General features: G+C 62.8%; 48 protein-coding genes and 5 pseudogenes (1 of these 53 running past the window's edge). 26 read left to right on the plus strand and 27 right to left on the minus strand.

The features are described 5' to 3' along the window. The first annotated feature begins 111 nt into the window (after positions 1-111). Both rutA (GSQ90_RS31055) and GSQ90_RS31060 read left to right on the plus strand, forming a co-directional pair. Complete coding sequence (rutA, locus tag GSQ90_RS31055; RefSeq protein WP_158818863.1) at positions 112-1,194, plus strand: pyrimidine utilization protein A; 1,083 nt, start codon at positions 112-114, stop codon at positions 1,192-1,194. A gap of 163 nt (positions 1,195-1,357) precedes the next feature. Then, positions 1,358-2,218: pseudogene (locus GSQ90_RS31060) on the plus strand (LysR substrate-binding domain-containing protein); the annotation flags it as partial. A gap of 72 nt (positions 2,219-2,290) precedes the next feature. On the opposite strand, the gene GSQ90_RS32625 reads toward GSQ90_RS31060, so the two are convergent. From GSQ90_RS32625 to rutA (GSQ90_RS31090), 6 genes are all read right to left on the minus strand, one after another. After that, positions 2,291-3,334 (minus strand): ABC transporter ATP-binding protein, encoded by a 1,044-nt coding sequence (locus GSQ90_RS32625; RefSeq protein ID WP_158818865.1) that lies wholly within the window; start codon positions 3,332-3,334, stop codon positions 2,291-2,293. 15 nt (positions 3,335-3,349) lie between these two features. Next, positions 3,350-4,186 (minus strand): ABC transporter permease, encoded by an 837-nt coding sequence (locus tag GSQ90_RS31070; protein ID WP_210255037.1) that lies wholly within the window; start codon positions 4,184-4,186, stop codon positions 3,350-3,352. A gap of 22 nt (positions 4,187-4,208) precedes the next feature. Then, entirely contained in the window at positions 4,209-5,135 is a 927-nt protein-coding gene (locus tag GSQ90_RS31075; protein WP_158818866.1) for an ABC transporter permease, read from the minus strand. Beyond that, positions 5,132-6,433 (minus strand): PotD/PotF family extracellular solute-binding protein, encoded by a 1,302-nt coding sequence (locus GSQ90_RS31080; protein ID WP_158818867.1) that lies wholly within the window; start codon positions 6,431-6,433, stop codon positions 5,132-5,134. The genes GSQ90_RS31075 and GSQ90_RS31080 overlap by 4 nt, the downstream gene beginning before the upstream one ends. A 162-nt stretch (positions 6,434-6,595) precedes the next feature. Beyond that, entirely contained in the window at positions 6,596-7,684 is a 1,089-nt protein-coding gene (rutA, locus tag GSQ90_RS31085; RefSeq protein ID WP_158818868.1) for a pyrimidine utilization protein A, read from the minus strand. 32 nt (positions 7,685-7,716) lie between these two features. Next, positions 7,717-8,802, minus strand: coding sequence for a pyrimidine utilization protein A (gene rutA, locus GSQ90_RS31090; RefSeq protein ID WP_158818869.1), 1,086 nt, complete (start codon positions 8,800-8,802; stop codon positions 7,717-7,719). Between the two features lie 194 nt (positions 8,803-8,996). On the opposite strand from rutA (GSQ90_RS31090), the gene GSQ90_RS31095 reads away from it, so the two are divergent. The 4 genes and pseudogenes from GSQ90_RS31095 to GSQ90_RS33030 form a co-directional block, all read left to right on the plus strand. After that, entirely contained in the window at positions 8,997-9,995 is a 999-nt protein-coding gene (locus GSQ90_RS31095) for an asparaginase (RefSeq protein WP_158818870.1), read from the plus strand. A 42-nt stretch (positions 9,996-10,037) separates the two neighbouring features. Next, on the plus strand, positions 10,038-11,333 hold the full coding sequence (locus GSQ90_RS31100; RefSeq protein WP_158818871.1) for an amidase: 1,296 nt from the start codon (positions 10,038-10,040) through the stop codon (positions 11,331-11,333). 37 nt (positions 11,334-11,370) lie between these two features. Further along, positions 11,371-12,309, plus strand: a complete 939-nt coding sequence (locus GSQ90_RS31105) for an N-carbamoyl-D-amino-acid hydrolase (protein WP_158818872.1) — start codon at positions 11,371-11,373, stop codon at positions 12,307-12,309. Between the two features lie 587 nt (positions 12,310-12,896). Then, positions 12,897-12,995 (plus strand): annotated as a pseudogene (locus GSQ90_RS33030) (GlxA family transcriptional regulator); the annotation flags it as partial. A 94-nt stretch (positions 12,996-13,089) separates the two neighbouring features. Here GSQ90_RS33030 and GSQ90_RS31110 read toward each other — a convergent pair. The 9 genes from GSQ90_RS31110 to GSQ90_RS31150 all read right to left on the minus strand — a co-directional run bounded on the left by GSQ90_RS31110 (position 13,090) and on the right by GSQ90_RS31150 (position 23,677). Further along, entirely contained in the window at positions 13,090-13,686 is a 597-nt protein-coding gene (locus tag GSQ90_RS31110) for a sarcosine oxidase subunit gamma (RefSeq protein ID WP_158818873.1), read from the minus strand. Then, the gene (locus tag GSQ90_RS31115) at positions 13,679-16,669 is read right to left on the minus strand and encodes a sarcosine oxidase subunit alpha family protein (protein ID WP_158818874.1); all 2,991 of its coding nucleotides are present in this window, start codon (positions 16,667-16,669) and stop codon (positions 13,679-13,681) included. The genes GSQ90_RS31110 and GSQ90_RS31115 overlap by 8 nt, the downstream gene beginning before the upstream one ends. A gap of 5 nt (positions 16,670-16,674) precedes the next feature. Beyond that, on the minus strand, positions 16,675-16,941 hold the full coding sequence (locus GSQ90_RS31120; protein ID WP_158818875.1) for a sarcosine oxidase subunit delta: 267 nt from the start codon (positions 16,939-16,941) through the stop codon (positions 16,675-16,677). A gap of 21 nt (positions 16,942-16,962) precedes the next feature. Further along, complete coding sequence (locus GSQ90_RS31125; protein WP_158818876.1) at positions 16,963-18,213, minus strand: sarcosine oxidase subunit beta family protein; 1,251 nt, start codon at positions 18,211-18,213, stop codon at positions 16,963-16,965. A 31-nt stretch (positions 18,214-18,244) separates the two neighbouring features. Continuing rightward, positions 18,245-19,354, minus strand: coding sequence for an SAM-dependent methyltransferase (locus GSQ90_RS31130; RefSeq protein ID WP_158818877.1), 1,110 nt, complete (start codon positions 19,352-19,354; stop codon positions 18,245-18,247). 81 nt (positions 19,355-19,435) lie between these two features. Next, complete coding sequence (locus GSQ90_RS31135; RefSeq protein WP_158818878.1) at positions 19,436-20,083, minus strand: DUF3726 domain-containing protein; 648 nt, start codon at positions 20,081-20,083, stop codon at positions 19,436-19,438. After that, positions 20,080-21,717: a hypothetical protein gene (locus GSQ90_RS31140; protein ID WP_246731855.1), complete on the minus strand. Its 1,638-nt coding sequence runs from the start codon at positions 21,715-21,717 to the stop codon at positions 20,080-20,082. Before GSQ90_RS31140 ends, GSQ90_RS31135 begins: the two co-directional genes overlap by 4 nt. Before the next feature lie 16 nt (positions 21,718-21,733). Beyond that, positions 21,734-22,744 (minus strand): Ldh family oxidoreductase, encoded by a 1,011-nt coding sequence (locus tag GSQ90_RS31145; RefSeq protein WP_158818880.1) that lies wholly within the window; start codon positions 22,742-22,744, stop codon positions 21,734-21,736. A gap of 33 nt (positions 22,745-22,777) precedes the next feature. Beyond that, complete coding sequence (locus GSQ90_RS31150) at positions 22,778-23,677, minus strand: LysR family transcriptional regulator (RefSeq protein ID WP_158818881.1); 900 nt, start codon at positions 23,675-23,677, stop codon at positions 22,778-22,780. A gap of 106 nt (positions 23,678-23,783) precedes the next feature. Between GSQ90_RS31150 and GSQ90_RS31155 the strand changes: the two genes are divergently transcribed. Both GSQ90_RS31155 and GSQ90_RS31160 read left to right on the plus strand, forming a co-directional pair. Next, entirely contained in the window at positions 23,784-25,232 is a 1,449-nt protein-coding gene (locus GSQ90_RS31155; RefSeq protein ID WP_158818882.1) for an aldehyde dehydrogenase family protein, read from the plus strand. After that, entirely contained in the window at positions 25,229-26,224 is a 996-nt protein-coding gene (locus GSQ90_RS31160; RefSeq protein WP_158818883.1) for a membrane dipeptidase, read from the plus strand. Before GSQ90_RS31155 ends, GSQ90_RS31160 begins: the two co-directional genes overlap by 4 nt. A 96-nt stretch (positions 26,225-26,320) precedes the next feature. On the opposite strand, the pseudogene GSQ90_RS31165 reads toward GSQ90_RS31160, so the two are convergent. Continuing rightward, positions 26,321-26,830: pseudogene (locus tag GSQ90_RS31165) on the minus strand (flavin reductase family protein); the annotation flags it as partial. Positions 26,831-26,937: 107 nt separating this feature from the next. Further along, positions 26,938-28,806 carry a helix-turn-helix domain-containing protein gene (locus tag GSQ90_RS31170; RefSeq protein ID WP_371418514.1) on the minus strand — a complete coding sequence of 623 codons (1,869 nt, stop codon included), beginning with the start codon at positions 28,804-28,806 and terminating at the stop codon, positions 26,938-26,940. Positions 28,807-29,081: 275 nt separating this feature from the next. On the opposite strand from GSQ90_RS31170, the gene GSQ90_RS31175 reads away from it, so the two are divergent. Genes GSQ90_RS31175 through GSQ90_RS31195 form a run of 5 tightly spaced genes read left to right on the plus strand, consistent with a single transcriptional unit; the run spans position 29,082 to position 34,267 of the window. Next, entirely contained in the window at positions 29,082-30,374 is a 1,293-nt protein-coding gene (locus GSQ90_RS31175) for an LLM class flavin-dependent oxidoreductase (RefSeq protein ID WP_246731856.1), read from the plus strand. 45 nt (positions 30,375-30,419) lie between these two features. After that, entirely contained in the window at positions 30,420-31,505 is a 1,086-nt protein-coding gene (locus tag GSQ90_RS31180) for an ABC transporter substrate-binding protein (RefSeq protein WP_158818885.1), read from the plus strand. 34 nt (positions 31,506-31,539) lie between these two features. Beyond that, positions 31,540-32,364 (plus strand): ABC transporter permease, encoded by an 825-nt coding sequence (locus tag GSQ90_RS31185; protein WP_158818886.1) that lies wholly within the window; start codon positions 31,540-31,542, stop codon positions 32,362-32,364. Positions 32,365-32,379: 15 nt separating this feature from the next. Then, positions 32,380-33,183: an ABC transporter permease gene (locus GSQ90_RS31190; RefSeq protein WP_158818887.1), complete on the plus strand. Its 804-nt coding sequence runs from the start codon at positions 32,380-32,382 to the stop codon at positions 33,181-33,183. Between the two features lie 13 nt (positions 33,184-33,196). Further along, positions 33,197-34,267 (plus strand): ABC transporter ATP-binding protein, encoded by a 1,071-nt coding sequence (locus GSQ90_RS31195; protein WP_158818888.1) that lies wholly within the window; start codon positions 33,197-33,199, stop codon positions 34,265-34,267. A gap of 204 nt (positions 34,268-34,471) precedes the next feature. On the opposite strand, the pseudogene GSQ90_RS33035 reads toward GSQ90_RS31195, so the two are convergent. The 7 genes and pseudogenes from GSQ90_RS33035 to GSQ90_RS31230 form a co-directional block, all read right to left on the minus strand. After that, positions 34,472-34,804, minus strand: a pseudogene (locus GSQ90_RS33035) (nucleoside hydrolase); the annotation flags it as partial. Between the two features lie 103 nt (positions 34,805-34,907). Further along, the gene (locus tag GSQ90_RS32755; protein ID WP_210255027.1) at positions 34,908-35,045 is read right to left on the minus strand and encodes a nucleoside hydrolase; all 138 of its coding nucleotides are present in this window, start codon (positions 35,043-35,045) and stop codon (positions 34,908-34,910) included. A gap of 131 nt (positions 35,046-35,176) precedes the next feature. Beyond that, complete coding sequence (locus GSQ90_RS31210) at positions 35,177-37,324, minus strand: beta-galactosidase (RefSeq protein WP_158818890.1); 2,148 nt, start codon at positions 37,322-37,324, stop codon at positions 35,177-35,179. Positions 37,325-37,349: 25 nt separating this feature from the next. Next, a complete protein-coding gene (locus GSQ90_RS31215) occupies positions 37,350-38,483 on the minus strand; it encodes an ABC transporter ATP-binding protein (protein WP_158818891.1) in 1,134 nt (377 codons plus the stop codon). 46 nt (positions 38,484-38,529) lie between these two features. Then, positions 38,530-39,381, minus strand: a complete 852-nt coding sequence (locus tag GSQ90_RS31220; protein WP_158818892.1) for a carbohydrate ABC transporter permease — start codon at positions 39,379-39,381, stop codon at positions 38,530-38,532. Further along, positions 39,381-40,262 (minus strand): carbohydrate ABC transporter permease, encoded by an 882-nt coding sequence (locus GSQ90_RS31225; RefSeq protein WP_158818893.1) that lies wholly within the window; start codon positions 40,260-40,262, stop codon positions 39,381-39,383. Before GSQ90_RS31225 ends, GSQ90_RS31220 begins: the two co-directional genes overlap by 1 nt. Before the next feature lie 70 nt (positions 40,263-40,332). Then, the gene (locus GSQ90_RS31230) at positions 40,333-41,604 is read right to left on the minus strand and encodes an ABC transporter substrate-binding protein (protein ID WP_158818894.1); all 1,272 of its coding nucleotides are present in this window, start codon (positions 41,602-41,604) and stop codon (positions 40,333-40,335) included. 116 nt (positions 41,605-41,720) lie between these two features. Between GSQ90_RS31230 and GSQ90_RS31235 the strand changes: the two genes are divergently transcribed. Then, positions 41,721-42,899, plus strand: a complete 1,179-nt coding sequence (locus GSQ90_RS31235; protein WP_174247555.1) for an ROK family transcriptional regulator — start codon at positions 41,721-41,723, stop codon at positions 42,897-42,899. A gap of 131 nt (positions 42,900-43,030) precedes the next feature. Here the strand turns inward: GSQ90_RS31235 and GSQ90_RS31240 are convergent, their stop codons facing one another. Next, the gene (locus tag GSQ90_RS31240; RefSeq protein ID WP_246731857.1) at positions 43,031-44,197 is read right to left on the minus strand and encodes a LacI family DNA-binding transcriptional regulator; all 1,167 of its coding nucleotides are present in this window, start codon (positions 44,195-44,197) and stop codon (positions 43,031-43,033) included. Between the two features lie 179 nt (positions 44,198-44,376). Between GSQ90_RS31240 and GSQ90_RS31245 the strand changes: the two genes are divergently transcribed. From GSQ90_RS31245 to GSQ90_RS31270, 6 genes are all read left to right on the plus strand, one after another. After that, positions 44,377-45,378, plus strand: coding sequence for a dihydroxyacetone kinase subunit DhaK (locus GSQ90_RS31245; RefSeq protein WP_158818895.1), 1,002 nt, complete (start codon positions 44,377-44,379; stop codon positions 45,376-45,378). Between the two features lie 11 nt (positions 45,379-45,389). Further along, complete coding sequence (locus GSQ90_RS31250; protein WP_158818896.1) at positions 45,390-46,265, plus strand: dihydroxyacetone kinase subunit L; 876 nt, start codon at positions 45,390-45,392, stop codon at positions 46,263-46,265. 65 nt (positions 46,266-46,330) lie between these two features. Then, entirely contained in the window at positions 46,331-47,467 is a 1,137-nt protein-coding gene (locus GSQ90_RS31255) for a sugar ABC transporter substrate-binding protein (RefSeq protein ID WP_158818897.1), read from the plus strand. Between the two features lie 6 nt (positions 47,468-47,473). Then, entirely contained in the window at positions 47,474-49,006 is a 1,533-nt protein-coding gene (locus GSQ90_RS31260) for a sugar ABC transporter ATP-binding protein (RefSeq protein ID WP_158818898.1), read from the plus strand. After that, a complete protein-coding gene (locus tag GSQ90_RS31265; RefSeq protein WP_158818899.1) occupies positions 49,003-50,025 on the plus strand; it encodes an ABC transporter permease in 1,023 nt (340 codons plus the stop codon). The genes GSQ90_RS31260 and GSQ90_RS31265 overlap by 4 nt, the downstream gene beginning before the upstream one ends. Positions 50,026-50,040: 15 nt before the next feature. Continuing rightward, the gene (locus GSQ90_RS31270; protein WP_246731858.1) at positions 50,041-50,892 is read left to right on the plus strand and encodes an N-acyl homoserine lactonase family protein; all 852 of its coding nucleotides are present in this window, start codon (positions 50,041-50,043) and stop codon (positions 50,890-50,892) included. A gap of 156 nt (positions 50,893-51,048) precedes the next feature. On the opposite strand, the gene GSQ90_RS31275 is transcribed toward GSQ90_RS31270, so the two are convergent. Both GSQ90_RS31275 and GSQ90_RS33040 read right to left on the minus strand, forming a co-directional pair. Continuing rightward, positions 51,049-51,816: a substrate-binding domain-containing protein gene (locus tag GSQ90_RS31275; RefSeq protein ID WP_246731872.1), complete on the minus strand. Its 768-nt coding sequence runs from the start codon at positions 51,814-51,816 to the stop codon at positions 51,049-51,051. A gap of 159 nt (positions 51,817-51,975) precedes the next feature. After that, positions 51,976-52,083, minus strand: a pseudogene (locus GSQ90_RS33040) (LacI family DNA-binding transcriptional regulator); the annotation flags it as partial. A 353-nt stretch (positions 52,084-52,436) separates the two neighbouring features. Between GSQ90_RS33040 and GSQ90_RS31280 the strand changes: the two are divergent. The 6 genes from GSQ90_RS31280 to GSQ90_RS31305 all read left to right on the plus strand — a co-directional run. After that, complete coding sequence (locus tag GSQ90_RS31280; RefSeq protein ID WP_246731859.1) at positions 52,437-53,093, plus strand: HD domain-containing protein; 657 nt, start codon at positions 52,437-52,439, stop codon at positions 53,091-53,093. A 109-nt stretch (positions 53,094-53,202) separates the two neighbouring features. Further along, positions 53,203-54,501, plus strand: a complete 1,299-nt coding sequence (locus tag GSQ90_RS31285; protein ID WP_158818900.1) for an extracellular solute-binding protein — start codon at positions 53,203-53,205, stop codon at positions 54,499-54,501. Further along, positions 54,501-55,394, plus strand: coding sequence for a carbohydrate ABC transporter permease (locus GSQ90_RS31290; RefSeq protein ID WP_158818901.1), 894 nt, complete (start codon positions 54,501-54,503; stop codon positions 55,392-55,394). The genes GSQ90_RS31285 and GSQ90_RS31290 overlap by 1 nt, the downstream gene beginning before the upstream one ends. Next, positions 55,391-56,173, plus strand: a complete 783-nt coding sequence (locus GSQ90_RS31295) for a carbohydrate ABC transporter permease (protein ID WP_158818902.1) — start codon at positions 55,391-55,393, stop codon at positions 56,171-56,173. Before GSQ90_RS31290 ends, GSQ90_RS31295 begins: the two co-directional genes overlap by 4 nt. Positions 56,174-56,480: 307 nt before the next feature. After that, positions 56,481-57,020: a hypothetical protein gene (locus tag GSQ90_RS31300; RefSeq protein ID WP_158818903.1), complete on the plus strand. Its 540-nt coding sequence runs from the start codon at positions 56,481-56,483 to the stop codon at positions 57,018-57,020. Positions 57,021-57,174: 154 nt separating this feature from the next. Continuing rightward, positions 57,175-57,671: the beginning of an MmgE/PrpD family protein gene (locus tag GSQ90_RS31305; RefSeq protein WP_158818904.1), read on the plus strand. Its footprint extends 973 nt past the window's final position; only the first 497 of its 1,470 coding nucleotides appear in the window; its start codon is at positions 57,175-57,177; its stop codon lies beyond the right edge, outside the window.

A 57,671-nucleotide genomic window follows, 5' to 3' on the forward strand; every position in this document is an offset into this window, starting at 1 on the left:
AGCATCCCATGCTCCCTCCGTCAGCGTCAACATCATGTCCGGACATACACAAGTCGCTGGCGCCCCTCTTGCATTGAAATATTTTCATTCTTGCGTCAGGAGCCAAACTCGATGGACATGGGCGTTTTCATCCCGATTGGAAATAATGGCTGGCTGATTTCCACCGCCTCGCCGCGATATATGCCGAGTTTCGAGCTTAATAAGCAGGTGGTGCAACTGGCCGAGGGCTACGGGCTGGATTTCGCGCTGTCGATGATCAAACTGCGCGGCTTTGGCGGCGCCAGCGAGTTCTGGGATTATAATCTTGAGTCCTTCACATTGATGGCTGGCCTCGCCGCGGTCACCGACAAGATCAAACTGTTCGCGTCGACGGCGGTGCTGACGCTGCCGCCGGCAATCGTGGCGCGCATGGCGACCACCATCGATTCGATTTCGAACGGACGCTTTGGCATCAACATCGTCTCAGGCTGGCAGAAGGCGGAATACGATCAGATGGGCCTGTGGCCGAGCGACGATTATTTCGGCTACCGCTACGGCTATTCGACCGAATATGTCCAGGTGATGAAAGAGCTGTGGGAGAAGGGCGAGTCCAACTTCAAGGGCAAGCACTTCACGATGGACGACTGCCGCATGAAGCCGACCCCGAAGGGCGACGTGAAGATCGTCGCCGCCGGCCAGAGTCCGGTCGGCATGGAGTTCGCCGCCAAATATGCCGACTACAATTTCGTTCTCGGCAGCGGCTGCAACACGCCGACCGCCCATATCGCGCTCAACAAGCAATTGCTCGCCGCGGTCGAGAAAACCGGCCGCGACGTCGGCGCCTATGTGCTGTTCATGATCATTGCCGATGAGACGGACGAAGCGGCGCAGGCCAAGTGGAAAAAATACAAGGACGGCGTCGACGTGCAAGCCCTCGCCTGGATGGCCGATCAGGGCGGCCAGGACAAGACCGCCGATTCAAGTTCGACGGCCAAGACAATCAACCTGCCCGAGCAGGCGGTCAATTTCAACATGGGCACGCTGGTGGGCTCTTACGCCAATGTCGCAAGCATGCTCGATGAAGCGGCGACCGTCCCTGGCACCAAGGGAATCATGCTGACCTTCGACGATTTTGTCGTCGGCATGGAAGATTTCGGTCGGCGCGTTCAGCCGCTGATGTCGTCGCGCGCCGATCGCCTGAAGGCGGCCGCCTGACGGCGTCGCCGGCGCGCAAACACGGCTTGCGCGGATTACCCAGCGCTTCGGCGCTGCATTACGAAAACTTCGACCTCGTTCGCCGGGGCGTTCGATGCAATCATTTCAAAGGGGAAGAAACGCGACGGATTGTTGAGGGTCGGCGCCGATTGGAGCTTGACGCATGCGGACCTACATCCCCTTGAATGCATTGCGAGCGTTCGAGTGCGCCGCCCGTCACCTCAACTTCACGCGGGCCGCGTCCGAACTCTGCGTCACGCCAACGGCCATCAGCCATCAGATCCGTTCCCTCGAGGAGTTCCTCGAAACCAGCTTGTTCGAGCGCAAGGGCGGCAAGCTGGTCCTCACGGCGGCGACGTCGAGCGCCCTGCAGGAACTCTCCGACGGGTTCAACAAACTCGAGTCGGCTTTTCTCGCGCTTAATCGTCGGGGCGGGCGGCAGAAGATCACGGTGGCGGCCTCTCCTTCCGTCGCCGCTCTTTGGCTGATGCCCAAGCTTCAACGTTTCTTCGTCAGCGCCCCCGAGATCGACGTCAGCATCTCGACCGTGATCGCCCAGCGCGACTTCGACGACGGCCCGTTCGACGTGTCGATCTGCTGTTCCGATGACCATCCGAGCCGCAAGGTGGAATATCTCATGGACGAGCAGATATTACCGGTCTGCTCTCCCGCTCTGCTGTCGGATGCGGGTCTCAGCCACGAGGCCGCCCTGGCCGAACTGCCTCTCATCCACGACGACAAGGCCAGCGATCAGTTTCCAACTTGGCGACGCTACTTCGAGGCGACGCAGACGGCGATGCGGGACGTGGCCGGCGGCCTGCGCTTCAACCAGTCCAGTCTGGCGATCGACGCCGCCATCAAGGGCCACGGCATATTGCTGGGGCGGAACCGGCTGATCGCCGCCGCCCTTGCGGATCGGCGGTTGATCCTGATCTCCGATCAGGCCTACCCCGTCTCGTGCCGTTACTACACCGTGCGGCAGCGCGGCGCGGAGTCACGGCCCGTCCGGGCCTTCCTGGATTGGCTGGGCGCCGAGGTCGACGTCGAGAACGATGCATGCCGCGTCGAGAGCGCAAGCCCGTCGGCCGGGCTTTCCTCAGTCCGACAAGGCGTGAGCATCCCTCTCAGACCAGATCAGCGTGACGGCGTGGCCGATATCGACCGGCGCCGTGAAGAACAACTCGTCGGGGATCAAGGCCGCCGCGTCCAGACCGTTGTCCGTCGCCACCGAAACGCGCACCATCGGCCCGAGATACTCGATATTGGCGGCGTGGCCGCTCAGGCTCGTCAGGCTGCCCGCTGAGCCCAAACGGCACCGGTCGGCTCTCACCGCAACTTGGCCGCCGGGGGTGGCGATCACATTGTGACCGCCGATAAAGCGGGCCACGAAGGCCGTGTTCGGCTTCTCGAATATCTCCCGCGCCGAGCCCGTCTGCCGGATATGGCCGGCTTCCATGACCACCACCATGTCCGCGAGCGCCATGGCCTCTTCCTGGCTATGGGTCACGTGGACGAAACTGATGCCGAGTTCGCGCTGAAGGCGCTTGAGTTCGCCGCGCATGTGTTCGCGCAGGAAGGGATCGAGCGCCGACAGAGGCTCGTCGAGCAGGAGGACCTGCGGCCGGGTGATCAGGGCGCGCGCCAGAGCGACGCGCTGCTGCTGGCCGCCGGACATCTGGGCTGGCAGGCGCTCGGCGAAACTGCTCATCCGCACGAGGTCGAGGAACTCGCGCGCTCGCGCGCGCCGCTCTACCTTGGCGACCCCTCGCACCTTGAGGCTGTAAGCGACGTTATCGACCGCCGTCATATGGGGAAAGAGCGCGTAATTCTGGAACATCATGGATGTTCCGCGGGCGGCCGGCGGCGCATCGGTGACATTGCGATCGCCAATCAGGATGTCGCCCGCGCTGACCTGTTCGTGACCGGCGATCATCCGCAGCGTTGTCGACTTGCCGCACCCGCTCGGCCCGAGCAGGCAGCAATAGCTTGCCTTCGGAATCCGCAAAGAGATTGTCTCGACAGCCGCGGCGCCAGCGTAGCTCTTGCTCACGGCGACGAGTTCTACGTCGTAGCGGGACGGAGCCGCGGCGGCTTGGGCGAGCGGGGTCGCCGGGGTGTTGATGGGGTGTCGCGCGTTCATCGATCGGCGCCTTTCTCAGGACGTCGCAGGCCGGCCGCTGCCGGCCCTGCGCCGCATAATGACCCCGATCGTGACCAGGGCCGCGGTCAGCACGCAGAACGACACGACGGTCGTAACCGTACCGAGGGCGAAGAGGACCGGAGAGGTGGCTGCGGTCGTCATGGCCCAGATTTCGAGCGGCAGAGTGTTGGCCGTTCCCACGGTCAGCGACGATCGGGCGAATTCGTCGTAGGACAGAGTGAAGCCGAATAGTGCGACCCCGATGACGCCAGGCAGGATGATCGGCAGGATCACGTCGCGGAAGCGTTGCCAACTGCTTGCGCCGAGATCGGTTGCGGCCTCCTCGTAGCGGCGATCGAAACGGCCGATGGTGGCGAAGGTGATCATCAAGCCGAACGGCAGCGTCCAGGTGAGCTGGGCGCCGAGCCCGGATGTGAAGAGGCTCGTTTTCCAGCCCAGTTCCTTGAAGCCGAGCGCGATGCCGAACCCGACGAACAGGCTCGGCATGACGAGGCTCGAAACGGCGGTGTAGAAGAGCAGTCCAGAGCCCCGGAAACGGCGCCGGAACGCCATGCCGGCCGACACGCAGATCGCCGCCGTGAGGGCTGCCGCGACCAGGGCCATCTCCAGCGAGCGGACAAAGGCGCTGGGGATGTCGCCGATCCGGCCTGTCCCCGATAGCAGTTGCTGGAACCACAAGGTCGAGCGCCCGACCATCGGGAAGCTCATCCCGCCATCCGGCCCCTGGAACGACAGGATGAAGATCACGATCATCGGCCCGTAGAGAAAGGCCAGGAACAGAAGAAAGAAGAACCCAAGCACGTAGAAGGATTTCGGGCGCGGCTGGCCCACCTCGGTCATCATCGGCGGCTCCTCATGCGGCGAGTTCCTTGCGCACGTCGACGAGGCTGAAGATGCCCACAACGAGCGTGATCACGACGATCAGGAGCACTACGGAACTCGCTGCCGCTGGCGGATATTCGAAGGCGTTGAGCTGGGTCGCGATGCCGGTCACGACGCCGGCGCTCTTTCCGCCGCTCAGCATGCGCACGATGTAATAGTCGCCCATCACTTGGGTGAGCACGAGCACGGAGCCGAGCGCGATGCCCGTCTTCGACAGGGGGATGATGATGTCGCGCACGATCTGCCCCTCGGTGGCGCCGGCATCCCGTGCGGCGGCGATCAGGCCGCGGTCGATCTTCGCCATCGAATTCACGACAGGCGCGACCATCATCAGCGTGAAGATATGGACATAGGCGACTACGACTGCGAAGTCGGAAAACAAGAGGAAGTCGAGCGGTTGGCTGACCAGATGCGTCGCCATGACGGCGTCATTCAGAATTCCCTCGCGCCCGAGAAACGGAATCCAGGAAATCATGCGAATCACATTGGAGGTGAAAAACGGGATCGAGCAGGCGAGGAGCAGCACGATGCGCCACCGCAGCGTGCGCACATGGAAGGTCAGGTAGTACGCGACGAAAAATCCGAGGACGAGCGTGATCGCCTCGACCAGCGCGGCATATTCAAGCGTCTTCAGATAAAGCCGACCCGTGACTTCCGACGTAAAGACCTCGACGTAATTGTCGAGCATGAAGGCCGGATAGATATCCACCCGGCCGTAATCGAAGAAACTCACCACGACCACGAAAGCGAGCGGCGCAACGAACATCAGCAGCAAGACGAGAGCAAGCGGCGCGGCCTGCAGCCAGGAAACGATCGCGCCCGGCCATGGCCGTTTTGTCCTGAACGCGATGGGCGCGCCCGTTTTTGCGGTTTGCTCGAGGCGCGCGGCCAGACTCATGCCGAAATGAATTCGTTCCAGCGCTTCGTGAGGTAGCGCTGCTCGTCCATGAGGCAGTTCCAGACCGCGACATTGCCCATGCGATCCCAAAGGGCGCCGCCGTCACGCTTGTTGCCGGCTTTCTCCATCAGCTTGCCGAACGGATCCTTGATGTCCTGCGCGGCCGCCTTGCCCTCGTACCAGTAATCCCACTCATAGGGTTCAAGGAATTTCTTGGTGGTCTCCGGTACGGTGCCGTAATAGCCTTGTCGGGCGATGAAGGCGCCCTGCCAGCCGGAATTGTACCAGTTGAGATATTCCATGGCCGCGTCGAGCTTGAGCCCCGACAGATGCTTTAGTGGCACCAGGGTGACGCCCCAGCCGCGATAGCCTTCCTTCAGCGGCACGAACTCGCAGGCGATGCCGCGGGTGCGCACGGCGGTCACGGCCGGCGACCACATCGACTGGATCACCACCTCGCCGGAGGCCATCAAGCTGACGGACTGATCGAAGTTCTGCCAGAAGGAGCGGAACTGCCCACCCTTCTTGAGGTCGATCAAAGCCGCAATGGTCTTATCGATTTCGGCCTTGGTCAGGTTGCCCTTGTCGCCGTATTTCATGGCGCCGGAGGCCTCGAGCGCCATGACGGCGTCGAGAATGCCGATGTCCGATTCATCGACGAGCGCAGCCTTGCCCTTGAATTGCGGGTTGATCAGCTCCGCCCAACTGTCGATCTTGCGGCCGATGAGATCGGGCCTGATTCCCAGCGTGTCGGCGTTGGTGAGGCTCGGGATGCTGGTCAGATAATCGGTGGGGGTGGGCGACAGCGTCGTGCCCTCCTTGTCCGCGTAATACTGGAATTTGATCGGCGCGCCGCCCTCGACCGAGGCCTTCTTTCCGTTGGGATATTCGCCCTTCGAGAAGAGCGGCATCGTCTTGTCCCACCATTTGTATTTGGACACCGGGATCGCCAGGCCGATCTTCTGCTTCATGATGTCTGGCACGACGTTGATTGACAGATCCGCGATGTCGATCGAGTCGGGCTGGGTGAACAGGCGGTTGAGCTGGGTGGCGTAGTCAACGGTCTGCATGTCGATCTTGAAGCCGAGATCCTTGCTGGCCTGCTCGCCGATCTGCGGGATGACCGAGAAGGACTGGCCGACATGCGTCAGCGTGACGTCCTTGATGTTCTGAGCCCAGATCGTGGGGAAGCCGGTGATCGCTCCCGAGCCCGCCGCAACGCCCGCAACCGTAGCGGCGCCCTTGAGCAGGCGCCGGCGCGTCAAGCCAGAATCGCTTATTCCTTGTCGGTTTGTCATCTTCGTCCCCGCTCTTGAATGCCTGAGCGTCTCACCGCGGCGGGCGACGACCAAGCGAGCTATTCTCATCTTCCGATGAAATCGCCTCGCGATGAAAACGCAGGCATCTGCCGCTCGACTAGGCGCAGCGGCTCGGCGCGGCCGCTGCGATGCGCGGGGCGATCAGACCGCAGTCGAGGCCGCCGCCTTGGCCCGGCTCTTCATGCGCGGCTGGATATGCTCGCCGAATTGCTCCATCCCGATGATGAAGTCATCGAAGGTCAGCATCACGCCTTTGAGGCCCTGGATGGCCGCGAAGTCGTCGAGCATGCGCGCAACGCTGGCGTAGGAGCCGATCAGCTTCAGGATGCCGGTCGGCTGAGGGTCCTTGATCACCCGCGCGAGATTGGACGCGGTCGAGCCGTCCTGGGCCTTGACGTCCGCGCCGGCCTGGTCGGCCTGCCATTGCAGGGCCTGGACGTCAGTGCCGTCCTTGTAGTGCTGCCATTTCGCGAAAGCAGCGTCGTCGGTTTCGGCGGCGATGATCATCAGCAGCAGCAGAGCGCCAACGTCGCGTCCCGTCGCCGAAACAGCCGCCTGGAGCCGGTCGACGACGCTGGCGGCTCCCTTCGTGTCGTTGAGGCCGGGCGCGCCCACGAAGTTGAAATCCCCATATTCGGCGACGAACCGCATGCCGCGATCGCTCTGACCTGCGCCGACGATGGGGATTGGGCGCGACGGCCGGGGGCTGAGCACACAATCGTCCATCTGGAAGAAGTCGCCCTTGAAGTCCGACCGGCCGGTCATCCACAACTCCCGCATGATCTGCACATATTCGGACACATAGTCGTAGCGGCGGGCAAAGTGCTCGTCGCCCGGCCAGAGCCCCATCTGCTGGTATTCCTTAGGCTGCCAGCCGGTCACGATGTTGACGCCAAAGCGGCCGGGCGCGATGGAATCGACGGTCACCGCCATTCGAGCGACGAGGGCCGGCGGCATGGTCAGCACCGCCACGGAGGCGAAAAGCTGGATGCGCTGCGTCACTGCGGCGATCCCCGCCATGAGGGTGAAGGATTCGAGGTTGTGGACCCAATATTCGCTGGGCCCGTCGTAACCGCGCAGCTTGATCATCGAGAGCGCGAAATCGAGCCCATAGAACTCGGCGCGCTGCACAACGGTCCGGTTGAGGTCGAAGCTCGGCATGGTCTTGGGCGATGTGGTCGATATCAGCCAGCCGCGGCTGCCGATCGGGATGAAGACGCCGATCTTCATGAGGGGAAGGCCTCCTTGCGTTGCGGTCGCATTCAGGCCGCCGCCATGGGGATATGGGCGCGGCTTTTCATCAGCGGTTGGATGTGGCGTCCGAACTGCTCCATGCCGAGTACGAAGTCGTCGAAGGCCAGCATGACGCCGGCCACGCCGTCGATCGAGGCGATCTCGTCGAGAGCGGCCGCGATCGTCGCGTAGGACCCGCACAGCGTCTGGAGGTAGCTTGGCTGCGCATTCTGCTTGGCGTTGGCCAGCAGGGCCGCGGTGGACTCCTTTGAGGCCTTCTTGTCCATGCCGCTTTGCGACCCCATCCAGGCGAGGGCCTCGAGGTCGGCGCCGGCGTTGTAGTATTGCAGCTTGGCGTTGGCGGCTTCGTCGGTCTCGTCGGCGATGATCGTGATGAGCACGAGCGCGCCGATCGCCCGCGCAGCTCCGGCCGTCGCGCTGTTCAGGCGCGCGATCGTCGGCGCGATGGCGCCGGGATTGTTCACGCCGTTGGTGGCGACGAAACTATAGTCGCAATAGTCGGATACGAAGCGCATGCCGCGTTCGCTCTGGCCGGCCGAGACGATGGTGATCGGCTGGCTCGGATGCGGCAGCAGCCGGCAATCGCTCATGGCGAAGAAGCGGCCCTTGAAGTCGGACGCGCCCTTCTCCCAAAGGTCTTTCATCACCGCCACGAACTCGCTGGAATAATCGTAGCGGTGGCCGAAATATTCGTCGCCCGGCCACAGGCCCATCTGGTCGTATTCGGCCTTCTGCCAGCCCGAGACGATATTGACGCCGAAACGGCCGGGCGCGATCGAATCGATCGTCACCGCCATGCGGGCGACAAGGGCCGGCGGCAGCGTCAGCACGGCCACGGAGGCCAGCAGCTTGATGCGGCTCGTCACCGCCGCGAGCCCGGCCATCAGCGTGAATGATTCGAGATTGTAGTCCCAGTATTCCGTCGGGCCGCCATAGCCGTGCAGCTTGATCATCGACAACGCGAAATCGAGCCCGTAATGCTCGGCCTTCTGGACGATCGTGCGGTTGAGATCGAAGGTCGGCATGTATTGCGGCGAGGTCGCCGAGATGATCCAGCCATTATTGCCGATCGGAATAAAAACACCGACGTCCATTGTCCAAACCTCTACTTTCCCCTTGCGCGCGGCGACGCGACCTGCGCTTCGCGACCCACCATGCTCGGCGGTGGAACGGCCTTCGCCAAATGACGATTTCTCATCGCTTGTGGACAAAAGATGCTTGGGCGTCGATGCAATTCGTCGGCTAGATTCGCAGGCTTGACGATTGGGATGCTGGATGGGGTGGGTTCATGGCGCGTAAGAAGGTGGCGTTCATCGGGACGGGCGGCACGATCTCCTCGATTGGCAAGGGTCCGCTCGACATCTTGGATTACACCGCCAACAACACGATGCTGCACGCCGAGGAGATTTTGGCGGCGGTTCCGAGCGTGAACGAGGTCGCCGACCTCCTTGTCGTCAAGTTCCGGAACATTCCGAGCCCCGCCATCTACTTTCCCGAATGGAAAGAACTCGGAGCGCTCTGCGAGCAGCTCGTGCGGGAGAATCCTGATCTGAGCGGCATCGTGATCGGCCACGGCACTGCGACTCTCGAGGAAACGGCGTATTTCCTCAATCTCACCGTGCGGGTTCCCGTGCCGGTCGTGGTCGTCGGTTCGCAGCGTCCGCTGAGCGGCCTGTCCACCGACGCCGCCATGAATCTGGTGGCGGCTATCCGGACGGCGGCCAGCCCAGCCTCACGCGGACGCGGCGTGCTCGTCGTGCTCAACGACGAAATCCAGGCGGCGCGCGAGGTGACGAAAACCTCGACCTTCCGCCTGCAGACCTTCCGGACGCCGGACTTCGGCGTGCTCGGCAGCGTCGACGGCGACCATGTCCGCTATTATCGCCGGACGGAGCGGCGGAACGCGCCGGAGGCCGAATTTGACATCCGGCGGCTCGACGCCCTGCCGCGCGTGGACATCGCCTATGCCTATGCCGGTTCGGATGGTTCGGCGATCCGGGCTTTCACGGCGGCCGGGGCGAAGGGGATCGTCGCCGCCGCCTTTGCGCCGGGCATGGTGACGCCGGGCGATGCGGAGGCGATCAGGGAGGCTGTCCAGGCCGGCGTCGCCGTCGCGCTCTCGACGCGGGCGGGAAGCGGCGTGGCGCTCGACGGCTCCAAGGCGAAGGCGCTGGGTATGCTTCCTGCCGACAACCTCAATCCGCAGAAGGCGCGTCTGCTGCTTGCGCTCGCTTTGACGGTCACAAACGAACCCGACGAAATCAGGCGGATATTCGCCATCTATTGACGCTTTTGGGGCCGTCCCCCGACCTATTTTTCGGAGTCCATTATGGAAAGCGCCAACGAACTGACCGCGACCCAGGCCCTGGGTCTCATGCGGGAGGGACTGCTCTCCGTCGAGGAGATGGCGCAGGCCTGCCTCGCGCGCATCCGCGCGCGCGATCCCATGGTGAGGGGCTGGGTCCATCTCGACCCCGAGCTCATTCTGCGCAACGCCCGCGAACTCGACAAACGGGAGGTCAAGGGTCCGCTGCACGGCATACCCATCGCGGTCAAGGACGTCATCATGACAGCCGACATGCCGACGCAGCACAATTCGCCGCTCTACAAGGGGAGCTTCCCCACCGTCGACGCGGGCTGCATCAAGACGTTGCGCGCAGCGGGCGCCCTGATCTTCGGAAAGACCGATACGACGGAGTTCGCGTCCGTGACGCGCGGCGGCACGGCGCGCCATCCGCTCGACCCCAGCCGCACGCCCGGCGGCTCGTCGAGCGGCTCGGCGGCGGTCGTCGGCGACTTTCAGGTCCCGATCAGCCTCGGCACGCAGACCGCCGGCTCGACGATTCGCCCCGGTTCGTTCTGCGGCGTCTACGCGATGAAGCCGACCTGGGGCGCGATCAACCGGGAAGGGCTCAAGATGCTGTCGGTGAGCCTCGACACGCTGGGCCTTTTCGCCCGTTCGGCTGAAGATCTTGATCTGCTCGCCGATGTCTTCGCCCTCGAGGACCGTGGCCCCGTCAAGCCCTTCGCACTGCGCGGCGCCCGCATCGTGGCCTGCCGGTCTCCCGCCTGGGACAAGACCGAACCGGCAACGTGGGAGGCGTTCGACCGTGGGATCAACCTCTTGAGGGACGCAGGCGCCGAGGTCGCGCCGCTGGATTTGCCGGCGGCCTTTTCGGCGCTCCCCGATAACCACGCGACCGTGATGGCTGGCGAGGCCCAGGTGAGCTTTCTCAGCGAGATCCGGGCGCAGCCGGAGCTCCTGCATGAGGATCTTACTGCCATGGCCAAGAACAGCAAGGGCGTCACCAAGGGAGCGCTGGTGGCGGCCTATGATTCCGCGGCGCAGTGCCGGATAGCCTTCGACGAGCTCGCCGCCGGTTTCGATGCCGTGTTGACGCCGAGCGCGCGGGGCGAAGCCCCTGTCGGAACGGTGACGGGCGATGCCGCGGTCAATGCGATGTGGACCCTGCTGCATGTTCCCGTCATTCAGGTCCCGGGCTTCAAGGGTCCCTTCGGCCTGCCGGTGGGCTTGTCGCTGACCTCGCCGCGCTATACCGATCGTCATCTCCTCCAAGTGGCCAGGGTGATCGGACCGTTGTTCGGCGCCCGAGGCGCGGCCTGAAGCGCCGGGCGGTCGAAGCAGTAGAGGGAACGGTTGAATGGCGCGCATTTTGAACATTGCGTCCGCGCAGATGGGCCCGATCGCGCGGTCCGAAACGCGCAAGGACGTCGTGCAGCGGTTGCTTGCGTTGATGCGCCAGGCCAAGGCGCGCGGCAGCGATCTGGTCGTCTTCCCCGAGCTTGCGCTGACGACTTTCTTTCCGCGTTGGTTCATGACCGACCAGGAGGAGATCGACAGCTTTTTCGAACGCGCCATGCCTGGCGAGGACACGGCGATCCTGTTCGAGACCGCGGTGCGGCTTGGGATCGGTTTTTATCTTGGCTATGCCGAACTCGATCTCAGCGAAGGCCGGGCGCGCCGTTTCAACACGGCGATCCTGGTCGACAAGACGGGCGTGATCGTGGGCAAGTATCGCAAGATCCACCTGCCCGGACATGCCGAACACGAGCCCAAACGCGCCTTCCAGCATCTCGAGAAGCGCTATTTCGAACCGGGCGACCTCGGCTTTCCCGTCTGGCGGACGTTTGGCGGAATCTTCGGCATGTGCATCTGCAACGATCGGCGCTGGCCGGAAACCTACCGCGTCATGGGCCTGCAGGGCGTGGAAGTCGTAATGCTCGGCTACAACACGCCGGTGGGACACACGGGCTATCCCGATGTCGACGGCCTGTCGCATTTCCACAATCATCTTTCCATGCAGGCCGGCGCCTACCAGAATTCGACCTGGGTGATCGGAACCGCGAAATGCGGGATCGAGGAGGGTTCGTTGATGATTGGGCAGAGCGCGATCATCGCGCCCTCCGGCGAGATCGTCGCGACCTCCCTCACGCTGGAGGACGAGGTGATCGCCGCCGCCTGCGACCTCGATTTCGGGAGGCGCTACAGCGAGACGATCTTCAATTTCGCCAGGCATCGCGAACCTAGCAACTACGGTCTCATCGTGGAGCGCAAGGGCGCCATCCCGCCGCCGGCATAGATTCACAATGGCGTCGTCATGCTGGAGCATCGCGATGTACGCCGCTTAGTCGTCCCGCGGCGCCTCATGCTGAACGGCATTGTCGCGTGAGCAAATTTTACTTGTCGCTCAAGCCTTTTTGCCACTGGCCTCCCCAGGTGAAATCGAGGGCTTATGCCGGAGTCCGCGGACCGACAGCGACTTCGAAATCGTCTATACTTGAGCAATGCGACAGCGCCGTCTGTCGTAGCTGAGGACAAACAGCCGACCGACAGCAGCGCGGACGATACAGCGAACGCTAAGAACGGCAAAACCGATCAGTAGGCAAGCGATTCGCCTTCTTAACTCGTGCGCGTTGCGCTGGCGAGACGAGCATGGTAGTCGCGAGAGAGGCAGCCAAACGCCGACGGGGTTGGCTTCTGATGGATTGGGCGGAGACCCGTTAGATTTCAATGTGCTAGAGAAGCTCGTGTGCAAGGAATGCGCACGGTGGTTCTACTTTTCTTTCTTTCTTTTTGGTTCGCGCACGGGGCATCTATTTTCACCGCCAACTGACACTGTGATGATCGATCGCTGCCAAATGGTCGTGAAATTGCGGGGTCAATATTGTTGGACGACTCGTCGAAGCGGCGAATCTAAGTCCGCGCCAGTTCAGCCGCGCCGCGACAGGCCAATCGCCGGCCAAAGCGATCGAGAACCTGCGAGTCTAGGTCGCTCGGTTGTCGCTCCACATCTCGGAGACACCTGACCAGCGCGTCGCTGCCGCGCAGGTGTTTACCTTCAAAGCGAAATTGTCACACTTCAGTTATATTCAGCCGCTGAGGCGCTGGCCCATGACCAGAAGCTGGCGGCCATGCTTCGCGCGACGAGGATATCGAATATGGCGGGGCGGTCGTAAGGCTGCTCATCGACGCGCCAGAGGTGAACGCCGATATGGGCGATGCTCGTCATCGCGGCGGCGCCGGAGGGGAAGGCTGCCGGATGCAAATCGATCATGCAGCCCTTCGCCAGCATGTCGCGGACATTGGGGCCGCTGAGCCGCAGCGCCGCGCGCCCGTCGCTTTGGTCGCTCACCGCGGCCAGTTCTGAAAGCTCCGCGAAGCTCTCTTTCTGCTCGGCGACGAGCAGCCATTGTCCGGGGCCCGCCCAGACGAACGCATGCGCCGCGTCGCGGACAGCGCGGGGCGTGGTCGGAAGTTCGAGACCGTAGCGCATCTTGACCAGCGCCGAGAGCGCGGCCTTGCGACCGCGTTGTGCCTGGATGCCGGCGACGCCAAGGCCCTCGCGGGCGACTACATTCACGCCACAGGGCCGCGCCGCATCGGATGGACTCGCCGTGAGAATGTCGGCCCAGGCGCTGTGCCGCGACCATTTCGTTTTCAGCGACGGATCAGCCACGAAGCCGCGCTCCTTCCACGTCGAGAAACAACGCGTTGCAGATTTCGACTTCCACATCGCCATTGCGAACCGGATCATAGGCGCGCACGCGCTCACCGATGCGCTCCGCGCCGCGCTTGATGAGCCCGAGGCCGATCCAATGGCCGAGATTGGGGGAATAGGCGACGGAGGTCATGTAGCCTTCGTCATTGTCCAAATCGGCCGACCGGCCGAGGCCAAGGAAATGCGCGCCGGCCCGCAGCCTCTGTGCGCGATCGACGGGCTTGAATCCTGCGAGGATCGGCCTGTCCGGCTCGACCAAGGCGGGACGGCCCGCCATGACGCGGCCGATGAAATCCTTCCTGCCGGACATCATGCGCGCGAGGCCGAGATCGCGCGCCGTTGTCTGGCCGTTCAGCTCGCCGCCGGCGACATGGCCTTTTTCGATGCGCATGACGCCCATCGCTTCGAGGCCGTAGGGCGTGACGCCGAAAGGGCGGCCCGCCGCCATCAGCGCACGCGCCAGGGCGTCGCCATAGCCGGCGGGGACGGCGAGTTCATAGGCGCGTTCGCCGGAGAAGGAGACGCGAAACAGCCGCGCCTCGACGCCGCCGCCCACTGAGACCATCCGCGCGGCGAGATAGGGAAAAGCGTCGTCGGAGATGTCGTGCTCCTCGTCGATCACGGCGCGCAGCAGATCGCGCGAGCGCGGCCCGGCGATCGCCATTTGCGCCCATTGTTCGCTGACCGATGCAATCTGCACGTCGAGCGTGGGCCAGAGAACCTGAAGGCAGAATTCGAGATGCTGCATGATCTTGACCGCGTTGGCGGTCGTCGTTGTCATCAGGAAATGGGTTTCGCCGAGCCGCGACGCCGTGCCGTCGTCCATGACGAAGCCGTCTTCCCGCAGCATGACGCCATAGCGCGCCTTGCCGATGGGCAAGTTCGACCAGTTGTTGATATAAACGCGCTCGAGCAGGGTCAGCGCATCCGCGCCTTGAATGTCGATCTTGCCGAGCGTCGAGACATCGCAGACGCCGACGCCGCCGCGCACCGCGAGCGTTTCGCGATTGACGGTCGTCAGCCAATCGTTCTCGCCCGGCTGAGGATAATATTGCGCGCGGCGCCACAGGCCGGATTCGACGAAGACGGCGCCAAGCTCTTTCGACCATTGGTGCGTCGGCGCGAGACGCACGGGGCGGAAATCTTGGCCGCGATGATGCCCGGCGAGCGCGCCGATCGCCACCGGCGCATAGGGCGGGCGAAACATCGTGACGCCGGTTTCGGCGATCGTCTTGCCGGTGAGTTCGGCCATGATCGCGAGGCCTGCCAGATTGGAGGTCTTGCCCTGATCGGTGGCCATGCCGAGCGTCGTGTAGCGCTTGAGATGTTCGACCGAGCGAAAGCCCTCCTGGGCGGCGAGTTCGATGTCGCGATCGGTGACGTCGTTCTGGTAGTCGACGAACGCTTTGCCCCGGCTACCGGCGACGCGCGAGACCGGCGCGACCGCGACGGCTTCCGGATCGGTCGCCGGCGCGGGCGCGCTTTGCTTCGTCGCCAAGCCGCAATCCTGCGCGGCTTCCGCGCCGAGCTGGGCGCCGTCGAGGAGCGCCTCGCGCAGGGAAAAGCGACCGGCCGCGCTCCCGGCGACGCGCATGCCATCGGGCAGGTCTCCCGCGACAAACGCATGGATCGCGGCGTTCCAAACAGGACGATGTCCCTGATGCGAGGCGAGGTGGATTGTCGGATTCCAGCCGTTGGAAACGGTGAGAAGATCACAAGCCAGCGTCCTGACGCTCCCATTCGCCTCGCGGATCGCCAGGCGCCGCAAGGATTTGCCGCCCGATGCGCCAAAGACGCTTGCGCCTGCGTAAAGTGGCGCGCCGAAACCCTCGCATAAAGTCCGAAGGTTGGGATCGACTTGCTCCCGGGAATCGACGACGGCGACGATCTTCACGCCCGCCGCCGCAAGATCGCGCGCCGTATTCCAGCCATCGTCGCCGGCCGTGAAGATCGCCGCTTCGCGCCCGGGCGCCACGCCAAAGCGATTGACATAGGTGCGCACTGCGCCGGCCAGCATGACGCCGGGCGTATCGTTGCCACCGAACACGGTCGGCCGTTCGATCGCGCCGGCGGCGAGAATCGCCCGTTTGGCGACGATCCGCCAGGCGCGCTGACGCGGCTGATGCGGTGCTGGAGCCATCACATGATCGGCGACGCGCTCCAAAGCGCCGTAGACGCCGTGATCATAGACGCCAAATATCGTGGTGCGCCGCATGACGCGAATGTCGGGAAAGCTTTCGAGCTCCGCGATTGTTCGGGCGAGCCATTGCGAGGCGGGGAGGCCATCGATCTCGCGCCGCTCCGACAAAAGCCGGCCACCGAGCGCGAAATCGTCGTCGCAGAGAATGACGCGCGCACCAGCGCGGCCTGCTGCGAGCGCGGCGGAGAGTCCAGCCGGGCCGCCGCCAATCACCAGGATGTCGCAAAAGGCGAAGGCCTTTTCATAGGTGTCAGGATCTTCCGCATTGGCGGCGCGACCAAGCCCCGCGGCGCGGCGGATCGCAGGCTCGTAAAGCCGTTCCCAGAAGCTCGCGGGCCACATGAAGGTCTTGTAGTAGAAGCCCGCCATCAACGCGGGCGCGAACAGCGCATTGATCGATAGAAGATCGAAGCCGAGGGAAGGCCAGCGGTTCTGGCTCGTCGCCTCCAGCCCGTCATAGAGTTCGGCGACGGTGGCGCGGGTGTTGGGTTCGCGCCTCGCGCCGGTGCGAAGCTCGACCAGTCCGTTCGGCTCTTCCGGGCCGGCCGTCAGCAAGCCGCGCGGGCGATGATATTTGAACGAACGCCCGATGAGGCGCGCGCCATTGGCGAGCAGCGCGGACGCGAGCGTGTCGCCGCGAAATCCGGACAAGGCCTGGCCGTCGAACCGGAACGTCAGCGGCGCGTTGCGATCGACGAGACCGATTTGGGGAAGCCGGAACGGTTGCGTTGCATTGGCCACGGCGGTCAACTCTGAACCAAAGGCTTGGCCGGCTCGGCCGATTCGATCCGATGCGTCCTGGTATCGCGGGTGACGACGATCCACGCATGGCAGCCCGAACTGTGATGCCAATATTCGCGCTGGCGGCCAGCCGGATTGTCGCGCTCATAGACATATCTCGTCATCGCGGCTTCGGACATTTCGTCTGCGCCGGGCCGCTTGACGTTCGCGTCGCCAAGATAGGTGAATTCTTGAACGTCGCGGGTTCCGCAATGAGGGCAGGGCAGGCGCATCTCACAAGACCCCGTGCGAGTTCAATGAAGGTTCGGCTGGGCGCCCGCGCCCTTTTCGTCGATAACATGGCCCGTCGCGAAACGATCGAGCCGATAGGCGGCGGCGACGGGATGCGATTGGTCGCGCGCGATTAGATGGGCGAAGCACCAGCCGGAGGCGGGCGTCGCCTTGAAGCCGCCATAGCACCATCCCGCATTGAGATAGAGGCCGTGAACCGGGGTGTGGTCGATGATCGGCGATCCATCCATCGACATATCCATGATTCCGCCCCAATGGCGCAGGACGCGGATGCGGCCGAGCCCCGGCCACAGAGCCATGCCGGATTCCATTACGTCTTCGATCACCGGAAGATTGCCGCGCTGCGCATAGGAATTGTAGCCATCGATATCGCCGCCGAACACCAGCCCGCCCTTGTCCGATTGGCTGACATAGAAATGGCCGGCGCCGAAGGTTACGACCGTGTCGATCAGCGGCTTCAGGCCTTCTGAGACGAAGGCCTGCAGCACATGACTCTCGATTGGCAGGCGCAGGCCCGCCATCGCCGCCAGCCGCGAGGAGCTTCCCGCCACTGCGAGCGCCACTTTCCTCGCCCTGATGGGCCCGCGCGACGTCTCGACGCCGTGGATGCCATCGGCGTCGATCGTGAGCCCGGTCACTTCGCAGTTCTGCACGATGTCCACACCGCACCGGTCGGCGGCGCGCGCATAGCCCCAGGCGACCGCGTCATGGCGAACCGAGCCGCCGCGCTTTTGCAGCAATCCGCCCTGAATCGGAAAGCGCGCGTTGTCGTAATCGAGGAACGGCAGCATTGCGCGCACCTGCTCGCGATCGAGCAATTCGGCGTCGGCCCCCGCCAGCCGCATGGCGTTGCCGCGCCTGGCGTAGGCGTCGCGCTGGGCATCGGAATGATAGAGGTTCAGCACGCCGCGCTGGCTGACCATGGCGTTGTAATTGATGTCCTGTTCGAGCCCCTCCCAGAGCTTCATCGACAACTCGTAGAAAGGCGTATTGCCCGGCAAGAGATAGTTGGAGCGAATAATCGTCGTGTTGCGCCCCACGTTTCCCGAGCCGATATGCCCCTTCTCCAGCACGACGATATTGGACAGGCCATGCTGGCTCGCCAGATAATAAGCGGTCGCCAGTCCGTGTCCGCCGCCGCCGACGATGATGACGTCATATTCGGGCCTGGGGTTCGCATCGCGCCAGACGGGTTTCCAGCCCCGGTGTCCCCTGAGCGTTTGCGCCGCGAGCGTGAAGATTGAATAGCGCATGACGAATCCGATGGCTTTTGCGGGCGAGCGTCTAGCTGACCTTGGTGATTTCCATCAGGCAATGGACATAGTCCATGCGGTGGCCGTCGGGCGCCTGCGCCACATCCGCCTCATAGGCCCCGTAGAAATCATCAAGGATCGCCGCGCGCATATCAGCGGGACGGGCCGGATCGAGCGCGCCGGCGAACACCGTCTCCGACCAGGAGCGCAATGTCGGCACATAGGCCTTGGCGAAAGCCGCGGCGTCGCGATGATTGAGGTGGTCGGCGGCGTAGGGGCAGGGCGTCACGATCGTTGAGAGATGCCCAAGCCGCAATCCTGCCTTGGATACCGGGGAGTTCGCGTCGCGGAAAGGCGCGGCGAATTCGTCGGGCGTTTTATAGAACTGCTGGAAGGTCGCGTTGACATATTCGGCCTCGTTGATGCGTCCGGCAGCGAGCAGGCCGCGCCAGCGCCTTGCAAATTCGTCGAACATGTTGACCCCGACCGTGGCGCCGAGATAGCGGCCTGCTTCGTCGACGCAGAAATTGGCGAGTAGAAGCTTGCCGCCCCGGCGCAATTCCCTGGCGCGACGCAAGAGGATCGTGTCCCAATCCGCGAGCCCCTGCGCGCGGAACTGCTCGCACTCGGCGGGAGCCGCGCCGACGGCCTGGACGTGGTCCTTGATCATGCAGGGGCGCGCGCTGATCCAATGCATCGCGGTGGCGGAGAAGCCGAAGGACAGGCTGCCATCGGGAACGATCTGCCGATAGAAGCTGGTGCCGCTGCCGAAAATGAACAGGCCGGGAATATCGGCGAGCGGTTTGTCCGCTCGCTGGCCGAGCAGGCCTTGCGTCAAGCGGAACAGAGCGGCGAAATCGTTGTGCGGCAAATCGGTGTAGGTGATCGTGATCTGGCGATCGGGTTCGCGCGCGCGTATCGCCTCGACCATGCGGCGCATCAAGTCGATCGACGTCCCGCCATCCGCTGCGCCGAAATCGGCGATGGAAAAGGGCTGCGCATCTGCGATCGCAGGCATGCGGCCGATCGCCTCGACGACGAGATCGCCGACCTTGTCGATCACCGCCTTCGCGCCGACCGTGTTGGAGGAATAATAGCCTGCGCCCCGCATGGCGATCTTGGTTGCGCCCGTCGTATTCATCTTGATGCTCCCCTCAGCGATGGCGACGGCTTCGGACTCGTCGTCGATGGAACTGTGACGCGGATACGCAAGCTCATATTTCTACTCTTCATCGACGCTGCCGCCTCCAGCGCCCATGGCGCGCGAACTCTCGCTCGCCGGCACGTTTACACGCGCGGCGAAGGAGCCGAGGGCGGTCAGGACTACGTCATCTACGATCGTGCGCCGTGGCGGCCGCGTTTCTCTCGACGGGGCCGCGCCTGGCGAAATCGTGACATCGGCGGCCGGCGTCAGCCAGGCGCCACCTGGCGCTTTCGGCATGACGCCTTGCCGGTCGACCCACGCCGACGCCGTCGGCCAGGCGACCTCGAAACCGCCTGCGGCGCTCGGCGCGGCGAGCACGCCGACGATCCAGATGGGAAGGCCGACGTTCCTGAGATGCATGAGCGCAGCTTGCAGGATCGCAGGATCGTCGATCAGCAGCGCCGCGGTGCGCACCGGGCACAGCGTCGTCGTCGAGTCCGTTTCGGATCGATGCACTCGCCATTGTTCCGCCTGGGCCGGCGAAGGCGCCTGCATCGCTTCAGCTTTCTCGGCCAAGGCCAAAAGCGCATCCGCCCAGGGGAAGCCGCCCTGCGCCAATCGACGCGCGCCTCGTCCGATTTCCTCCGCCAGACCCCATGAGAAGCCGGCGCCGCGGCCGACTTTGGCGGCGAGGGACTCCACTTCGTTGAGCGAAAGCTCGGTCATGAGGCCGCTCCGCATTCCCGCGCGATGTCTTCCGGGAACGGCTCGCCGGCAAAAAGCGAAATGCGCAGCCAGCGGTCCGATCGCGGGTCGAAACGGCTAGCGCCGAAGAAGGCGAGCTTGCTGCGCAAAAGATCGATCGGCCGCATGCCGGCGTCGATCAGATTATCGCGAATTTCAGCATAGGGATGCCGCGCGGCGATCTGCGCGCGCCTGACGACGTGACGCCATTCGGGATGGCGCAGAAGGAAATCGGCGACGGCGATTGAAATGGGCTCCACTTCAAGCGCGCGAGAAAGCTTGGCAATGTCGCGCGCGATCGCCAAAGGCTGCTCGCGTTCGGCGCCCGGCTCGTTCAGGCGCTCGCCGAGGCGCGGCTCGAGCTTTTCGGCCGATACGTACCAGAAACGCGCATTCGCCTCTTCCGAGCTGAAATCATAGCGCCGCGTCCAGGCATAGTCTCGCGCGATCAGCGCCCTCAGCGCGCCGCAACTCATGGCGCCGTCGATGCGGAAGGATTGGCTTTCGTCGGCCCCCATGCTTTCGGCGAGGTCGTCGATCAGTTCGCCATGCGGCTCCAGGATCAAGGCGACGGTCGCCTCCTGACCCTCGAGCGAAAAATTCGCTTCGGCGAAACGATAGAGCGCGTCCCAGGGAAGGGCGGCGCCGCGGGTGACGTCGGCTGCGATTCGCTCAAGGGTGGCGAGGTCGGCGTCGAGCGCGGCGATCGCCTCCGCCTGGCGCGTGTCGGCGGTGCGCCAGGTGCGAACCTTGCTCTGCATGGCGGCGAGGGCCGCCAGAAAGCCGGCTTGCGTGGCGCCGCTGGCCGCAGGTTGCGCGCGCACGCGGGCGAGCGCGGCTTCCCGCGCATGAAACCAATTGTGCATCAGCACGGGGTGGCGCACCAGAAATGGGGCCATGCCGAGCCCGGTGGCGTTGCCGACGCCGAGGCTGCGCTGCAGCGCCGGGTCTAGCTGCGCCGCGTGTCCTGACGCGCGTCGCGCGGCGACATGTTCGGCAAGATCGATCGTGAAGGAACGGATGAGCCAGACCGTCAGCATTTCGGCCTGGAACGGGCCGGACAATTCGGGACGTTCCGCGATCTCCTCGCGATCGGCGATGCCGAACTTGCCATTGCCGTAAACGGCGGTGGTGCGCATGAGATAGCCGACGCTCGCCAACAGCGCGGCACCCGGCTGTTCGCCTTTCGCCAGGGCGTCGACGACGGCGTCAAACAGCCTGACGCTCTTGTTGGCGCGGGCCAGCACAAGGTCGCGCGCGCAATAGCGGCCGGCTTCCTGCAACGGAGCATTCTGACGCAAGCGCGCGATCTCGTCCGCGTCGGGGACGCCGTCGTAAAGGACATAGCTCGTGTCCCAGGCTTCGGCGATGACGCGATCGGTTCGCTGCGCGTCCTCCAATGGCGTTGAGAAGGCGACGAGGCAGTAAGTTCGGCGCGGCGTCGCCACGCTGTAGACGGCATGGCCATAGCCCGCGTCGCTTATCGCCCATTCGGCGCTCCTGACCCGCCAGCGCTCTCGCGCCGCCCTTCGCATCAGAGTTCGCAAGAAACTCAGACGTGTCGGATGCGAAGCGCCGAGCCGTTCGAGCCGCATGACGACGTCTGGAGGTCTCAATGCGATCGCGTTCAATTCAACCGACCCCGGCGAGGTTCAGCAGCGTGGCGTGCGCGGCCTCGCCGATGTCGACGCCATCCCGCTCGCTGTTCATTCTGGCGGCGCGGCGCCGGCCGCCGGGGAGGCGCCCGTTGGTCTCGGCGCCGAAAGCGGCAACGACAATCTCCAGGCGGTCGGCGAAAGCGCCGCCGGAAGAGGCATTGGGGGCGATGGCGATGAAGAACTGGCCGGTGCCTGGCGGTCCGCCGGCGGTTCCGGAAAACGGGCTCGCCACGACGCCTGGATTGGCGCCGGCGAGGCAAGCCGCGAAAACTTCAACCATCAGCGCGGCTCCGACCCCTTTGTAGCCGCCGGCCGGCGCCATCGTCCCGGTCAAGGCGGCGGCGGGATCGATGGTCGGCTTTCCCTCGGCGAACGCCCAGCCTTCCGGGATAGGCTCGCCGGCGCGCGCGCGTTTCATGACTTCGCTCTTGGCGACGACGCTGGCGCTCTGGTCGATGACGAAACGCGCCGCGCCGTTGCCGTCGGGAACGGCGAGCGACCAGGGATTGGTGCCGAGCGCTGGTTTTCGCGCGCCCCAGGGCGCGATCGAGGCGGGCGCATTGGTGAAACCGAGCGCGACCACACCCGCCTTCGCGAGGCGCTCGGTGTGATAGCCAAGGACTCCACAATTATAGGAATTGCGGATGGCGAGGCTCGCGACGCCATTGGCCGCCGCCGCGGCGATCAGCGCGGGCAGGCCAAAGTCGATGGCGGCATGGGCGAAGCCCGAATGCGCATCGACGACGAGGCTTGCCGGCGCCGCCCTCGACAAGACCGGCAGCGCCTCGCCGACGACCTTGCCGCAGGTGAGATGCTCGCAATAGGTCGGCAGATACATCAGGCCATGCGATCGCAGGCCGTCGCGCTCGGCCGCCGCGATGCCAGCCGCCAGCGCCTCGGCCTGGCTTTCAGAGGCGCCGTGATTGCGCAAAGCCCGGGCGGCGAGCGAGGCGATCTCGGCGACGGATAAGATGTGAGCGCTCATTCGCTTTGGCCTCCCTCGGATGCGACGCGCTTATCAAACCGCCGCATAGCCAAATTCCTTTGCGCATTCGCGCGTCAATTCGCGAATGTAGTTCAACAGTTTGGCCGTCGCGGGCTGCAGCGCCCGGCCCTCCCTGGCGATCCAGCCGACCGTGCGGCTGACGGCGGCGTCGGCGAGCGGCAGGAAACGAAGCTCGCGGCTGCATTGCCAACGGCACAGACGGGGCAGAATCGTCACGCCGAGACCAGCCTCGACCATCGCGAGGTTCGAATTGACGTTGCTGGCGATCAGCTTCGAATTGGCGGCGAGCTTTGAAACTTCTGGCAGCCCGAGCGCGGAGACGCTGCCATTCAGGATGAGGCCGCAGCCCTCGAGTTGCGTCCATTTCAGCGGACCCTTCTTTTTCGTCAACGGGTGATCGGCCCGACAGACGAAATCCAACGGCTCGCGAAAAAGCGCTTCAAAAGTCAGTTCGGGGCGTTTGTTGGCGAGCACGCAAAGCCCTACTTCGACGACGCCATTCTCGACCGCGTCGACGATCGCGGAGGAATCGATGTCGCGCACATGAATGTCGAAGAGCCCCTCGGCCTGCCTGACCCGCGCAATCGCCCGGGGCAAAAGCGTCACGGCGACGGACGGCACGCTGGCGATGTCGCAGCGCCCGAGGCGATCGGCGGCGAAAGTCGTCATCGCCGAGCAGGCGCGCTCGTAATGGGCGAGCACGCCGCGCGCCTCCTCCAGCACCACGCGGCCGACATTCGACAATGCGGATTTGCGCTCGCTTTCAAACAAAGGCGCGCCAATATCGAGTTCAAGCTGCTTGAGCGTCATCGAGACGGCGGAAGGCGTGCGATGGATATGATCGGCGGCCGCGCGAATGCCGCCGGTCTCGACGACGGCGACAAAGCTGCGCAAACCCGTCAGGCTGATCATTATCGCCTCTGTTCAGGCAAACTGAACATTTATCAAAATAAATGAACTTGATTGAAATTGTGCCGATTGATTAGGTGAAGTCAATGAAATTCTGGGAAGCGCGCCAATGATCGCCGGACGAAATCTCATCGCGGGACTATGGAGGGAAGGGGCGAGCGAAATCGAGGACCGCAATCCCTCGGACCTTGCCGATCTTGTCGGCTTATTTTCGCAAGCGTCTCCCGCTGATGTCCATGAAGCTGTCGCCGCCGCGCGCGAGGCCCAGCCGCAATGGGCCGCGACGGGCCTCGAGGCGCGCGCCGCCGTGCTGGACGCGATCGGCCGGGAATTGATGGCGCGCTCAAAGGAGCTCGGTGAGCTGCTATCCCGGGAGGAGGGCAAGACCCTCGCCGAGGGGGTGGGCGAGGTCTATCGCTCCGGACAGTTCTTCACTTATTTCGCCGCCGAAACGCTGCGCATTCTTGGCGAGACGGCGGATTCGACGCGGGCTGGCGTCGAGGTGCTGGTGACGCGCGAGCCGTTAGGGGTCGTCGCGGTGATTTCGCCCTGGAACTTTCCGATGGCGACGGCGTCGTGGAAAATTGCGCCGGCGCTCGCATTCGGCAACGCCGTCGTTTGGAAGCCCGCCAATATCACGCCCGCCAGCGCCTGGGCTCTCACCGAGATCATCCACCGCCAGGCCATCCCGGCCGGCCTGTTCAATCTCGTGATGGGGCCGGGCTCGGCGATAGGGCGCGAGCTCGCGGCCAAGGCGGAAATTCAAGGCCTGAGTTTCACCGGATCTGGCGAAGTCGGCAGCGGCATCGCCGGCGCCGCGGCGGCGCGTTTCGTCAAACTGCAACTCGAAATGGGATCGAAAAATCCGCTCGTGATCATGGACGACGCCGATCTCGATCGCGCCGTCGATCTTGCCGTAAACGGCGCTTTCGGCGGGACGGGGCAAAAGTGCACGGCCTCGTCACGGCTCATCGTGCATCGGCCGATCCATGACGCCTTCGTCGAGCGGTTCCTTGTGAAGACCAAGGCGCTGAAAGTCGGCCATGCGCTCGGGGAAGGCACACAAATGGGGCCGGTCGTCAGCCAGGCCCAACTCGACAGCAACCTCGCCTATGTCGCTTTGGCGCAAAGCGAAGGCGGAGAACTCGCGACCGGCGGCCATCAGCTCGAGAGAGCGGAAAAGGGCTATTACATGGCCCCAACTGTCTTCCTCAATACGACCCCTCGGATGCGCGTCAATCAGGAGGAAATGTTCGGTCCGATTACTTGCGTCCTGTCTGTCGCCGACCTCGACGAGGCGATCGATGTCGCCAATGATACGCTCTATGGCCTGACGGCCGGGATCGCGACGCGTTCGCTCGCCCGGGCGAGCAAATTTCGTCGGGCCTCGCGATCGGGCTGCGTCATGGTCAACCTGCCGACGGCCGGCACCGACTATCACGTGCCGTTCGGCGGAACCCGCGCATCCAGTTACGGCCCGCGCGAACAGGGGCGCGCCGCGGTGGAATTCTACACGCAGATGAAGACCTCCTACATTTACGCGGGTCCCGCACTATGACGCGGGACACCGCCGATGCGGCGACGCTGATCGACGGGTTGCAATATTGCAAATGGTCGCGCGAAATCTTTCAACAGATGCGCGAGGGCGGCATGTCGGCCGTGCACGCCACTGTGAGCTATCACGATGGATTTCGCGACACGGTTCGCAATCTCGTGGAATGGAACTGGCGCTTTCGCGACCACGCCGATTTGATTCTTCTGGGGCGCGATGCCGACGACATCGCCGCCGCCAAGGCGTCGGGACGGACCGCGATTTTTCTCGGCCTGCAAAACCCGATGCCGATCGAGGACGATCTCGGCCTGGTCGAGATCCTGCATGAACTCGGCATCAGATTCATGCAGATCACCTACAACAATCAGTCGCTGCTCGGCGCCGGATGGATGGAGGCGGTGGATGGCGGCGTCACGCGCATGGGGCGCGAAGTCATCGCCGAAATGAATCGGCTCGGCATGGTGATCGACATGTCGCATTCGGGCGAGCGGACGACGCTGGAGGCGATCGAATTGTCGACGCGTCCGATCGCGGTCACCCACGCCAATCCGTCGTGGTGGCGCGAGACCGGGCGCAACAAGTCGGCTGAAGTGGTGAAAGCGCTCGCCGAGACGGGCGGCATGCTCGGACTGTCGATCTATCCCCATCATTTGCGCGACGGCGGCGCGACGACCTTGCAGGATTTTTGCGCGATGGCCGCCGAAGTCGCTGTTATGATCGGCGTCGACAATCTTGGAATCGGCTCCGACCTCTGTCAGGGTCAACCGGACAATATCGTGCAATGGATGCGCGAAGGCCGCTGGACCCGGCCCGACCGGCGCTCCGCCAGAGCCGCATTCCCTGCCCAGCCGGAGTGGTTTGGCGACAATAGAGACTTTGCGGGCCTTGCGGCGGGTCTGAAAGCGGCGGGCTTCAGCGGCGCCGACACAGCAAAAATTCTCGGCGAGAACTGGCGGAATTTTATGCGCAAAGCCTTCAAGCCAGGAGACTTGAGCTGAATTCAAGCCTGGAGTGCGGCCACGCGACGCGCGGTCTGCGACAACTTTAACACTCGCGCCGATGTTTCGTCATCAACCTTTGACAGTGCGAAGAGGGGGCTGCGGGTCCTTCACCTCGGCGTATCGGCCTCGACAGAATGCGAGGGGCTTCAGGGCGGTTGTAGCAAAAGCCTCGACGCGTCCCAAGAGAACTACGTGGTCCCCCGCGTCCACCCGCTCATGCACCGTGCAGTCAAACCAGGTCAGACAGTCGCTGAGCACCGGCGCGCCGGTATGGAAGATGTCGTGATCGATGTCCGCGAATTTATCGACGACCTTTGATGCGAAGAGAGACGAGATGCGCCCCTGTTTCTCATGCAGCAGGTTGACGGCGAAGGCATCGCAGCCGCCAAACGCCGGAAAGCTGGACGCCATCTTGCTTACGCAGACAAGAATCAAAGGCGGGTCGAGCGAAACCGACGTGAAGGAATTGGCGGTCATTCCACGGGGGTTCCCTTCGGCATCGCGCGTGGTGACGATGCTGACGCCGGTTGGGAAGGAACCGAGCGCGCGCCTCAATTCTTGGGGGTCGATATGCAGGCGATCCAACGCCGGACATGAAGCCATTTGCGAACTCCGAAGCCATCGCCCACACGATACTCCGCCAATCGAGCCGCGGCTTTCTCCGACTTGGAGGATTTGGCGAGGTCGAGCTTCCTACGTTGCAGAGCAGATCATCTGCGGAGAGATCGGGCGAGCGGCGAGGACCCGCTGAGGGACGCATAGAGTCGGATCGCCAACTCGAGTGAAAACCGCTGTTCTTGCGTTCCGAATTCGATACCGAAAAGCTCGCGGACACGAGCCAATCTATAGCGCAGAGTCGTGACGTGCAGGCCCATGACATCCGCACAGGCCTGGCCGCGACAGCCGGTCCCCAAATATTTCGACAGCGTCTCCAAATAGGCCGTGCCGCGCTTAGCATCGTGCCGCACCATGGCGCCGACGCTGCTTTCAACGAAAAGTTTCACCTCACTTGTGTCCGCGGCGGCAAGGAGCTGCGGGAACGGGCCGAAGTCCTGTGCGGTTAGGGCGCCGCGTCGCCCGAATCGTCTAGCGAGCGACACGATTCGTTGGCATCGCACCCAGGCGACCGGATAGTCGTCCAACCCTCCCCGAAGACCGACTTCGACGAGGATCGGCTCTTCGCCGAATATTCTTACCGCCTCATCAAGGATGCTGCGGATCAGCGGATCTGAGCGGTCGGTCCTTCCGGGCTGACGGGGCGGCGCGTGGCATATGATCGTGTCACCCAAAGTGACGACCCGTCCGTCCTCGTGGTGGTGCTGGACTATGCGAGCGACGGACCGATGCGCGTCGATCGACAAGCCTTGCTTCGCTTGGGCGTCGCCCGTCGAGCTGATGGTTATCAGCCGCGCCGCAAGCGACGGGTCAATTCCAAGACGACGCGCGCGCGCCGCTACATCTTCTGCGTCGCGCCAGCGGCCGTCGAAAATCTCCTTAAATAGATCCGTGAGCGTCCGAGTTTCGTTCTGAAAGCGAATATAGCTACGCATCATCTGGACACTGAGCGCAAACTTCGCGCTCTCCAACATCAGATGGTCCAACTCTTCCAAGATCTCCGATTGCGGGAACATTATAAGCGCGCCTACAGCCTCGCCATCGACAGAGAGGGGCTCAATGTTGGCAGTGATCCTGAGGCGTTTATGCCCATCGTCGAGAAAGAGATCGCGCGGCCCCTCTCGAGACACATCGATGGCGAAGCGCGCGGCATGCATGAATTGTTTTCCGAAGCCCGCTCGGACGGCCGCCTGCCAGGCCGCGTCGTTATAGAGCTCTGGCCGCGGGGAACGGCCGGCAACAATGAGGCTCGCGGAAAAGTCGATTGCGATCACCGGATTGGGGAAGAGCTGGCTGATCATCGCCGTAGCCGAACTCACAGACCCGTCGGAAAGCACTTGGCTCAATAGCCTCGAATGCACGGCCAACGCCGTCTGAAGGCGCTCGGTCAGCAGGCGGTCGGCTCGCAGACGGTGAGATTTCTCAACCGCAATGACGCCCAGGTGAACGATGGAGCTGAGGAACGTCAGCTCTTCCTCACCGACAGCAACGACCTCCCTGGATTGCACGGTGAGGACCATCGAACGACCTTCCGCATCGGCGCAGCCCATCGGCAGCACAACGACGGTGTGATAGCCGCGTTCAACGGCCTCCTTTCGGTAGCCCGGAAACTCCTTAGCCAGGAAAGCATCGGCGATGACGACGGGTTCGTTGCGGCTCAGCGCCACGAGCGTCGGGCTGGTGGCAAGATTCCAACGCCCCTCCAGCCTGGTTTCCAGAAGCGTTGGATCATATCGCGTCATGACCTGAGCGTGGCCGTTCTTCTGGTCGATGCTCATGACCGAGCCCATCACCCAGGGCGGATTTTGGCAGGCTGCGTAGACGAGTTGTTGGAGCGTGAGGTCGAGATCGCCGCTGGAGCTGATGAGACGCGCGACGTCACGTAGCGTGCGAAATTGCGAAGCGGCGTCCAAGGCGACCTGAACCTTATGGGGACCTGTTTGGTCATAGCCGAGTCGGCGCAAGGGAAACTCCATCGCAAAAGAGGATCGCTGCCAGTTATCTTCCTATGAATCATAGGAAGACGCCACCCGCATGCCTTCATAGGCTCAACCGTCTTGTGTCTCAGGCGCCGCTGCCTGCTGTCCGAAAGTCTCCATGCCAACTGACATTCACAAAATTACCTCGGAAGTCTCAGGGCGGCGGACCATCAGCGGCGGATCGTCGCTCAAAAATAACGCTGGCTTGCGCACTGCGGGCCGGTCTTCGGAGGAATTTTGAAGCGATGACCAAACGCCAAATGCATTTGATCGCCTACCTCAAGACAGGCCCGACCGCTCAACACACTGGTGGCTGGCGGCACCCCGAATCGAGGCTGGACGATATTCTGGATGCGAGCCGTTACGAGCATATCGCCCGCGTGCTGGAAGATGCGAAGTTCGACGGGTGCTTCTTCGCTGATCTCTTCGGTCTCTATGACATTCACGACGGAAGCTACGACGCCTATGTGCGAGGCGGCGGGCAAATCAGCTTTCTCGACCCGACCGTCGTTTTGCCGGTGATGGCGGCGGCCACGCGCAATCTCGGACTCGGCGCTACGCTGTCCACGAGCTTTCATACCGCCTATCATCTCGCGCGCTGGTTGGCGTCGCTCGATGTGATGAGCAAGGGACGGGTGGCCTGGAACGTCGTGACCTCCGCTACCGATCTCGAGGCGCAAAATGCAGGCCTCGACGGGTTGCCGCCGCGCGAACTGCGCTACGACAGAGCCGACGAGGTCTTGGAAGCCTGCTTTGCGTTGTGGAACGGCTGGGAGGAGGGGGCCTTCGTTCTGGACAAGCAGGCCGGCGTCTTCGCCGACCCAAGCAAAGTTCACTACGCCAATTACGAGGGGCGATGGATCAAGACCCGCGGACCTCTCTCTATACCTCGCAGTCCCCAAGGGCATCCCGTGATCATGCAGGCCGGCAGTTCGGATCGCGGTCGCGAATTCGCTGCGCGCTGGGCAGAGGTGATCTTCACGATCCAGCGCGGGCAGAAGGAAATGAGCGAGTTCTATCAAGATATCAAAGGGCGCATGCAGGCGAAAGGACGCGCTCCCGCCGAATGCGCTATCCTGCCGGGCATCTCTGTCGTGCTCGGCGAAACCGAGTCGATCGCGCGCGAGCGAGCCGACTATTTGAACAGCCTGATCAATCCTGAACTGAACCGGGCGGCGACGTCCAGCAACCTTGGCGCCGATATCACCAAGCTCAGAGAGGGCGTCACCTTGGCCAGTTTGCAAGGTAATCAGGGAATGCAGGGCTCGGAGGACATGCTAAACCAGACAATGAAGGCGCAAGGGCTGACCTTTGAACAGGTGGCTGTGCAGCGCGGACAAGGGCGAGAGTTCGTCGGCACGGCGTCGATGGTCGCCGATCGCATGCAAGACATCTTCGAATCCGGCGTGTGCGACGGCTTCGTGGTGTCGCCTGTGACATTTCCCGGAATGTTCGAACAATTCTGCCGCAGCGTTGTTCCGGAACTGCAGCGCCGCGGACTGTTCCGGACCGATTATGCAGGACGAACCCTGCGGGAGAACTTGAGGAGCTGAGGAATACCGCTTTCCATCGCGGCGCGTTTTTTGCAGGAGAATTTCATGACTTCATCTCCCCGGATCAGCCTTTCTGCGAACAACAGCCTCACGCGGCGCTCCATGCTGATGGGCGGCGCCGGATTGGCGGCGCTTCCACTCGCGGCGTGGGCGCAGGGAGTTCCGGATTTGAAGGGCACGACGGTGGTCTTCGCGAGTTTTGGAGGGGCCTATCAGGACGCCGAGCGGGCGAGCTACTGCGATCCCTTTGAAAAGGCGACCGGGGCGAAGGTTTTGCAGGACGGGCCGATGAACGTGGCCAAATTTCGCGCGATGATCGAAAGCGGCTCGCCGGACTGGGACGTGGCCGATGTCGTGGGCGGCTTCCTCGAAGCGGGCATCAAAGACGGACTCTTCGAGAAGATCGACGCCAGGCTCGTCAATACGGGCCGAATTGATTCGCGCTTCGTGAACGATTACGGCGTTGGATGCATCGTTTGGTCGTACAACCTCGCCTTCAACACCGCGTCCTTTGATAGCGGCGCCGTGCCGAAAACCTGGGCCGACCTGTTCGACCTTAAGAAATTTCCCGGCAAGCGGACTCTGCTGGATCAGCCGGTGTCCTCGCTCGAGATCGCGCTGCTTGCCGATGGGGTCGCGCCCGACAAGCTTTATCCGCTGGATGTGGAGCGCGCGTTCAAAAAACTCGACATCATCAAGGAACAGACGATCTTCTGGGCGACCAATTCGCAATCCCAGCAGCTTTTCGTCGATCGCGAAGTATCGGTGGGCGTGATCCTCAACGGCCGCGCCTACGACGCTGTGCAGAAAGGCGCGAAGATCGGGATTTCCTGGGAGCAGAACATACAAGCCGTCGACTATCTCGTCGTGCCGCGCGGCAGCCGCAACCGTGACGCCGCCATGCGTCTGATCGACACGATGACTCTGCCAGAAAATCAAGCGAAACTCGCCAATCTGATCGCCTATTCGCCGACCAACGCCGCGGCGTTCAATTCGATCGATCCGAAGATCGAGCCATGGCTTTGCACGAGCCCTGAGAACATCAAGCGTGGCTTCGTGATCAGTCAAGTTTTCTGGCGCGACAATCTAACCAAGCTTACCGAACGCTGGACCTCCTGGAAGCTTTCATGATCCTTCGGAGAGCAATTGTGCCGACGCCATATCAATGAGGGTCATCGACCCGCGCGCCTGGCTGGTCCTCCCGGCATGCCTGTTGCTGATGGCGGCCTTCATCCTACCCGTAGGATGGTTGCTGGCGCGCGCCTTCACCTTTCCACAAGCGGGGATGCAAAATTTCGAGTTGCTGTGGGGGCGGCCAGTCTATCTTCACGTCATGGGCAATACCTTGTTCATCAGCGCCGTCGTGACGCCGATCGTGTTGCTGCTTGGCTTCCCGGTTGCGCATGCGATGGCGAATGGTCCCGCACGCCTTCGGCGGTGGCTGGTGTTCCTGGTCCTGGTCCCGTTCTGGACGAGCCTTCTCGTGCGCAGCCTTGCGACGATGATCCTGCTGCAGCGACATGGCCCCCTGAACTCCTTTCTACTCGGGGTTGGCCTTGTCGATGAGCCTTTACCGCTGCTTTACAACATGATGGGACTAATGGCCGGCTCGGTGCAGGTCCTGCTGCCTTTCGTGATTTTCCCTTTGTATTCCGCGATGGCGCGCATCGATCCGTCTTTCATGCAGGCGGCGATGACGCTTGGCGCATCGCCCGCACGGGCCTTCGCCCGAGTGTATCTGCCGCTGACGCTGCCGGGCTTGATGACCGGGGCGACCTTGGTCTTCATCAGCACGCTGGGCTACTACGTCACCCCCGCTTTGCTGGGCGGAGCGCGTCAACAGATGATTGCCCAGATGATCCAGGATCAGATCGCCCAGTTCGGCAATTGGGGCATCGCGGGCGCGTTGTCGCTTTTGCTCCTGTTAGCGACCGGAGCGCTGCTGCTGCTTCTCCAGTTCACCGTCGGATTAAAGGAAATTACGCGATGAGGGGGTCATCGCCTGATGAGCAATGACGGGACGAGACGCTGGCGTATTCTGCGCGGCGCGGTCTGCGTTTTCGTGGCCATCTATCTCTTGGCGCCGCTCGCGGTGGTGCTGATCATCTCGTTCAGCGCCGCTCCATTCCTGCAATTCCCTCCCCCCGGCCTCTCCTTGCGATGGTACGAGCAATTGTTCACAACGCCGGCATGGACGGACTCGCTGCTCGTGAGCGTCGAGATCCTTGTGCCGTCGTCTATCCTGGCGACGGTCATGGGGACCGCCGCGGCTCATGCTCTGGTGCGCGGACGCGTGCCCGGAGCCTCGTTGATCATGGCCTGTCTCATGCTGCCGATCGTCGTGCCCGGCATGATCACCGCCGCTGCGCTCTTTGGCGTTTATCGCGGTCTCGGCCTGAATGGCACGCTCACCGGACTCATCATCGGCCATACCGTCTTGAGCCTTCCTTATGTCGTCGCGACGGTCGCCTCTTCCTTGCGCGTGCAGGACGAGCGATTGGAGCAGGCGGCCTCGACCCTCGGAGCGCCGCCTTGGGCGACGTTCCGACGGATCACCTTGCCCCTGGTGTTGCCCGCTGTGCTATCGGCGCTGCTTTTCGCGATGATCCTCTCGTTCGACGAATTGATCGTGTCGTTGTTCGTCAGCTCCGCTCGCGTCCGCCCGGTCGCGGTGCAGATGTGGTCGAATCTGATGGGTGATTTTGACCCGACGATCGCTGCGATCGCGTCCATTTGTTTCCTGGCCGCCTTGATCGTGCTGCTGGCCGACTTGGCGTTGCGAGGACGGCGCGGCCCGCGATTGACCTGACGAGGAGAATGGGATGGGTGGCGTCGTCCTGGAATTGTCCGGCATCCGGAAGCACTACGGCGCGGTTGTGGCCGTCGATGAACTGGATCTCCAACTGCGTACCGGCGAGTTTCTAACCTTCCTCGGGCCGTCCGGATCCGGCAAGACGACGACCTTGATGATGGTCGCTGGTCTGCAGCAGCCCGACGCAGGCTCAATCATGCTGAACGGCGCCTCCGTCGCGCAAACGCCGCCCTATCGGCGGGATATCGGAATGGTGTTTCAGAACTATGCGCTATTCCCGCACATGACGGTCCGCCGCAACGTCGCCTTTCCGCTTGAGATGCGTGGCAAGAACCATCAGGAAATCGGGCGCCTGGTGGACGAAGCCTTGCGTCTGGTGGGCCTGCCCGAACACGGCGACCGCCTGCCCAAACAGCTTTCGGGCGGCCAGCAGCAACGCGTTGCGCTCGCTCGGGCCATGGTCTATCAGCCGGCGCTATTGCTTATGGACGAGCCGCTGGGGGCGCTCGACCGCAAGTTGCGCGAACAATTGCAGCTCGAGATCAAGCGGGTGCATCGGCAGCGCGGGATTTCTGTTCTCTATGTGACGCACGACCAGGAGGAGGCGCTGACGATGAGCGACCGGATCGCGGTCTTCAATCACGGCCGCATCGAGCAGATCGGCACGCCAACGGAACTCTATGACGCGCCGGCGACACGCTTTGTGGCGGGCTTCATCGGCGACACGAATTTCCTCAGCGGTCGTGTGCGAGACATATCGGATGGCGTCTGCGAGATCGAGACCGCGGCTGGCCGCGTTCAGGCGATGGCGAGCCCTGGGCTGATCACCGGAGCGCTCGCTTCGGTCGCCATCCGACCCGAGCGGATCGTGTTGTCGTCGGTTCATGTGGATGGGGCGGGGCTGCACGGCAACATCTCCGATGTGATTTATCTGGGCAATGCGCGCAAATATGTAGTGCGTCTGTCGGACGGTAGCGATTGCTTCGCCCTGCGCCAAGCCAACGCGCCCGCCCTTGAAACAATTGACGAGAAAATTTGCCTCTCTTGGGAGATACAGCACGCCATAGCGTTCCCCACCTAAGATTGCATAGGGTCATGGCGCCGCTTGGCGCTCAAACGAGCTCCAGGTCGAAGTTGGCGCTCCGTGGGTGTGGCGAGTAGTAGCCCACGGGTGCGGAGTAGGTCGGAGCCGGCCCACCAATCGCTCACGCGGAGCGCAGCAGACTAAACGCCAAATACCATCTACTGCTGACACTAGCCGCTCAGATGTGGACAGAGGACCGAGCTATCGACAATGAATATCCGGCCACGCAAGAATTGTCTCGATGATATGGTCGATCAGCGCTCGAGCTTGGACATCAAGAGCAACATTGCAGTTTGCGACATCCATTCCGCGAATGTTCTCGAGCTTCTCCTCTGTGAGCTGACGCATATCGCAGACCGTCATCCCGCGGGTAGGGCCGCGACCGAGTTGAATCTCGACCGGGCATTGCCGGCAGGTCATCAATTCCGCCGCGATAAGCGGCACAAGCGCGCAAGGATCGTGCAGTGAGGCCGTTGACAGGCGGTGAACCTTTCGGAGCCGCTCGCGGAAGAAGGCGAAGAGGTCTCCGAAAGCCCTCGCAACTCGCCCCCCCGATCATCAGCCGCGCGATGTCGTCTTCAGTGATACCGACTTGACGGGTCACGTTCAGGCCGACCATCCACAGCGGCGCGCCGCTTCAGAAAACGATGTTGGCCGCCTCCGGATCGCACCATATGTCGAATTCAGCCGCGACCGTGGTGTTGCCGATCCCGCTCGTACCGCCCATTACGCTGATACCTTTCAGCCAGCCCGCGAGTCGGGGTTCTTTTCGCATGACAGTCGCTACGCCAATCCCGGCCAGCAATCCCATCCGGCGGGTGCGGGCCGCCGCCGCGCGCGCATGGAGATACGAAAGCAGACGTGAAACCTTCACGATTGAGACGACAGGCGTGGCCGGGGGAGCTCCTATACTGAGTGGAGCTCGACGATAACACATCCATACGCCGGCAGGACCAGAGCGCCGTCGTCGACCGGAGCGTCGGCGACAAGCAACGCGCCGGCGGGGACGCGCTCGAGGCGGACAGGCTCGTCCTTAGTGTTGAGGATGAAGAGCAATCGAGTGTCGCCGCTTTGGCGTAGGGTCACCTCGACACCCTCGGGCAGGTTCGGCAACAATGGTTCGACGCCGGCTTGCGCGATGAGGTCGGCAATGAGGACGCCGACGAGATTTTCGGTCAGATAGGTGCCGACATAAACGATGCTGCCCTTGCCAACGCGCCGGGAGGTAACCGCGGCCCGACCGGCGGCGAAGCGGTTAGACCAGGCGCCAAGTATCTCGGTCCCGGCGGCGAGATCGAGCAATTCATACATATGGGCGGCGGCTATCTCGTGATTGCCGATCTTCAGCAAATAGCGCCGCCGAGCCGATTCGGCGGCGAACATCTTCCGGGCAGCGCCGCCGCCATAGCGGCCCGCGAGCGCGAACAGTCCATCACCATCGATGGGCGCGAGGCGGCCAAACTCCTCAACGGTGATGCCGGCGAGCGCGGAAAGTGAAGGACCGGGGGCCGGATCGCGGATGATGTGATTATTCTCGTCACGTGAGCCAGTGCGGGCGCTGAGGATAACGGTGCCCCCGTTGCTCGCGAATTTCTCGATGCGCGCCGTCCAATCGTCCTTCCACATCAGCCAGTGAGGAACGTAGAGCACCTTCAACGGCGATAGGTCGTCTTCGGGGTGGATGTAGCCGCAAGCAATGCCGGCCCGGTAACAATGCCGATGGAGGATTATCGCATCATCGTGTGGGCTCGGCAGCCCGATCGGATAGGTGCGATGGGCCTCCTGATTGTCGAAGTCCGATCCCGCAATGCCCACGTCCATGCGTACGTGGGTGCCAAGGATTTTGTCCTTGATGGCATTGATTTCACCAGAAAATTGCTTGGCCTCGTCATAGCGCCGGCGCGGAATGTCGTCGTGATCGACGATCCCCATCCAATATATTTCGGCGCCGAAATGGGCCGGTCGCCAGCGGAAGAACAGCACGCCATCGGCGCCGCGCGCGACCGATGTGTACGCCATGCGGCGCATCTCCCCGGGCTCGGGCGTCATGGTGGAAAAGGTCGGCTGAGCGCCGAATCCCGACTGTTGTTCGGGCACAATGAAATTGCCGGAAAAACCACGACAGATGTCGAGATGCAGAGCCTGGATTTCGGCGTGGCCGCCGACCCGCTGCATCTCGTCGTAAAGCATGGGGTAGATGTCGTAGCCGGCGAAGTCGAGATCGGTGGAAAACTGTCCACGGAAGTCGATATCATGGAGGCGTCCCAGATTGTGAAAGATGAACCACGCGGGATTGCTGGCGCGTAGTATTTCGACCTGGTCGTGCTGGAAGCACGCGGTGGCGACCGCGAGGAACCGGTGATAGTCCTGAACGTGCCCTGGGCTCAGGAACCCTGGCGCGTGGTCGAACGGCAGCACGATTTGATCGAAGTTGTCATAGCGGGTGGCCCAGAAATCACCGCCCCATGCGAAATTGAGCGCATCAATCGTGTTGTAGCGGTCCTGCAGGTAGATCTGGAATTCGCGACGCGTAGCCGGCGAATAGGATTCCGACGCGGTGGTGTTGAGCTCGTTGTCCGTCTGCCAGCCAACCACATTAGGATTGTGCCGGTAGTGCTTCGCCATCGCCCCGGTTATGCGGCGGCTGTGGGCGCGGAATACTGGGCTCGAGGTATCGGCATGCTGGCGAGAGCCGTGACTAGCCTGCCGGCCATTGCCGTCGACCCGCAGCACTTCTGGATAATGCGCCGTCAGCCAGCGCGGTGGGGTGGCGGTCGGCGTGCACATAATCGTCTTGACGCCGCGCCGCCCAAGAACGGCGATGGCGCGATCAAAGAGTTCGAAGTCGAACTGACCCTGGCGCGGCTCGAAGATGTGCCAGGCGAACTCGCCCATTCGCACCGTGTTGAAACCCGCCGCCGCCATCCGCTCGGCGTCGCGCGCCCAATAGCTTTCGTCGACATGTTCGGGATAGTGCGGCGCTCCCAATAGGAAGGTATCGGTATCAATCGGCCGCCACACCGAAATCGCAGCGGGACTCGTTCTGGTCTTCACGTCAAAAACTCCGGGATTTGGGTCGTCAGATGGTCTTGGGGGCGCTGAGCGTTCGCTGCTCCGCCCCGCCGAAAAGGTAGGCGTTGGCCGGATCAAAGGCGATTTGTAGCGACGCTCCGGTCTCTAGCTGGGCGATCCCGGGGAGGTGAATGGTCACGTTGCCGGTGCCGGTATCTGACCCGATGCAGCGAAGAGGGGCGGCATCGGCGTAAACGATGGTTTCTCGCCCCAGATATTCGACAAGTTGGGCGGCGCCGCTGAAATGCGCGCCGTCGCGATTTCCCACAAGTTTCAAGGCTTCGGGGCGAATGCCGATGGTCGCGGTATCCCCAATCGCTAACGGCGTGTTGGCGACGACAGGCATTGCAAAGCGGCCGAGCCCGGCCGTTTCGACGCTCACCTGGCCCAGTCGGGCTTCGACAATTTTTGCTTCAAAGAAGTTCATGCGCGGCGCCCCGAGAAATCCGGCGACAAAGCGATTCACCGGATTGCTGTAGAGATCGCGCGGGGCGCCTACCTGTTCGACGCTGCCGGCATTGAGCACGACAATGCGGCTCGCCATGGTCATGGCCTCGACCTGATCGTGCGTGACGTAGACCATGGTGGCGCCGAGTGCTGCGTGGAGCGTCGATAGCTCGACTCGCATCTGAGTTCTGAGCGCGGCGTCGAGATTGGAGAGCGGTTCGTCGAACAGGAACACTTCGGGCGAGCGCGTGATGGCGCGGCCGATGGCGACGCGCTGGCGCTGGCCGCCCGAGAGTTGCTTGGGGAGCTTATCCAGCTGATCGGTGAGCCGCAAGATCTGCGCGGCCCGCCCGACGGCGGCGTCAATCTCGGTGCGAGGGCGCTTGGCCATGCGGAGGCCAAAGCCCATGTTTTCGGCAACCGTCATATGCGGGTACAGCGCGTAGGACTGAAACACCATCGCGATGCCGCGGTCGCCCGGCTCGGCTTTGGTGACGTCTCGGCCGTTGATCAGCATCTCTCCGGAATCGACTTGCACGAGCCCGGCGATCGATTTCAACAGGGTTGACTTGCCGCATCCCGACGGCCCAACCATGACGATGAACTCGCCGGGCTCGACCCTCAGATTGATGCCGCGCAGCGCGCGATAACCGCCGTAGCGCTTTTCGATCTGCCGAAGTTCGAGGCTGCTCACGGCGATGAATTCCTGAGGCTTGCGGGCACGGGCGGTGGAGGCATGTTCATCCCTTGACGGCGCCCATGGTGAGGCCTGCGATGAAGTGGCGCTGCATGAGGAAGAACATGACAACCGGCGGAACGGCGACGATCATGGTGGCCGCCGAGATGATGTTCCATTCGGACACGTATTGTCCGCGCAGGTTCGCAAGGCCCGCCGTCACCGGTTTCACAGTGTCGCTGATGGTCAAAACCACCGCCCAGAAATAATCGTTCCAAATGAAGGTGAAGGTCAAAATGGCGAGCGCCGCGAAGGCTGGGCGAACCAGGGGAAACACCACGTGCCGGAGGATCTGGGCGGGGGAGGCGCCCTCGGCTCGCGCCGCTTCGAACAACTCGTCGGGGAGGGCCGCGACGAAATTACGCATGAACAGCGTCGCAAAGCCGGTCTGGAAGGCGACGTGAAAGATGATCAGCGCAAAGGTCGTGTCGTAGAGCCCGAGGCGCACCATTAAGTCCCGGACGGGGATCATCATGATCTGGGCCGGCATGAAATTGCCGCCGACGAACACGGCGAACAGCGCCATGTTGCCGCGAAACCTGTACTTTGCCAGCACGAAGCCCGAAAGCGTCGAAAGAACGAGGACGCCAATCACCGACGGGACAGTGATGAGGAGGCTATTGAGAAAATACTGCGCCATCGGCGTCCGGGAGAAGACGCCAGTATAGTTATCGATGAGGTTGAACTGGGTCGGCCAGCCCCAGAGATTGCCGTTCGCGACATCCGCCGATGAACGAAATGAAGTGAGGATGATGGCGAAGAGCGGCGCCAGCCAAACTACGAGAATGGCGATGACGAGGACGAGGTAGAGCCGGCGCTCGGTTCTGGCGGTCGGCGGAATCGGGCGCGGATACATCAGGATCTCGCCTCGGCGCGAATGATGCGGCTCAGATACCAGGCGATGAACACGGCCATGATGGCCAGCAGCACGGTCGCGATCGCCGCGCCATAGCCGAACCGGTACGAGAAGATCGACTGCTCGTACATTTGGTAGGCCAGCACCGAAGATGAGCCGAAAGGGCCGCCCTGGGTCATCACCGAGACCATGTCGAAGGAGCGCAATGCGCCGATCGCGGTAATGGCAATGGCGATGAAGGTGACCTGCGTCAGTTGCGGCAGCACCACGTGGCGCAACATGTTCCAGCCCTTGGCCCCGTCGACCCGCCCGGCCCCGATCAAGTCGCTGCTGAGGCTGTTGAGGCCGGCCAGGTAAAGCACCATGCAGAAGGCGATCTGGGGCCAGAGCGCGGCGAATACGACGGCGAAGGTCACAAAGTGTTCGTCGGAAAGCAGCGCCGGCGCGGTAGCGCCGAAGGCGGAGAAAATCAGCGCGAGGAGACCAAAGCCAGGGGTGTAGACCCAGGTGAACACCACCCCGACGGCGACCGAGGCCAGGACCAGCGGCACGAAGAACAGCGACTTCAGAATGCGCATGCCGGCGATCTGCTGGTTGACGAGAAGCGCGATGCCAAGACCGGCGGGCGGCGCCGCCATGAAGATGATGAGCCAGATGAGGTTGTTCTTGAGCGACACGAAGAATTGCGGATCGCCGAACAGCTCCCGGTAGTTGTCGAGGCCGACCCAGGTCATCGCGCCCATGCCGTCCCAGTCGTGCAGGCTGATCCACAAGCTTTGCAGCGACGACAGCACGATGACGACGCCGAACAGAATGATGGCGGGAAGAATGAACAGGGTAGGCGTAGCCCATCCGCTTTGTCGGCGCCAAATGCTGGTCATCTCTATGTCTTCGCGTGCGAACGCGAAGGGCGGAACGGGCCCACCCTTCGTCCGTTGCCGGGATGGGAGGTCAGATCTTGAAGATGCGCTTCCGCGTTTCGTCCAGGCGCTTCAGGATGTCGGCACGGCGCTCGGGATGGGTCATATATTCCTGGAACGCGTTGAGACCGACCTGCGCCATATCGGGGTCGGTGTCGCGATCGTAGTACTGCGACGTGCCCTCGACCGTCTTGAGGCTTTGCAAGGCCTGGTTGATGAGGGGATCGGCGCTTGCCGGCGCATCGGTGCGCGGCGAGATATTGCCGGTCGGCTCAAGATAGGTCGACAGGTTTTCGGGCCTGTAGAAAAAGGCCAGGAAGTCGCGCGCCAATTCCTTGTTCTTGGCATTGGCCGGAATGTGCACCGAATCCACTGAAAAGTCCTCGAAGCGGCCTATATCGGCGATCTTGGGGAACGGTGCGAAGGTCAGATTGGGTTGAGCGTCGGCGGGAATGGCGTATTTGATGAAGTTCCCCAGGTTCATCATCCCGGCCTTCTTCTGTCCGAGCAAAGCGCCCGCTTCCTGCCAGCCATAGGACGACCCGTTCGGGAGGAAAAAGCCCGCCTTGATCAACTGGTCCCAATGGTCGAAGACGGGCGCCAGCAAGGGATCGAGATAGCTGAGCTGACCGTCCATCAAGGCCATGTGGGTCTTGAGGCCGTTGATGCGCAGGTTCATCTCGTCGAAGAACCCGGCCGCTGGCCAGAGTTCCTTGGTGCCCATGGCGAGGGGCACGAGGCCCGCGGTCTTGGCTTTTTCGCCGTAATCGAGCGTCTCTTCCCAGGTCGTCGGCACGGTGAGCTTGTTGGCCTCGAACACGTCCTTGAGGTAGAAATTGCCCCAGAGCGTGCCTCCCATGGGCAGGCCGTACTGCTTGCCGTCGACGGTGACGGAACCGATCGTGCCGCCGAGCGGTCCTTTGAGGTCTTCGCGTGCGATAAGGTCGGAGATGTCGTCGAAAAGGTTGCGCTTGACGAACGCCTTCATGCGGTTGCCTGAAAACCAGAAGCAGATGTCGGGCGCGCCGGCCACCAGATAGTTCCGGATGGCTGTCTTATTGGCCTCGTGATCCATATTATTGATCACGACTTTGACGCCCGACTGCGCCTCGAAGGCGGTGGCGATCTTGGCGAAGACCGCGTTGGCGTTGGCGTTGCTCTGGTCGTTGATGATGGTAATCTGCTTGGTTTGCGCAATGGCGGGCATGGGGAAACCGCCCATGGCCGCGAGCGTGGCGCTGCCGCCGACCGCTTTCAGAAAGGCGCGGCGATTCGCCGTCGACCCGAGCGGGGTGTGCTCCATAATGTCTCCTCCCAGAGATAATGCGATCAATCCTGACCGTTGATCGCGGGGTAGTGTAGACATTCTCGAAGCGTGGATCAATAATTAATTTACAAAATTAACAATGGAGACAATGTGTGCGACTGAAGGGCGACCCGAGCACCTCGCGAGCGATGAATCGGCGATTGATACTCAATCTCCTGCGGGCCGACGGCCCCAGGAGTCGGGCGGACATCGCCATCGCTACCGGTCTCAGTCGGGCGGCCGTGACGTTTGTCATCGCGGACCTGCTTAGCGAGAATTTCCTCATCGAAGGAGAAACGCGGGTGGGCAATAGCGGGCGGCGTCCGATTCCGCTCGACATCAATTATGCGGGCCGGCTGGTGGTCGGCGTACAGCTGCGAGTAGGCGCGATCGCCTGCGTTTTGACCGACCTGGCGACCACGCCGATCGCCTCGCTGCAACTGCCGCTACCCGATCACCGACCTGAGACGGTAGGGAAGGTTGCCGCCGAAGCGTCGCGGCGCCTTCTCGCCAAAGTCGTAGCCCCCAATGCCGGCATTACCGGCATCGGCCTTGCCGTGCCGGGCATTGTCGACACCGCTAGCGGGGTATGCCGCCGATGCCATCGGTTTGATTGGACGGATGTGCCGATCGGGGCGATTCTGGCCGACGAGGTGCGCGTTCCCGTGTGGGTCGACGACGACACCAACGCCTTTGCGTTATCGCAGCAACTGTTCGGGCCGGCGCGCAATCGAAAGACCGTCGGGGCGCTGGCGATCGGCGCGGGCGTCAGCTGCGCGGTCATTGTGGAAGGCAGCGTTCACCACGGCGCCAATGGAGCGGCGGGCAAGCTCGGGCACATCACAGTCGATCCAGAGGGGCCGATGTGCGAATGCGGTCGGCGAGGATGTTTGCAGACCTTGTTCTCGGAGCCGGCGTTGGTGCAGCGCTGGCGTGAGCGCCGCTCGCTCGGGCCCGAAATGACGCGTCACGATATGCTCGCGGCGGCGCAGGCCGGCGATGCCGACGCGATCGGTCTGCTCGCCGAAGCGGGTGAGGGGATAGGTCGGCTGCTCGGAGACTTCTGCAATATCGTCGATCCGGAAGTCATCGTCGTCGGCGGCGAGGCGGTCGTCTTCGGCGACCTGTTGTTCGACCCGATGCGCGCGGCGCTCAAGCGCTTCGTTCTATGGGCGCCGCCGCCGATACAGCCGGATTGGACCGATAATTCGTGGGCGCGGGGCGCGGCAGCCCTGGCGACCCAGCAGCTCTTCGACTTTGAGGCCGTATCAGGCAATGTTCGCGCCGGCTGAGCAGATTCCCAGCCGATGCGGCGTTCCTCTACCAATGCGTCGAGCGAGCTATTTGCGCCACACCCCGCGGACGGCCAAACGCTCCATCTCAGGAGAAAAACTAACGATCGGGCCTGGAAGGCTGCAAGTCGTCAGACTGCCGGGACGTTGCGGCCGGCGCCCCGTGGTTTAATGCGTTTCGACGGCGTCCGGGCTCCGTCGCTGGCTCTCACGATGAGTCGCGCGCCGACCAGTATCTTGACGGCTGGTTGGGCCTCAGAGGCGTTGATAAGGTCATCCAGCATAGCGACGGCGAGATAGCCGATCTTGCGCTTGGACACGTCGATCGTGGTCAACGGCGGGTCGAGCGTCGCGCTCAGTGGCAGGTTATCAAATCCGATGATCGAAACGTCCTTGGGGATGCGGATGTTGTGCTCCCGGAGCGCCTTGATGAAGCCATAGGCGATCACATCGTTTGTGCAGAAATAGCATTCGGCCAGGTTCGGCCGCCCTTTGAGCCATGCCATCGCATCGGCATAGGCGCCGTCCAAAGTGGACTCGAACGAGACGACATCCGCCTCTCGCACGTCCAGTTGGAGGCGATGCATGTTCTTGAAGAAGGCCTCTCGACGTAAGCGGAAGTTGGTCGTGTCGACGTGGCTGGCGACGAAGCCAATGCGGGAAAACTGCCGGCCCTTGAAGTGGGACAGCACCTGGAACACCGCGTCCTCATTGTTCATGTTGACGAAGGTGGCGTCGAGCACGTCAAAGAAGGTGTCGATGAATACGGTCGGCAGCCCGGCACTCTGAATGGCTTTGACATCCGCTTCCGAAAGCTCCGTGCCGAGCGCGATGATTCCGCGCGCGGACGCGCCAGCCAGGGAGGCGACAATGGCGTCGATCGACTGTTCCTCGTGGCTCACCACTTCCAGCGCATAGCCACGCCGCCCCGCCTCGACCGACATGCCGTCAATGTAGTCCGAGATGAAATGGCTGTGGTCGCGGTTGACGGTATGGGCGTGCTTGGAGATCTTCAGGAATCGGAGCGAGTCGCTCGGCTCGGCCCCGCCTTTGCTGCTCCGCGGACGGTATTCGAGGCGGGCCGTCGTCTCGAGAACGCGGGCGCGAGTCGTGCCCGAGATTTCTCCCTTGCCGTTCAGCACCAGGGACACAGTGGCGGGCGACACGCCTGCAGCGTCGGCGATGTCGCGTAGCGTCGGCTTTTTTCTATCTGTCATCAGGGAGATGGCTTCGCAGGGCGGAGTCGAGCAGCGCAAGCGCGTCGCCAGATACAGAACGACTTTGTAGGCGAAACGCAACCGCGATTTTGCCCGCTTGCGCGAGGCGCAGGGTCGTGTTATTTTTTTCACTAAAGAAACGCAAGTTTTACTAAACTTAAAAACCGCAAACATGTTGCGGAGCGGGGATCATCCGCATGACGGCCGACTGTCCGTCATGCGCGAGCTCCCGTAGCGAAGGGAAAAGTCGGGAAACGCTCATGAAGAAGTTTCTGAACGAAGCGGTCGACTTCGTCGACGAGATGCTGGAAGGCATCTATCTCGCGCATCCGCAACTGACCTCCGTGAACGACGACAAGCGCTGCATGGTCGTCGCCCGGCGGAAGAGCGGCAAGGTGGGGATCGCCACCGGCGGCGGCTCAGGACATCTTCCCCTGTTCCTCGGCTACGTGGGCGAGGGAATGCTCGACGGCGCGGCTGTGGGAGGGGTCTTCCAGTCTCCCAGCGCCGAGCAGATGACCGAAGTCACTAAGGCGATCGATCAGGGCGCGGGCGTGCTCTACATCTACGGCAACTACAGCGGCGATCTCATCAACTTCGGCATGGCGGCCGAAATGTCCGAACTCGACGGCATCGCGGTCAAGCAGGTCGTCGGCAACGACGATGTCGCGTCCTCGGTGGTGGGCGAAGAGCACAAGCGGCGCGGCGTCGCCGGCATCTTCTTCGTTTTCAAGGCCGCGGGCGCCGCGGCGGCGGAGGGCCTCTCGCTCGACGAGGTGACGCGCGTGGCCGACAAGGCGCGCGCGAGAACCCGCACTATGGGCGTAGCGCTCAGCTCCTGCGTCGTGCCAGAGATCGGCCATGCCACCTTTTCGATCGGCGAAGACGAGATGGAAATTGGCATGGGCATCCATGGCGAGCCCGGGATCAGCCGCAGGACGCTGGCCAAGGCCGACAAGGTCGTCGACGAGATGATGGGCCGCGTCTTCGCCGAGCAGACGCTTGGGCGGGGCGACGAAGTCGCCGTGCTGATTAACGGGCTTGGCGGCACCGCCAAGGAGGAACTTTACATCCTGTTCCGGCGCGTCTCGCAGTTGTTGACGGAGCGCGGCGCCGCGGCAAAGCATGTCTGGATCGGCGAATATGCGACGTCGATGGAAATGGCGGGCGCCTCCATCTCGATCCTTCACCTCGACGAGGAGCTCGACCGCCTGATCGCCGCCCCGGCCAACACCCCCTTCTTCAGCCACAGCAAAGCCTGAGGAACGCCGGCATGGACGCGATTTCTTCAACCGATCTCGTCGCGCTGTTCGCCGCTTGGCGCGCGACGTTCGCCGCGCAACGGGAGTTCTTGATCTCGCTCGACGGTAGGGTGGGGGACAGTGACCTTGGCATCACCATGGCGAAGGCGTTCGCCGCCGCCGCCGAGGCGGTCGCCGCCGCGCCGTCAGGCGCGCCGATCGGCAAGATTCTCATCACGGCTGGCTTGGCCATGGCCAAAGCGGCGCCTTCCACCATGGGCACGCTCACGGCGACCGGTTTCATGCGCGGCGGCAAGGCGTTGGAGAGCGCCAGCGCCATGGGTGTGAGGGAAGTCGCTGCGTTCTGGCGGGCATACGGTAACGGGGTTGCAGAACGGGGAAAGGCGAAGTTGGGGGACAAGACGATTCTGGATGTGATCGACCCTGTCGCCACGACCCTTAAGGGCGCGGTGGAGACCGGCGACGCCTTGGCGGCCGCGCTTTCGGCCGCCGCGAGCGTCGCGGAGGAGGCGCTCGAGAATACCAAGACTATGGTGGCCCAGCACGGCAAGGCCGCGGCCTTCCAGGAGAAATCCGTCGGGCATCAGGACGCCGGCGCCACCGTCGGCGTGCTTATGATCCAGATCATGCGCGATTTTACTGTCGCACGGTCCAGCGCCGCCGGCTTGCAAGCGGGTGGCGAAACGGCGCCCGCCCTCAAAGACTCGACTGCTTCGTTTTTAGAGTCGACCGACCCTTCGGCAGTCGCCCGGCGGCTTGTTTTGCGGCGGCCTTTCGGAATTTCGGTTCGAAGGTCGCTTGCGGCTGTCCCTTCTCTTTTCGCGGCGCGCATTTCGTCCGTCTTGGCGAGATGGATGCAAGTCCCGTTTACTTCTAACGCGCGGTAGCCTGCGTCGTACGTCAAGAACCGCCGATGATGTTTCCAATAAACAATCAATCAGGGAGAACCAAGGTGAGAGAATTTCTTTTCGATACAGCCGCGCGGCTGAGGACGATCGCCGGTACGGCGATCGTCGCTGGATCGATCGGCGCGGCGCCGATCGCGAGCGTTTCCACCGCCGCGGCGGCTGACGACGGCGTGCTCCAGGCTGCGCGCAGCATGACGCCGCCCGACTATGCCGGCCCCACGATTCCCGCCAAGGCGCCCAAGGACATCAAGATCGCCGTGGTGACCTGCCTGTCGGTGCTCCACGGCTGCGTGTCCCCGGCCGATGGAATTCAGCATGCCGGTGAAAAGCTCGGCTGGACCGTCAAGGTTTACGACGGCGGCGGAACGCCAAACAAGCAGAACGCTGCGATCCTGGATGCGATCTCATCCGGCGCCAACGTGATCGCGACAATCGCCATCGACCCCAACCTCATCCAATTGGCGCTGAGCGAAGCCAAGAAGGCCGGCATCCCCGTGGTCGCTGGCTCAAACGGCATCGACACGCCCAATCCGGTCAAGGCCCCGGCGAACGGGGGGTTGGGCTTCGCGTTCGACGTATCGCCCGATTACGGCACGCTGGGCGTGCACGCCGCCCAGTGGATGATCGCGGACTCGAATGGCAAGGCGAACATCGCCCTGTTTTCCGACAGGGAATTCCCCTCGATCATGGCGCAGGAGGCCGGCATCCTTCAGGGGCTCGCCGACTGCAAGACCTGCACGGTCTCCAAGCAGATCTACTTCACCGCGACGCAGATCGCGAGCCAGCTCGGCCAGATGACGGTCGATTACGTCCGCAGCCATCCGGACGTCGATTACATCTACGGCGCCTTCGACCCGCCGGTCGCCGCGCAGGTCGCGGCTCTGATGCAGGCCGGCATGGCCAACAGGGTGAAGATTGTCGGTGCGCTCGGCAATCAGCAAAACCTGAACTTCATCCGCGCCGGCCGCCTGCAGGTCGCCGATATGGCCTATGACAACGAATATATGGGATGGGCCATGGTGGACCAGACCATCCGGCTGTTGAACAAGCAGCCGCTGATCGAGCCGCATGGCGAGAACCTGCCCTTCGTCATCCTCGACAAGACGAACCTTCCGGCGCCGGGCGCAGATTGGCAGGCCAAGACGGGGTACCAGGATAAGTTCCTCGCGCTCTGGAAGTAGACTCCAATGGCGGTGACTGCGACGGGCGTACGGAAGGTGTTCGCGGGCTTGAAAGCTCTCGACGATGTCGCTATCGACCTCCGCAATGGTGAGATCCACGCGCTGCTGGGGGCGAACGGCAGCGGAAAGTCGACCCTGGCCAAGGTGCTGACCGGGGTCTACCAGCCCGATCGCGGCGAGATCACGGTCGGCGCGGCGCGCGTGAGCCGCATTGCCTCGCCCAGTCACGCGAATGAGCTTGGAATAGCGGTGGTGCACCAGGAGGCGCCCCTCATCGACAGCATGACGGTCGCGGAAGGCATGGCGCTGTTCCGCGGCTATCCCACGGCGAGCGGACGAGTACGGTGGGACCGGCTGCGGGACGAAACGACCGCGCTGCTCCGAGCCTTCGACGTCGATGTCGATCCCGATCGCCTCGCCGGAACACTCAGCCCGGCCGAACGGGCGCTTGTCGCGATGGTGATCGCGCTCGACCAGGTGAAGATCGGCCTCGAACTGCTGATCCTTGACGAGTTGACCGCCTCGCTGCCCGAAAAGCAGGCCGCGACCTTTCTCGATCGCGTCGTCGCCGTCGCACGCGCTGGCACGGCGGTTCTGATGGTGACGCACCGCTTGGCGGAGTTGCAGGGGCGCGCCGACAAGGTGATGGTGTTGCGCAATGGCCGGGTGGTGCACAGCGCCCCGGCCGACGCAGTCGATCACAAGACGCTTGTCTCGATAATGGTTGGTCCGCACGACGCCCCGACCATGCCCGGGGACGCCGCCACGAGCGACATCGTTTCGCGGCTCTGGGCGACCGTGTCGCGGTTCGGCGCCGGCAAGGAGGAGCAAGGACCGGTGCTCCAGGCGCGGCATCTCGCGGGCCGGTTCATGCGGGACGTCTCCTTTGATGTTCGTCGCGGCGAGATCGTTGGGGTCGTTGGGCTGATCGAAAGCGGCATCAACGAGCTGCCACAGATGCTCGGCGGCATAGTGCAACGGCAGGGAGGCACGCTCGTGGTCGGCGACCACGACCTGCCGCGCAGCATGACGCCCCGCGCGGCCATTCGAGCCGGCCTCATGCTGCTCCCCGTGGATCGGCTCCGTTCGGGCGGCATCGGCACGCTCGATCTGACCGAGAACGTGCTTCTCCCCGAGCTCGGCGACTTCTGGCATGCGCGGTCCCGAGAGTGGCGGGTGATGGAGGAGATCATCGCTTGCTTTGACGTGCGGCCTCCGCATCCCGAGGCGCTGTTCGGCCGGCTGAGCGGCGGCAATCAGCAGAAGATCCTGCTCGGGAAATGGCTGCTGCTGCGGCCTTCCGTTCTGGTTCTCGAGGATCCGACCTCCGGGGTGGATCCGAACGCCCGGGCGAAGATGTTCGAGGCCCTCGCTGATGCGGCCCGCCAGGGCGTCTCGATCCTGTTCTTTTCGACCGAGCCCGAACAACTGGCCGCCATGTGCTCTCGCGTCCTCGTTCTGCGCGATGGGGTCGTGGCGGCGGAGCTGACGGGCGGCGACCTCGACCAAGAAATCATCAGCCAGTGGTCTTACGCATGAGCTCCAGGGAAACCGCCCGCGCCGGCATCGCGCCCAACGATAAATCGGACGTGGTCGCCGGCCCGTCGTCGGTGCTGCGGAAGGCCGCGACGATCGTCTTCACGCGCTATGCGACCGTCCTCCTGTTGGTGTTGTTCGCGATCGTTTTCTCGGCGACCAGCCCTCAGTTCCTGACCGCAGCCAACTGGCAGAACCTGCTTGTCGTCCAGGCGGTGGTCAGTTGCTCGGCCTTTGCGGCCATCCTGCCGCTGGTCGTCGGCGAGTTCGACCTGTCGCTGGGCAACATGATCGGCTTCCTCACGATGCTCGGCGCCTTCCTGAGCGGGCAGGGCTATGAGGCGCCCACCGTCATCCCCGTGATGCTGCTGGGCGGTGTGCTGGTCGGTCTGCTGAACGGCTTTCTCACCGTCTACTTCCAGATCAGCTCCTTCATCGCGACGCTGGGCATCGGCATCCTGCTCAGCGGCGTCACCATGGGGCTGAGCGGCGGCCAGGTGCTGTTTGACGGCATCCCGCAGATGATCCTGTCGGTCGGCCAGGGTCATTTCCTGGGCCTGGGCGTCACGGTCTGGCTTACCGCGATCATTGCCGTCATTCTGCTGTACGTGCTCGAGCAGACCCCCTTCGGGCGGAAGCTCTATGCGGTGGGCGGCTCGGAGCGGGTGGCCTTCCTGGCCGGCATCCGCACCGGGCTCCTGAAGATCGCGGCTTTCGCGCTCGCCGGCCTCCTGATCGGCATCGGGGCGATCTTCGCCCTCGGGCAGAACGGCGCCGCCAATGCCGGCTTCGGCCCCGAACTGCTGCTGCCTGCGTATGCAGCCGCCTTTCTGGGCGTCACAACCTATCGACCCGGCTACTACAACATTCCTGGGGCCGTGATCGCGATCCTGCTAATGGCGGTCGGTTTCAACGGCCTCAATCTGCTCGGCGCGCCGTTCTGGGTGCAGCCCATCTTCAATGGAACGGTCCTCGTCGTAGCGGTCATCTGCGCGCGGGCCGAGTCGCGTCGCACGAAATAGCGAGTGGAGGACGGCATGGCGGAGACTGCAGCGATGGATGGAAAGATCTGGGAAATCTTCGTGCTCGAATATGCGCGCAGCAAGGACCAGCCGGTCGCGACACTGATCCAGGGCGCCTATGACGCAGGCGCCATCGACCTGCCTTTCGCCTTCGTCCTGGCGCGGAGCGGAAGTCGCAACATCCTGGTCGACTGCGGCTTCATGAAAGAGGGCAACGGCGTCGCGGTCGCAGAGAAGTTCGGGATCCCGAAATGGATCTCGCCAGTCCGCATGGTGGAGGCGATGGGCGTCCAAGCGGGCGACATCACCGACGTCGTGTTGTCTCATGCCCACTTCGACCACATGGGGTCGATCGAGAAGTTCCCCAACGCCATGCTGCACCTCCAGAAGCGGGAGTTGCTGAGCTGGGTGGAGCTGATGGCGCTGCCTCCAAGGTTCGGCTTTCTCACGCTCGTGCTCGATCCGGACGACATCTACAGCGCCCTCGATGCCGCAAAGGAGCACCGATTGTCGTTGATCGAGGGCGATGCGGACGACGTCGTGCCCGGCGTCCACGTGCGCTCGGGCGAGGGGCACACATTTGGCCAGCAGTTCGTGGTCCTGGAGACTGCGCGGGGCCGCATCGTCGTGGCGGGCGACTGTGTTTACGGGGCGCAGAATCTGACTGGGCACAATCACGATGGTGTCTACATCCCACTCGGCTCCGGCATCGGCAGCGCCTGGGATCAGTTGAAATCCCTCGATCGCATCAACAAGGAGATCGGCGGCGACCTCAACCGCCTCGTCATCTTGCACGACTTCGACCGCTGGACACGCTACCAGCAGATCAACGAAATTGAGGGCTTCCGTATTTTCAAGGTCGCCTGACGTCCAGTGCAAATCGCTTGCCCCGGGGATGCATTTGCAGAGCGTCGCCGCCTCGACGCAGGCGTGACGATGGTCGGCGCAGGTCCGAGTCTGGAGCGAGTTCTCAGGCGCTTCGAGAATGGGCGCCTCGCTCCAAGACGCCGTGTCGGACGACGGCTACGCGAGCGGCGGGGCGGTCGTTCGACGCTCAATCAGCGTTGGCGAGATGATGACATTCGAAAGGGCGCCGCCGCCGCTCAAGCGCGCGAGAAGGTGGTTTGCCGCCAGCCGGCCAATCTCAGCATTATCGACCCTCATCGTGGTCAGGGCGGGATCGAATTCTCCTGCCATGCTGATATCGTCGAAACCCGTTATCGATAGATCGCGGGGAGCCTCGATGCCCATGGCTCGGGCCTCTAGCAGCGCGCCGATCGCCAGCAAGTCGTTGCCGCAGATGATCGCTGTTGGACGCGGACCGGCGTTGCCAAAAATGCACCGTAACCCTTTGCGGCCTGCGGCTATCCCGTATTCACCTTCGCAGAGATGCTGTGGGCGCAATCCTAGCCCCTGCTCCGCGAGAGCGTCACGTACGCCGGCGAGGCGGGCGACAACGCGCTCATTATTGAGCGTCGGCTGCAGGATCATTCCAATGACCGAGTGTCCCAGTGCAAGCAGATGCCGGGTGATGGCGTGGAACGCCGCGCGATTGTCGAATCCGATGCAGGGATGCGATGTGCCCGGCGCGGATCCATATGTGATGATATATGGCACGCGCCGGGCCTGGATAACTTCGAACAACCGCGGCTCCGGCACATCTCCAAGGATCGCCAGCGCTTCGACGCCGCGCGCGAGCATAGCGTACACCTGCGCCGCCGCCTGCTTTGGGTCATAGTTGGAGCAACCGATTAGCAGCGTGATGTTCTGCTCGGCGAACGAGGCCTGCATAGCTCCCACCTGGGTTGCGAAAACCTCTTGCCCTAGTGTCGGCATAACGACGCCGGCGATTAACGTACGACGCTTAGCCAGGGCGGAACCGGCGGCATGCGGTAGCCAACCGAGCGACGCCGCGGCTGCGAGAACGCGCTCTCGAACCGCTGGCGCAACTTTTGTCGGCGTGTTGAACGTACGGGACACGGTAGCCGTCGACACCCCGGCTGCTTCCGCGACGTTTTGGGCGCGGGCGGCCCGAGGTGGATGCTTGTCTGCGTGCATATCCGTGCCCTGTTTCAACTCCCACTGTACCCGATAAGCACGATGCAAACCGTTCTTTTATCCTGCTTCCCCAGCGGTTACCAGCAATGTATGCGCATACTCATATTATTTATCCGTGATCGCCACAATAATGTGGCGACTTTCTAAGTTATGGTCTTGAATGGCGAGATTATGTGAAAGCGCTTGCATACTCTCTTGAGCTTGGCTACTTTCCTCGCAACAAAGATGGGTGGAACGTCGATAGGAAGAGGCTCGGGTGCTCTATTTCCTGCTCAGTCGACAGCAATCTAGGCCGGGGCGCGCTTGCAATCCTCAGCTCAGATTCGCCGCCTCGCATAGGAGCTGAGCCGACCATGATGGCTGGATATCGCGCCGACTTTTCGCTTGAGCTTCGAGCTGGCGTCATCGAAGACCTGCCGGAGTTGCGGCTCATCGCCGATCAAGATTTGCGCGAACAGGCCATCGACGCCTGGGCCATCGCTCTTGCACAGTCGAGCTTCCGCCGGATCAAGGATATTCCGGGCGAAGCCATTCCCGGCGTGCTGGTGCTGAATCGAGGCGGTCAGGACATGCACCTGCGCGGGGTGACTCGTCTTGCCCTGAGCTATGTCGAATATTTCGCCGACGCCTTTCCTGAGGCCGACATCGACCGCGACATCGTCATTGCGGGCGGCTTATGCCACGACGTCGGGAAGACCTTCGAGTGCGATCCCGAGAATTTGCGGCGCTGGAGGGCCGACGGCAGCCGCGTCGGTCGGCCTTCTCTGCGTCACCCGGTTTATGGCGCCCACATCTGCCTGTTGGCGGGGCTGCCCGAGGCGGTCGCCCATATCGCGGCTTGCCATTCGCCCGAAGGCGACAATGTGCGGCGGAGCCTCGAATGCCAGATGGTTCACGAGGCGGACGTCGCCTGGTGGAGGATCGCCGCTGGTTCCGGCCTGGTCCGACCCGACACGGTTCCCGACGAATTCGTCCGGATGTTCGATCAGAGAGCGGTGCGCAAGCCATGACGCGCGCGACGCTGCAAATGCTTTCGCCGAAACGCCCGCCGTAATGGGGGGGGCAGCAAGCGACATGACCGACAAAACGCCGTCAATACGAAAAGAAGGGGAGGTATTTATGGAACAACGCACACCGTCACGCAGGCAAGCGATTAGCCGACGCGCTCTGCTCAAAGGCGCGGCCGGGGCATCGGGAGCGGCGGCCCTCGGGACCTCTTTCCCATGCCCGGCATTGGCGCAATCGGCGACCATCAATGTGCTGACTCTCGGCGAAGGAATCTTCGGCCAGCCATTCGTCGATCTTGCTCCGGAATTCACGAAAGCCACGGGGATCAAGGTCAACGCCATCACGATGGGTTACAATGAGGCGATTCAGAAGCAGGCGGCGGCCTTTGCTGCCAAAAGCTCAGCTTATGATGTCGTCCAGGTCGACTCGATCTATATTAAAGGGTTTGCACAGGCTGGCCATTTGCAACCTCTCGAAACCCTGATCCCGAACGATCAACTCGCGGACTATTTCAGCGACATCCCCGCCACGTTCAAAGGCATGTGGTCGTTCGATGGCAAGACCTACGGCTTGGCCACGATCGGCAATTGCCAACGTTTCATCTATAACGAAGGGCACCTCAAAGCCGTCGGGCTGTCTGCGCCGCAAACTTGGGACGAGTTGCTGGCCGCCGCGCAAAAAGTTGTCGACCCGTCTGCGAAACGCTTCGGCTTCGTCGCAGGGACGGAGCGTCTCGCCAAGGCATTCTCAATATGGCTGCCGATCTTCTGGGCCAATGGCGGCGTCCTACTCGACGACAAGATGAAGCCGATTTTTGCCGATCAAACAGGGATAGACGCGCTGGCGTTTCTGCTGGAGCTGGTCAAAACCATGCCGACCGGAGGCCCGGCCTATACGGAGGCCGACGAGACGAAAGCCATGGCGACGGGCCTCGGCACGCTCGATCCCGTCGCCTGGATCCCAGACGCCATTATAACCGCCGATGCCGCCACCAAAACGCAGCTCGCAAGCGGCGTGTCGCCAAAAGGGACGACGACACGCGCGCCCGTCATGGGCGGTTTGGGCCTCACCGTTTCCAAATATGCTCATGATGCGCCGGCGGCCGCGCAATATGTCGCCTGGTTCAACAGCCGAGAGGTTCAGACTGGCAAAATCGTGCAGCACGGCGGCCAACCTTGCCGGAATTCGGCCTGGGCTGCGAACGCCGCCTTCAAGCCATGGTATCCGGCAGTCGCCGACAGTCTTAAGGTCGCCAAGGTCAGGCCGCAGATCCCCGAATGGGGACAGATCGACGGCGAAGTCGGCGCGTGGCTCAGCCGTGCTTTTGTCGGCGAGATCTCGCCGAAAGAAGCTTTGGAGGGCGGGCAAAAGTCTGTCGACGGCATCATGCGCGACGCTGGCTACTATTGATGGCGGTACGGTCGCGGGGCGCCGCGCTCGCCTTCGTGGCGCCCAGCCTTCTGTGTCTTGCGGGCGCCGTCGGATACCCGCTTGTCGATGCAGTCACGACCAGTCTCTACCGTTGGAACCTGATCTCCGGGCACAAGCGGTGGTATGGACTGCAAAATTACATCGACATCGCGCAAGATCCGGGGACCGCGCGGGTCGCGATCGTGACCGCCTTGTATTCAGGGCTCTCGGTTGTCCTGGAGCTGGCGCTCGGCTTCGCCCTGGCCCTGATCTTTCGTGAGGGACTGTCACGACGACTGCGGGGCTTTGCCGGCCTTCGCGTGATTCTCTGCGTTCCAATCGTGATCGCGCCCTTGATCTGGGCCTTCTACTTTCGAAGCATGTACAGTCCGCAATTTGGCGCATTCAACGTTGTCCTCGGCTGGTTCGGCGCGGCGCCAGTGGCCTGGGTTAACAGCCCGGCACTCGCTCTCTACAGCTTGGTCGTCGCCGACGTCTGGCAGTGGGCGCCTTTCATGTTCGCGGTGATTCTCGCCGGCATGTTGACCTTGCCGGGCGACGTGGTCGAAGCCGCTCGCGTCGATGGCGCGAGCTGGACGCAGGTTCTCTGGTGGATCGAGCTGCCGCTCCTTCAGCCGATCCTCTTGGTCGCCGTTCTCCTGCGGCTGATCGACTCGATCAAAAACATCGACTTGATTCTTGTCATTACCCAGGGCGGCCCGGGGACGAGCACTGAAATCCTGAACTTCTTCGCCTATCGGACAAGCTTTCAGGATTTCCAGATCGGACGCGGCGCCGCGCTTGCCGTCATCGTCCTGGCGTTGATCCTGGTTCTGGTCATTGTCCTGCTCGGCACGCTGCGCCGTCTGAACCTGACGGAGAAGGAAGCGTGAAGATACGGCTGCTCTATGCCGTGGCGCTTCTCGCCTGCGTCCTGACGATCATCCCGCCTCTTTGGGCGCTGTTCGTTTCTCTCTCGGTTCAGGCCGACGGGGCGACCGGGCTTGGCATAGACAATTACCGGGAGGTTCTCTCTCAGCCACAGTTCTGGACGTCGCTTTGGCATTCCTTCGCAGCCGCCGCCTCCAGCACGATAATCTCCGTAACGCTCGGGTCGATGGCGGCTTATGGAATGACGCGGTTCGGGATCAATTTCGATCGCCTTGCGCTGGGCATCCTCGCCATCCGCATGATTCCAAGCATCGTTCTCGTCATTCCGTTTTACTTGTGGTTCCAAAGCGCCGGAGCGCTGGATAGCGTCGCCGGTCTTTCGGTGACCTATCTGACCTTCTCGGTTCCCTTCGCGATCTGGATGATACGCGGCTTTTTCGCCGCGATTCCCATCGAGATTGACGAGGCGGCGCGCATGGACGGCGCGAACGCCTGGACAATCCTGTGGAGGATCATTCTACCGATCGCCGCGCCGCCGGTGCTCACGACGGCCGTTTTGATCTTCTGCTTTTGTTGGAATGAATTCCTGTTTGCGCTCGTGCTGACCGACCAAAACGCCCTGACGTTTTTGCCCATGCTGATGCGTTACGTGCCGCCGCAGGGTCCGCTCTATGGCCAGATATTCGCGGGATCGACCATCTACTTCACCGTTCCGATCATTGCGATCGCCTTGATCAGACGCCAATTGGAGGGAAGCTTCTCGGCCGGCAGCGTCAAATAGCCGAACCGATGCGCCTGTAAGCGCGGAGGCGATGGGTGGATGCGGTTCCGATCGGGCTTTCATAAAACAGGCTGGCGTCTGGATGCTGGCGTAGCGCCGCCTCGACAGAGCGCTTGTTGAGGAGAAGACGACAATAGAACGTATTCGTCCGATGCGCCGGCGAACGTTGCGTCCTGCCCAGCAAGCGGCGAGGATGCGCGCAGATTCTGTTTATTTGCTTTAGGATATGTCGCGCACGGCGATGTTTTATTTTCGCGCCGTGGGCGGCGAAGAAAATTTCAAGCAAGCAGATAGGGAGAGAGCCAGCATGGAGACCCAGTACAGCAAGGTCGCGCAGGATGGCCGAACGGCGGGTGCCTCCAGCGCCGCCGATGCGCATGGCTTGGCGCAAACAATAAGCGCCGGCCTGGTGGGCGGGTTGGCAGGCGCCGTCACGATCTGGATCTACGAGGCTGTTGTCTGGGTCGGCGTGGAGCGCCTGATGCCGCTAGCCGGCATTCCACGCAACGCGACAGGCTTGGTGTTCGGCGCGGACGTGCAAGAATCGCTGGGGCCGGCAGCCTATGTCCTCGGCACGGCGATACACGTCGTCTTCGCATGCGCCTGGGGCGTGTTGTTCGCTTTCCTATGGCCCTTCTTCCGACGCCGCGGGTTCGAGGCGACGCTGGTCGCTTTGTTTTATGCGATGGCCGCCTGGATCGTGATGCATCTCGCGATCATGACGGTCTCCTCGAACCACCCCAATTATTATGATCCGAACGTGATCATTGGCGGCTTTATGTCGCATTTCTTCTTCACAGTACCGCTCGCTTTGATCGTCAAGCAGCGTCTTGCCCCCGCCTCTTAAAGCGCGGCATCGGGACGCCGGCATACGCTTTGGGAACGGCTCGGTGCGGATCGACTTCAACCGTTTTCGCCTTGTCGGCGAAGTTCGAGCGCTTCGCCGACCCTGATCCGGCCGCGATTATGTGAGAACAAATCTCGCTTTGGGAGGACCTCATATGCCGATCACTGGCCGCAGAACTTTGCTGCAGACCGCAGCGACGCTTCCCCTCCTGGCGGCCACCGCAAGCCCGGTTTTCGCGCAGGCTTCGGAAGCCGCGTCTAGCCCTCCCGCAAAAGCAGTCCCGGCGAAAGACGTCACGCGCACCCTCGCGCATTATCTTGTAACCGCCGCCTATGACGATCTACCGGCCCCTGTTCGCAAAGAGGGCGTCCGAACGCTGTTGAATTGGGTGGGCGTTGCGATCGGCGGATCGCGTCATCAGACGGTCGACATTGCGGTCGCCGCGCTCGCGCCCTTCTCCGGCCCGGCGCAGGCTTCGCTGCTGGGTCGCCGCGAGCGATTCGACATTATGAACGCGGCGTTCGTCAATGGCGTGTCGAGCCATATCTTCGACTATGACGACACGCATCTGAAAACGATCATTCATCCAGCCGGCCCGGTGGCCTCCGCCATTCTCGCGCTGTCGGAAATGCAGCCGGTTTCGGGCAAGGA

Source organism: Methylocapsa sp. S129 (genome assembly GCF_009765995.1).
Lineage (GTDB): Bacteria > Pseudomonadota > Alphaproteobacteria > Rhizobiales > Beijerinckiaceae > Roseiarcus.

Bases quoted from the DNA above. Each gene is read 5' to 3' on its own strand.
- rutA (WP_158818863.1), top strand. From the start codon at position 112: ATGGACATGGGCGTTTTCATCCCGATTGGAAATAATGGCTGGCTGATT.
- GSQ90_RS32625 (WP_158818865.1), bottom strand. From the start codon at position 3,334: ATGAACGCGCGACACCCCATCAACACCCCGGCGACCCCGCTCGCCCAA.
- GSQ90_RS31075 (WP_158818866.1), bottom strand. From the start codon at position 5,135: ATGAGTCTGGCCGCGCGCCTCGAGCAAACCGCAAAAACGGGCGCGCCC.
- GSQ90_RS31080 (WP_158818867.1), bottom strand. From the start codon at position 6,433: ATGACAAACCGACAAGGAATAAGCGATTCTGGCTTGACGCGCCGGCGC.
- rutA (WP_158818868.1), bottom strand. From the start codon at position 7,684: ATGAAGATCGGCGTCTTCATCCCGATCGGCAGCCGCGGCTGGCTGATA.
- rutA (WP_158818869.1), bottom strand. From the start codon at position 8,802: ATGGACGTCGGTGTTTTTATTCCGATCGGCAATAATGGCTGGATCATC.
- GSQ90_RS31095 (WP_158818870.1), top strand. From the start codon at position 8,997: ATGGCGCGTAAGAAGGTGGCGTTCATCGGGACGGGCGGCACGATCTCC.
- GSQ90_RS31100 (WP_158818871.1), top strand. From the start codon at position 10,038: ATGGAAAGCGCCAACGAACTGACCGCGACCCAGGCCCTGGGTCTCATG.
- GSQ90_RS31105 (WP_158818872.1), top strand. From the start codon at position 11,371: ATGGCGCGCATTTTGAACATTGCGTCCGCGCAGATGGGCCCGATCGCG.
- GSQ90_RS31120 (WP_158818875.1), bottom strand. From the start codon at position 16,941: ATGCGCCTGCCCTGCCCTCATTGCGGAACCCGCGACGTTCAAGAATTC.
- GSQ90_RS31125 (WP_158818876.1), bottom strand. From the start codon at position 18,213: ATGCGCTATTCAATCTTCACGCTCGCGGCGCAAACGCTCAGGGGACAC.
- GSQ90_RS31130 (WP_158818877.1), bottom strand. From the start codon at position 19,354: ATGAATACGACGGGCGCAACCAAGATCGCCATGCGGGGCGCAGGCTAT.
- GSQ90_RS31135 (WP_158818878.1), bottom strand. From the start codon at position 20,083: ATGACCGAGCTTTCGCTCAACGAAGTGGAGTCCCTCGCCGCCAAAGTC.
- GSQ90_RS31145 (WP_158818880.1), bottom strand. From the start codon at position 22,744: ATGAGCGCTCACATCTTATCCGTCGCCGAGATCGCCTCGCTCGCCGCC.
- GSQ90_RS31150 (WP_158818881.1), bottom strand. From the start codon at position 23,677: ATGATCAGCCTGACGGGTTTGCGCAGCTTTGTCGCCGTCGTCGAGACC.
- GSQ90_RS31155 (WP_158818882.1), top strand. From the start codon at position 23,784: ATGATCGCCGGACGAAATCTCATCGCGGGACTATGGAGGGAAGGGGCG.
- GSQ90_RS31160 (WP_158818883.1), top strand. From the start codon at position 25,229: ATGACGCGGGACACCGCCGATGCGGCGACGCTGATCGACGGGTTGCAA.
- GSQ90_RS31175 (WP_246731856.1), top strand. From the start codon at position 29,082: ATGCATTTGATCGCCTACCTCAAGACAGGCCCGACCGCTCAACACACT.
- GSQ90_RS31180 (WP_158818885.1), top strand. From the start codon at position 30,420: ATGACTTCATCTCCCCGGATCAGCCTTTCTGCGAACAACAGCCTCACG.
- GSQ90_RS31185 (WP_158818886.1), top strand. From the start codon at position 31,540: ATGAGGGTCATCGACCCGCGCGCCTGGCTGGTCCTCCCGGCATGCCTG.
- GSQ90_RS31190 (WP_158818887.1), top strand. From the start codon at position 32,380: ATGAGCAATGACGGGACGAGACGCTGGCGTATTCTGCGCGGCGCGGTC.
- GSQ90_RS31195 (WP_158818888.1), top strand. From the start codon at position 33,197: ATGGGTGGCGTCGTCCTGGAATTGTCCGGCATCCGGAAGCACTACGGC.
- GSQ90_RS32755 (WP_210255027.1), bottom strand. From the start codon at position 35,045: ATGCGAAAAGAACCCCGACTCGCGGGCTGGCTGAAAGGTATCAGCGTA.
- GSQ90_RS31220 (WP_158818892.1), bottom strand. From the start codon at position 39,381: ATGTATCCGCGCCCGATTCCGCCGACCGCCAGAACCGAGCGCCGGCTC.
- GSQ90_RS31225 (WP_158818893.1), bottom strand. From the start codon at position 40,262: ATGACCAGCATTTGGCGCCGACAAAGCGGATGGGCTACGCCTACCCTG.
- GSQ90_RS31230 (WP_158818894.1), bottom strand. From the start codon at position 41,604: ATGGAGCACACCCCGCTCGGGTCGACGGCGAATCGCCGCGCCTTTCTG.
- GSQ90_RS31245 (WP_158818895.1), top strand. From the start codon at position 44,377: ATGAAGAAGTTTCTGAACGAAGCGGTCGACTTCGTCGACGAGATGCTG.
- GSQ90_RS31250 (WP_158818896.1), top strand. From the start codon at position 45,390: ATGGACGCGATTTCTTCAACCGATCTCGTCGCGCTGTTCGCCGCTTGG.
- GSQ90_RS31260 (WP_158818898.1), top strand. From the start codon at position 47,474: ATGGCGGTGACTGCGACGGGCGTACGGAAGGTGTTCGCGGGCTTGAAA.
- GSQ90_RS31265 (WP_158818899.1), top strand. From the start codon at position 49,003: ATGAGCTCCAGGGAAACCGCCCGCGCCGGCATCGCGCCCAACGATAAA.
- GSQ90_RS31270 (WP_246731858.1), top strand. From the start codon at position 50,041: ATGGCGGAGACTGCAGCGATGGATGGAAAGATCTGGGAAATCTTCGTG.
- GSQ90_RS31275 (WP_246731872.1), bottom strand. From the start codon at position 51,816: ATGCAGGCCTCGTTCGCCGAGCAGAACATCACGCTGCTAATCGGTTGC.
- GSQ90_RS31280 (WP_246731859.1), top strand. From the start codon at position 52,437: ATGATGGCTGGATATCGCGCCGACTTTTCGCTTGAGCTTCGAGCTGGC.
- GSQ90_RS31285 (WP_158818900.1), top strand. From the start codon at position 53,203: ATGGAACAACGCACACCGTCACGCAGGCAAGCGATTAGCCGACGCGCT.
- GSQ90_RS31290 (WP_158818901.1), top strand. From the start codon at position 54,501: ATGGCGGTACGGTCGCGGGGCGCCGCGCTCGCCTTCGTGGCGCCCAGC.
- GSQ90_RS31300 (WP_158818903.1), top strand. From the start codon at position 56,481: ATGGAGACCCAGTACAGCAAGGTCGCGCAGGATGGCCGAACGGCGGGT.